Origin of the sequence: Streptomyces flavidovirens DSM 40150 (assembly GCF_000429085.1) — a bacterium.
In the GTDB taxonomy this organism is placed as follows: Bacteria; Actinomycetota; Actinomycetes; order Streptomycetales; family Streptomycetaceae; genus Streptomyces; species Streptomyces flavidovirens.
In genome coordinates, this window is the sequence record NZ_AUBE01000012.1 from 171,732 (window position 1) to 229,030 (window position 57,299).

A 57,299-nucleotide genomic window follows, 5' to 3' on the forward strand; every position below is an offset into this window, starting at 1 on the left:
AGATTGGTGTCCACGACCGCCAGGCCGATCGGTGACTGGGTGACCAGCCGGGTGGACAGGGCGAGATCGCGCTCCACCGTTCGCAGCATGGCCTGGTCGGTGGCCAGGCCCAGGGCGTAGAGGTCTTTCCGGTCGTCCTCCAGCCGCATGTTGCGGAATTCCACCAGCCGTGTGCTGCCGTCTTTGTGGCGCATGGGAAAGACGCCCGCCCAGCCCGCTCCTCCTGCCATGACCTGCTCGAACAGGCTGTCCACCAGCTCCAGGTGCTTCTCCTGGACCAGGAGCCGCCCCGCGAACCGGCCGAGCGCCTCGTCGGCGGAGTAACCGAACAACTGCTCGGCCTGCGGGCTCCACAGCACGATCCGCCCGCGCGCGTCCAGCACCACGGCCGCGACGCTCAGCAGATCCAGCAGACCCCCCGGTCCGGACGGAGCGCCCCCCGGCTGGTCGGGGTGGGCAGGGACGGGTTCGGTTGCGCGCATCCCGGGCTCCTTCCGCCCGCCGCCGTTAGCTCCCATCGTCTCTCTACCCGGGGTGCGCCCGCATCCCCTGTGCAGTGCCTTCCGGTGTGTGGTGCCTGCCGCCGTACAGCGCAACCGGGAACCCCTCGAACAGCGTGATGATTGATGTGGGAGCCGTCGTCGCTCCGGTCAAGGAGCGGTGCGCCTCCCGGTCCGAACCGGAAGGTGACAGCCATGCGTACAGCCCGCGCCAAGAGACCGGCCGCAGCCTCACTCGCCACGCTGGCGCTGCTGATCGTGGCAGCGTGCGGGGGCGGGGGCGGGAGTGGCGGCGCGGAGGAAACCACTCCGGCGCCGGACAACCGTGTTTCGTCCAGTGCGCGGGTCCTCGCGGTGAAGATCGACAACGTCGGGGCGGCGCGTCCGCCGACCGGCCTGGAGCAGGCGGACATCGTCTACCTGGAGCAGGTGGAAGCCGGCCTCAGCCGCATACTCGCCGTCTACTCGTCCGATGTGCCGCCCGTCATCGGCCCGGTACGCAGCGCCCGCGAGTCGGACCTTGAGCTGCTGCGGCAGTTCGACCGGCCCACCCTCGCCTACTCCGGCGCGCAGAGCAGGCTGACGCCGCTCATCGAGGCGGCGCCGCTGAACGCGCTGTCGCCCTCGGAGGCACCGGACGCGTACTTCCGCGGCAGCGAGCGGCCGGCGCCGCACAACCTGTATCTGCGGCCGGGGAACATACCGCACCCCGGCACCGGCACGAACGCCGCCGAGGACATCGGGCTCCGCTTCGGCCCGGCGCCGGGCGGCGGCACCACCGCCGGGGAGCGGACGGTGCGCTATCCGGCGGCGAGCTTCACCTTCACGTGGTCCGCCGACCAGAGGCGCTGGCTGGTGGAGATGGACGGGGTTCCTGCCCGTACGACCGAAGGGGACCGGCTGGCCGCGGCCACCGTCGTCATGCAGGAAGTGACCGTGCGCCCGTCGGACTTCGGTGACCGCTCGGGCAACAGGACACCGTTCACCGAGACCGTGGGGTCCGGTTCCGCGACCGTCCTGCGCGACGGCAAGGCGTACGACACGCGATGGTCGAGGGACGACGCCGAGTCCCGGACCGCGTTCACGGCCCCGGACGGCAAGCGCATGATGTTCGCTTCCGGCCAGATGTGGGTCGTGTACGTCGCACGCTGACCCGAGATGTCGGCGGGGACACATGGAGTCACATGGAGGGGCCCCGGTGCATCCGGCACCGGGGCCTTAGGGGTTCAACACCATCTGTCGGCGCTTGACGCCGACTCTTGTATTCCGCATGTCCGCCGGGAAGGCCGGAGATGCGGTGACTTGGGATGCCTGACCGGGGACCACCTCTCAATCCGGGGTCTGCGGTACCTGAGCGACTCGAACCTCACTCAAGTGCTCCTGATGGCGTCTGCTCCTCCCTTGCTGATCAATTCCAATGTCCTTGCTCTCCATGCGGTGCCGTCGCACCGCGGCGCCGGTCGTCTTTGCCGCGCTGTGCTGACTTCCTTGGTTACGCCAGAAACTCTAATCACCGAGAACCCAGATGTCTACCGTCGCCACGACAGATATTCGGGTGGCCGGGCGTGAGCTGTCCCGGCGTCCGTCACGGCAGCGAGGACAGCTCCTCGTCCCGGCCCGAGGCGTACGCCCAGATCATGTGGCGTACGAACGGCTTCGAGCCCGGCCGCGTCAGGGCCAGGGCACGGGCCTCCAGTTCCTGGTCCACCTTGGTCCCGCGTTCCATGATCAGGCGCAGATGCTCCCGCTCGGAGCCCACGGTGAACGTCTCCAGGAAGAGCGTCGGATCCGCCATGTCCTCGAACAGGCCCCACAGCGACGCACCCGTACGCCGGCGGGACATGCCCACCGGCCGCATCGCCTCGATGAAGGCCTCGGCGTTCCCCCGGTCCACCCGCCACTCGACGGTGACCAGCACCGGTCCGGCGTCCCGTCCCGGCACCGCCACATCGGGCACGTCCGCCCAGATCTGGGCCGGGCGTACGTCGATCGGGCCGGACGGCATCGGAAGCAGCCGCGTGCCCACCACCGTGGTCACCAGCAGCCCGATGCCCGACACCACGAACGCGGTGCCCACGCCCAGCCGGTCGGCGGCCATGCCCCACCCCACCCCGCCGAGCGCCTGCCCGCCCATGAACACCAGTTGGTAGTAGGCGAGCCCGCGGGTCCGGGCCCAGGCGGGCAGCAGCACCTGCGCCGAGGCGGAGAGCGTGGACAGGACCGCCACCCACGCCAGACCGGACACGATCAAGGCGGCGGCGACCGCCAGCGCGGACGGCACCAGGCCGATCACCGCCATCGTCGCCGCATAGACCACCATGGCGCCCGTCACCAGTACGTTCGTCTTCAGGTGCGGGCGGACCGACGGCAGCAGAACCGCCCCCAGGACAGCGCCGAGCCCCACGCTGGCGAGCAGCAGACCGTAGCCGCCGGCGGAGAGACCGAGCGGCCCCCTGGCGACCGTCGGGAGCAGCGCCCACAGACCTCCCGCGAAGATCATGAAGAGGCCCGAGCGGCCGATGACCGCCCCGAACAGGGGGGCGCTGCGGACGTAGCGGGCGCCTGCCCTGATGGCGTCACGGATGTGCTCGGAGCCGAGGGGGCGGTGGGTCACCGGACGTTTCCACGCGTACAGCACGACCAGAACGCCGAGGAAGGACAGCGCGTTGAGCGCGAAGGTGGCCTCGGGGCCGGTGGCGGCGATCATCGCGCCGCCGAGAGCGGGCCCCGCGGCCCGCGCCACATTGCCGTTCGCGCTGTTGAGCAGGGCGGCCTGCGGGATCTCCTCACGACTGACCAGCTCGGGCTGGATGGCCTGGAAGGAGGAGATGCAGAACGCCTCACCCACCCCCATCAGCGCGGTCAGTCCGAGGAGCAGGCCCTGGGTCGCCGCACCGGCCGCCGTGACGCCGGCCAGCCCCGCCGCGCCGAGGAACATCAGAAGCTGCCCGCCGAGCAGCAGCCGCCGTTGGTCGAGGATGTCCCCCAGCGCCCCGGCGGGAACCACCAGCGCGAAGACCGGCAGGGTGGTCGCCGTCTGCACCAGGGCGACCTCGAACGCGCCGCCGCCGAGGTCGCCCATGAGCCACTGGGCTCCGACGGTCTGCATCCAGGTGCCCATGTTGGCCGCCAACTGGGCGATCCACAGCGCCCGGAACACCGGGCGGCGCATGGGCGCCCACGCCGAGGGCTCGGGGCCCCAGTCCTGGGCAGGCGACTGCTTCACCTGAACGCTCTCCTCATCGTCGGAGTCATGGAGCTGTCCACGCCCTGCTCGATAAGGGATGTTATGGCCCGAATCCGCTCAAGCCGGTGCGGTGGGGCCCGCGCCGTCGGTCGCTTCCAGCCGGGGCTCGGCCGTGGCGGTCGTGGCGGTGACGGGGACCCTGGTACCGATGCTCCGGTAACGGACGGGCAGGCCGGCCATCCGTTCCGGGGGCAGGCAGTTCTTGCCGTCGATGAGCAGGCGCGGCTCGGCGAGCCGTGAGGCCAGCAGCGGCCAGTCCGCCTCGATGGCCTGCGGCCATTCGGTCAGCAGGACGACGGCGTGGGCGCCACTGACCGCGCCGGACAGGTCGGGGGCCGGGTCCGCGGCCGGGAAGAGTGCGGCGACGGCCGCCGGGTCGGTGGCCGGATCCCACACGCGTACACGTGCCGCTTCACGGAGAATCGCGGGCACGACGGTACGGCTGGGGGCGGCACGCAGATCGTCGCTCCAGGGTTCGTAGCGCACGCCGAGCACGGCGATGGTGGCGTCCCGCAGGGCAGCGCCGAGGTCGGTACGCAGTATCTGCAGTGCCAGCCCGGCCTGCGCGTCGTTGACGGCGATCGTCGCCCGCAGCAGCGGAGCCGGTATGCCGACGCTGCCCGCCCAGTGGGCCAGCGCGGCCGTGTCCTTCGGCAGACAGGAGTCGCCGTAGCCCAGGCCGGGCTGGAGGAAGGCGTGACCGATGCGCGGGTCGTAGCCGACGCCCTGCAGGACGCGGTCGACATCGACGTCGGGCCCGCAGCACATCCGGGCGATCTCGTTCGAGAAGCTGATCTTCATGGCGAGGAAGGCGTTGCTCGCGTACTTGATCATCTCGGCGCTGGTGGGAGTCGTCGCCACCCATGGACTCGCCACACCGGCGTACAGCTCACGCAGGGCCCGTTCGCTGTCACGGCTCCAGGTGCCGGCGACGATCCGGGCGGGGGCGGCCCAGTCCTCCAGGGCGCTTCCCTGGTTGAGGAACTCGGGGTTGTACGCGTAACGCTCGCGCAGCCAGGGATGCGCGTCGGCGAGTCTGCTGCTGGTGCCGGGCGGCACGGTGGACTTGAGCACGATCCCTGGGACGGGAAGCAGATTCCCGGCCTGTCCGAGCACCGATGTCACCTGGGACAGATCGGCGGCCCCGTCCGGGCGGGGCGGCGTTCCCACGGTGATCAGCACGATGTCGAAGGGGGCCCGCCGGTGGCACTCCGCCAGCCCGCCGGCGAATCGCAGCCTTCCGGTGGCCAGCGCGGCAGTCAGCTGCTGGGGCAGGCCCGGTTCGAAGACCGGCGCCTCGCCGGCGTTCAATATGCGCAGCCGGCCGGGGTCCTGCTCGACGCCGGTGACGCTGTGCCCCTGCAGGGCCAGCGCGACGGCCCCCGTCAGTCCGACGTACCCCTGTCCGACGACCGCTACTCGCATCACCAACCACCTCCTCTGTGCGGCAGTGCACCGGCAACCTGGACGGCACGCCGCCGTCGGCGCCGGCGACGTCAGCCAGGAAGAGGGCTGGGAAAACGCCTCGAAGCCCTGTGAAGCAGGCAGGTTGTGGCCCGCTTCCCTCATAGCACCCCAACAGTGCGGTGATCGCATCCCCGGCGTGGGGCCTCTTCGCCCCGCTCGCGGGCGGGGCGCAGGGGTGGCTCAGCCACAGGTCAGGAACGCGCGGTGGAGCGGTCGTCGTCGCGGTCGGGGGTGAGGATGGAGGCATGGGTGAGCGAGTGGTCTCCCGCGAAGCGCAGCGGCATCTTCGGCTGCTCGTGATGCGCGCGGACTGGCTGGACCAGGCGTTCGTGCACTGGCCGTACCGGCCTGCCGACGTCCAGGCGCTGCTTCCGGGCAGGCTGACCGTGGACACGTACGACGACACGGCCTGGGTCACCCTCACACCGTTCGTGATGGCCGAGGTACGTGCCGCGGGGCTACCCTCCCCCGCCCCCGCGGCCCGCGGTTTCCTGGAGACGAATCTGCGGACGTACGTACGCGGTCCCGACGGGTGCCGGGCGTTGTGGTTTCTGACGATCGAGGTGAGCTGCGCGGCCATGCTGGCCGCGCGAGCCGTGGGGCTGCCGTACCACTGGGGAGCGCTGACTCTGCGACGCGACGACGGCGGGTGCTTCTACTCCGGCATGCGCCGCGGCGGCGGAGCCTCGTACCGCCTGACGGTGCGACGCGGTGAACCGCTCCCGGCGCCGTCGGAGCGCGATGTGTGGCTCACCACCCGGTGGCACGCCTTCACGCACCGGGCCGGCCTGATCTGGGACACCCCGGTCGAGCACGAACCGTGGAACCTCCACACCGGTACGGCCGAGGGCCTGGCCGAGTCGCTGACCGCGGCGGTCGGCCTGCCCGCGCCCTCGCGCGAACCCCTGGTGCACGTCTCGCCGGCCGTGCGGCAGGCCCGCATCGGTGCTTCGCGGCCGCGCTACCGCGCCGGTTACTGAGGGGTGCCCTGCATGGTGACCAGATCGGTCAGCGCCCGCATACCCCCCTCGGCCAGCGCGCGTCGCTGCAGGTCGGCGGGCGTGCCCTGTTGCAAGAGCCGGTGGACCAGCGAGGTCACCTCCCGCGTGTCTCCGGACTCCTCCAGGGCGGGTGCGATGTGGTCCATGAGCTGACAGAGCACATCGCCCGCGCTGCGGAGCTTCCCGTCGGGGGCGACCAGTGAACCGCTGATGCCGTCCCGCGCGGCGTACCAGTTCGCGCCGTGCAGCAGTTCGGGTGTGCACTGGGCAGGCGGCACGCCGGCCTTTTCGTCGCTGATGGCCGTCGCGACCAGGGCGCGCACGATGCCCGCGAACATGACGGCGTCGTCGGCCCTCAGCTGTACGTCCATGCACCGCACCTCGACCGTGGGGAACCGGTCGGAGAGCCGGGCCTGCCAGTAGAGCTGACCGGGGTCACTGATGATCCCGGCCGTCAGCAGTGCCCGGACCCGCCGCTCGTGGTCGGCGAGGTCGGCGAAATACGGCGGGGGCCCGCTGACCGGCCAGCGGCCGTAGATCACGGTACGCCAGCTCGAGAACCCGGTGTCGTGGCCGTCCCACAGCGGTGAGTTCGCCGACATGGCCACCAGCACGGGCAGCCACACCCGGATCCGGTTCAGGACGGCGATGCCCATCTCCGGATCGGACACGGCCGCGTGTACGTGCATACCGTTGACCAGTTGCTCCGCGACCAGTTGCGGGGCCTGGGACTGGATGGCGAGATAGCGCGGCTGCCGGGTGACCAGGGGCGGCGCCACCTCTCTGAACGGCGCTGTCGCGCAGGTGGCGAGCCGGCAGCCCAACTCTTCGGCCGCCGCGCCGAGCGCGTGCCGCAGGCGCAGCAGATGACCGCCGACCTCCTTGAGGTCGGTGCATACCGGAGTGGCTACCTCCACCTGGGCCTGCAGCAGCTCGGCCTGTATCTCCCGCCGGTCCACGAACGGCTCGAGCCCGGACGATCCCCGTACCTCTTCGGCCAGTGGTACCGGCAGGCCCGTGTCCGGGTCGAGGAGGAGGTACTCCTCCTCGACTCCCACAGTGATCACGCCGCCCCCGGTCAGCGGCCCGCGCGGGTGCGCGGGCGGCGGGTGAGCAGGACACCGAGGGCGACCATGGCGACGCCCAGAGCGAAGTGCAACCAGTTGTCCGCAGTGTTGAAGGGTACGAAGTTGGCCGCGCTGTCGTGGTCGATGAACAGGCCGTACAGCCACAGCGCCAGGTAGATGACACCGCCGCCGATGAGGAAGTTGCGGGCGGTGGACGCGGCGCGGGCCATGGTCACACCGGCGATGCCGAACAGCAGGTGCACGATGTTGTGCAGTACGGACACCTGGAACACGCCGAGCAGTTTGGCCTCGGAGTCGTGTTCCGCGAACTTCATCGTGTCGTAGTCGGTGGTGATGCCGGGAATGAAGCCGAGGACACCCACCAGCAGGAAGACCACGCCGACCAGCAGCGCCGCCTGTTGCACGGGGGTCCGGGCGATCGGCGCCGTACGGTGCTGAGCACTCATGACCGCACTTCTTTCTCCCGGGGCAGCCCGTCGGGCCGCCCGATCGATCCCAGTACTAGGCACTATGTACCCCGTACTCTTACGGTTAGGCAGCCCGCTCGACCAGGCGATTTCAGGCCCGTGTGCGACCCGCTCGCCCAAGCGGCGAGGGTCAGGTGTGGACGATGCTGTTGTGACCGTCCTGGTCGTCGGCGTGGCCGTCGTTGAACCAGTAGTCGCCGTGCGCCAGGTAGCGGAACCCGTAGCGCTGTTCCTTGGGGAGGGTGACGGTGACGGAGCGGGTGCCGTCCTCCCGTTCGGTGAAGGGGTGGGCTCCCGGCTGCCAGTCGTTGAAGTCGCCGACTACGCTGACCTGCCCGCAGGCCTGGCCTGCCGGGATGACGAAGGTGATCTCGGTGTGCTTCTTGCGTCGGCTGCGCTCCAGCATCGCTGAACCTTTCCTCGGGGGGAGTGCCTCAGGATCGCCGCCCCATAGCCCTTCGAGCACCTCTTGTTGCGCTGACGGCGCCGTTCGTCGCCCGGATGGCGCACGCGGGCACCGGGTCAGGTGACAGCCGCGCCCTGGCGGAGCAGCAGCGCGGCATCCACTGCCGCGACGAGGACCGCCGCGAGGAACGGCAGCCTCGGGCGCCGCCGGCCCAGCAGTGCGCCGCCGGCCGCCACGACGAGAGCCGCCGACAGGGCGGCCGGCCCGGCGGTGCCGGCCGGGCCGGGGCGGGCGAACGCCAGCAGCGCGGTGGCCGTCACGAGGGGGAGCGGCAGCAGGAGCCGCCCCCGTGCAGGTCCCAGTCGCTGGGGCCAGCCGCGTACACCGGTGGCCAGATCGTCGCCGATGTCCGGCAGGACGTTCGCCAGGTGTGCGCCGATGCCGAGCAGCGCCGCGGCGACCACGATCCACCAGGGGGGCCAGGGCCGCCCCTGCGTACCGAGCGAGACGAAGGCGGGAAGCGCCGCGAACCCCACCGCGTACGGCAGCCAGGAAAGCACGGTCGCCTTCAGCCCGAGGTTGTACGCCCAGGCCGCGGCGACGCCGACGAGGTGGACCGTACCCGCGAGCAGACCGTACGCGAGGGACAGCGGTACGCACAGGGCGAGAGCGGTGAGCGCCGCACCGCGTACGGCGGTGACACCGACCGAACCGGCGACCACGGGTTTGGTACGCCGCCCGACCGCGGTGTCGCGGGCGGCGTCGACGGCGTCGTTGCTCCAGCCGACGGACAACTGCCCCGCCAGCACCGCGGCCGCCACCAGCAGGCACCCTGCCGCGTCCTGCCCGCAGGCCGCCGCCAGCGCGGTCGTCAGGGCGCCGACCGCCACGGCCGGTACGGGGTGACACGCCCTCAGAAGCCCGCCCGCCGGCCGCAGCAGACGCCTCACGCGGGCGCTGGGCGGCGACCCGCGTGCGGCCTCGCCGCCCGCGTCCAACCGCACCTCGATGTCCACGCGCCCATGCTAGGCGTCCGGGCCATCGGAGGCGTGCGGCCCGCCGCCACCGACTACCGCTTGCGGGCAGGTGCGCACAGCCGCCGGACGAGCGACACCACGTGTGGCGATCGTGAAGGGGGGCACTCATTGCAAGGTCCCCCGTCCCCGGCCTCGGATCCCAGATGACCCGGATCGCAGCTGTCCACGGAGCTCTCGCTCCGCACCGGCACACCCAACGAGAGATCACGGACATGGTGGCCCGGATGTGTCTCACCGAGGGGACCGACCGGCGGGTGCTGGACCGGCTCCACGACAGTGCGAAGGTGAACACCCGCCATACGGCGCTGCCGCTCGACGCTTACGCGGGACTGGACGGCTTCGGCGCCGTCAACGACGCTTTCATCGCGGGGGCGGTGAGCCTCGGCGCGGAGGCCGTCGGGGCGGCGCTCGACGCGGCGGGCCTCTCCCCGCGCGACGTCGACCTCCTGATGTTCACCTCGGTGACCGGCATCGCCACGCCCTCGGTCGACGCGCGTCTCGTGGGGCCACTCGGGCTGCGTCCTGACGTCAAGCGCGTGCCCGTCTTCGGCCTCGGCTGTGTCGCGGGGGCGGCCGGCATCGCGCGCCTGCACGACTACCTGCTGGGGCGTCCCGACGACGTGGCGGTACTCCTGTCGGTGGAGCTGTGCTCTCTCACCCTCCAGCGCGGCGACGCCTCACCGGCCAATCTCGTCGCCAGCGCCCTCTTCGGGGACGGCGCCGCGGCCGTGGTCGCGTGCGGTGCGCGCAGGCCGGCGGCCGCCGCCCGGCCGGCCGTGGTCGACACGCGCAGCCATCTCTACCCGGACAGCGAGCACGTGATGGGGTGGGACATCACCGGCTCCGGATTCCGCGTCGTACTCGACGCCAGTGTCCCGGACGTCGTACGCAAGAACCTCGCCGCGGACGTCGACGCGTTCCTCGCGGACCACGGGCTGCGCCGCCAGGACATCACCGCCTGGGTGTGTCACCCCGGCGGACCGAAGGTGCTCGAAGCGGTTGAGGAAACGCTCGAACTGCCCGCGGACGCACTCGACGTCACGTGGAGGTCGCTGGCGGCCGTGGGCAATCTGTCCTCCGCGTCGGTGCTCCACGTCCTGCGCGACACCCTGGCCGAACGCCGTCCACCCGCCGGCACCGCCGGGCTGATGCTCGCCATGGGGCCGGGTTTCTGCTCCGAACTCGTCCTGCTTCGCTGGTAGGGAGAGGAACACATGCTCTGGTACACCGTGCTCGTCCTGGCGGTCGGTCTGGAACGCGTCGCCGAACTCGTCGTGGCCCGCCGCAACGCCCGCTGGAGCCTGGCGCGCGGCGCCGTCGAGGCCGGACGCCGGCACTACCCGGCGATGGTGGTCCTGCACACCGGGCTGCTCGTCGGCTGCCTGGCCGAAGTCCGGTGGGGCGGGCGGCCGTTCGACCCGGTGGTGGGCTGGTTCATGGCCGCCGTCGTGGTGGCCGCGCAGGCTCTGCGCTGGTGGTGCGTCCGGACGCTGGGGCCGCGGTGGAACACCCGTGTGCTGGTCGTGCCGGGCCTGCCCCTGGTGGCGGGCGGACCGTACCGGTGGCTGAGCCACCCCAACTACGTGGCGGTGGTGGTGGAAGGGCTGGCCCTGCCCCTCGTGCACGGCGCCTGGCTGACCGCCGCGCTCTTCACCGGCCTCAACGCGGCGCTGCTCACCGTACGGATCCGCTGCGAGAACGAAGCGCTCGGGCTCGCTCCGGAGCGTGCCGCCGGGAGCGGGGCGGGTGCCTGACCGTGATCGACCTGCTCGTGGCGGGCGGCGGACCGGCCGGTCTTGCCACCGCCATCCACGCGGCGTCGGCCGGTATGGAAGCGGTCGTGATCGAACCGCGCGCCGCACCCGTGGACAAGGCGTGCGGCGAGGGCATCATGCCCGGCGGCGTGCTGGCTCTGGAAGCACTGGGCGTACGGGTCGGCGGCCGCGCACTGCGCGGTATCCGTTACGTCGACGGACGCCACCGCGCGCAGGCCTCCTTCGCCGACGGTCCGGGCCTCGGGGTGCGGCGTACGGAACTGCACGCGGCGCTGGCCCGGCGGGCTGCCGAAGTGGGGGTCGCGGTCGTCACCGGCAAAGTCGGGGAGGTGCGGCAGAGTGCGGACGCGGTGGCGGCAGGGGGGCTGCGGGCTCGCTGGCTGGCGGCCGCGGACGGCCTGCACTCGCCGCTGCGCCACGCTCTCGGCCTGGACGTGCCGAGCCGCCGGCCACGGCGCTTCGGCCTGCGGCGGCACTACCGGCTGGAGCCGTGGACCGATTTCGTCGAGGTGCACTGGTCCGTGTTCGGCGAGGCGTATGTGACGCCGGTCGGTGACGGCCTGGTCGCCGTGGCCGTGCTGAGTACGGGGCGGCGCGGTTTCGACGCGCACCTGGCCCACTTCCCGCACCTGCTGCGGCTCCTGGACGGGCGGTCCCACGCCGGCCCCGTGCGGGGCGCGGGCCCGCTGCGCCAGCGGGCCCGCCGTCGTACGGTCGGCCGGGTGGTGCTGGTGGGCGACGCGGCAGGCTACACCGACGCGCTCACCGGCGAGGGCGTGGCGCTCGCGATGGCGTCGGCCGAGGCGGCCGTGCGGTGCCTGAAGGCCGGACGACCGCAGGAGTACGAGCGGTGCTGGCGGCGGCTGTCCCTGCGCCACCACCTGCTGACGGAAGGTCTCGTACGGATGAGCGGCCACGCGGCGGTGGCCCGGCTGATCGTACCGGCGGCGGCCAGGATGCCGTCGGTCTTCACGGCGGCCGTCCGCGCGCTCCAGTGACGCCCTGTTCGCTCACCGTCGCATCCCGACTCGCAGGGGCCGTTCCGCCGCTCTAGCCTGGGACCGCGAGGAGGTGGCGGTGGCCATGGCGCGTCCGGTGTGGAGTGGGGCTCTGACCTTCGGCCTGGTGTCGCTGCCCGTCCAGATGTTCACCGCGACGGACAGCCACACCGTCCACTTCCACCAGTTGCAGCGCGGCACCTCGGACCGGGTCCGCAACAAGCGGGTGAACGAGCGCACGGGCGAAGAGGTCCCGCTCGACGAGATCGTCAAGGGCTACGACGCGGGGGACGAGTACGTACTCATCGAGCCCGGCGAGCTGGAGGACATCGCTCCGGGCCGCTCCCAGGCAGTGGAGATCACCGGGTTCGTGGACCATGAGCAGGTCGAGCCCATCTTCTTCGACAAGACGTACTACCTGGGTCCCAAAGGCAAGGAGTACGCCAAGATCTACGCGCTGCTGGAGAAGGCACTGGCGGAAGCGGGCAAGGCGGGGATCGCCACGTTTGTCATGCGCAACCGTCAGTACCTGGTCGCCGTGAAGGCCGAGGGCGGGCTGCTGACGCTCCACACCTTGCACTGGGCCGACGAGATCCGCGATCCGCGCCAGGAGATCGGCACGCTGCCCGACAGCACCGATGTCACCGACCGCGAGCTGAAGATGGCCGAGCAGCTCATCGAGACGCTCGGCATGGAGTGGAAGCCCGAGGAGTTCCACGACACCTTCCAGGAGCAGGTGACGAAGCTCATCGAGGCCAAGCGCACCGGTGAGTCGGTCGAGAAGGCGGAGCCCCCGGCGGAGGCCACGAACGTCGTCGACCTGATGGAGGCGCTGCGGGCCAGCGTCGACCGCGCCAAGAGCCCCAAGAGCCGCGGCAAGGGGAAGACAGCCGCCGCCGACGCCCCCGTCGCGCAGATCAGGGACGCCGCCGACAAGCGCCGGACCGGCCGCGCGGCGAAGCCGGAGCAGGAGACGAAGCCAAAGCCCAAGCAGACGAAGCGGGCCAAGGCGTCGTCGTTCGATTCCCTGACCAAGGCAGAGCTCTACCAGCGCGCCACGGACGCCGGAATTCCCGGCCGTTCCTCCATGACGCGCGAAGAGCTCATCAAGGCGCTCAGCGGCAAGCGAGGACGGCGCAAGGCCGAGGCCTCCTAGAGGTCCTTCCGGCCGTGGATCACGGCGCGCCCGTGAGATCGCGGGCATTAAGACCGCGGCGCAGGGCAGAGGGAAGAAAACCGCATCGCGGCCCGCCTGATCCGCTCCCGTGAGCCGTGTGCAGGACGTGGTGCGGTCCACGAAGGATCTAGAGCATGCGCCCGGGCCCGTCCGGCCCCGGCCGCGCCGCGGAGAGGCAGTCGTCGTGCGTAGTGTCGGAGTGGAGGAGGAGCTCCTCCTGGTGGATGCGCGGACCGGTGAGCCGCAGGCGCTGTCCACGGCGGTTCTGGCCGCCGTGTCCAGGGAGAGCAGCGGTGAGCCGGAGGTCTTCGAGGCCGAGCTGCACCGGCAGATGCTGGAGTTCGGTACCCGGCCGCAGACCGGGATGGGCGACCTCGCGGAGGAGATCGTCCGCTGGCGGGCGGAGGCCGCGCGTCATGCGGAAGACATCGGCGCGGCGGTGGTCGCCCTGGCCACGTCTCCGCTCCCCGTCAGCCCGTCCATCGGAAGCGGCGAGCGCTACCAGTGGCTGGAGGAGCAGTTCGGACTCACCACACAGGAGCAGCTCACGTGCGGCTGCCATGTCCATGTGTCGGTGGACTCCGACGAGGAGGGCGTCGCCGTCCTGGACCGGATCCGGCCGTGGCTGTCCGTGTTGCTGGCGATGAGCGCGAACTCCCCGTTCTGGCAGGGCAAGGACAGCCGGTACAGCAGCTATCGCAGCCGGGTGTGGGGCCGGTGGCCGTCGTCCGGGCCGGTGGAGATCTTCGGCAGCGCCGACCGCTACCACGAGCAGGTGGACGACATGCTGGGCACGGGGGCGCTGCGGGACAAGGGGATGATCTATTTCGACGCCCGGCTGTCACACCACTACCCCACCGTGGAGGTACGGGTCGCCGACGTGTGTCTGGATCCCTCGACCACGGTGCTCGTGGCCACGCTGGTCCGGGGTCTGGTGGAGACGGCGGCCCGCCAGTGGCGGGCCGGGGAGCCGCCCGCACGGCACGGCGTCGGGTTGCTGCGACTGGCCGCCTGGCGAGCCGGACGGTCAGGGCTGGAGGGGGAGCTGATCCATCCGGTCACGATGCGTCCCGCGCCGGCCGAAGTGGTGGTGCGGGCACTGTTCGATCATGTCCGGGACGCTCTGGAGGACAGCGGTGACGTGCTTCCCGCCCAGGAGGGTCTCGCCGCGCTGCTCAAGGGGGGAAACGGGGCGCGCGTCCAGCGTGATCTGCTGAGCCGGAGCGGTGGTCTGCGAGGTGTCGTCACCGAGTGCGTGAGCAGGACCCGTGGGTAGGCCACGGGTCCGGGCGAGTCACGGGTCAAGGCGAGTCACGGGTGGTCGGGCTGCTGGTCGGGCGGCGTCCCGCCGCCTTCTCCCCCGCCCTTGTTCCCCTTGTCGGTCCCGTGGGCCTGCTTGCTGCCGCGCGTACCGGACTGACCGGACTGGGAGGCCTTGAGTTCGGCGCTGTCCTGCGGGGTGGCGCCTCCCTTGTCGCTGCGCCGCTGTTCGGGCTGCTGTGGATTCGGCATTCCGATCCCTGCTCTCTCTGATCGAGACGTACCTACGCCCTGCGCGTTCCCACGCACAATGGAGGCAACACATCCGAACAGGGGCAAATGTGGGTGCGCCGGCCGACGAGTGACGTCGGCCGGCGCGCTCACGGGGGGGGGAGAAGGATCAGACGACGCCGGACTCGGCGATGGTGACCTTGGCCTTCGGCTTGCCGCTGGACGTGCCGTAGCTCTCGATCTTCTTCACGAGCTCCATGCTCGCCTCGTCGGCCACCTCGCCGAACACGACGTGCTTGCCGTCCAGCCACGGCGTGACCACGGTGGTGATGAAGAACTGCGAGCCGTTGGTGTTCCGGCCGGCGTTGGCCATCGACAGCAGGCCCGGCTTGTTGTGCGTGAGCTTGAAGTTCTCGTCGGCGAACTTCTCGCCGTAGATGCTCTTGCCGCCGGTGCCGTCGCCCCGCGTGAAGTCGCCGCCCTGCAGCATGAACGCGGGGATGATCCGGTGGAAGGAGGAACCGGCGTAGCCGAAGCCCTTCTCGCCGGTGGCCAGCGCGCGGAAGTTCTCCACCGTCTGGGGGACCACGTCGTCGAACAGGTTGAAGGTGATCCGCCCGGCGGGCTCGTCGTTGATGGTGATGTCGAAGTAAGCCTTGATCGTCATGGTTCTATCCTGACATCCCGGACGGCATCCCGTGCATCCGGCACCCGTGGAGGCGTTTCGGGAGTCCGCCGGCGAGGCCGATGGCATATGCCACAAGCACCACCGTATCGAGTGTTGCCAAATGCCTTACGGGCCGTTCCCCGCTGTGCCACAGTCGTAACTGGTCCATCCATACTGGCCCATCCATCCAGACCTGGCCCGGCCGCGCGTGTATCGGAGTACGACATGCCGTCCCATCTGTTCGCGGACCGTCCGGCGTCCCAGCCACCTGAGCGGGGCTCCGTCGACGCACTGATCTCGCAGACCCGTCGGCTGCGTGTCGACGTGGACGCGGTGCGCCGGGACGCGGTCGCGGTGGACGACGAAGACCCGCAGGGGCGCTGGCAGCGGGCACTGTGCGACCTGGCGGTTCATCAACTCGACGATCTGGGCGCCCACTTGGGACAGCTCAAGGCCGGGCTGCCCGCCCGGGCCGGGGAAGCACCGGCCGGCCGGCCCCCGGCCGCCATGGGCACGTCGTTACTCAGCCGGGTCGGCAGCGCCGAGTGGAACCTCCTGACCGACGAGGCGAGCTGGTCCGACGAGCTGTACGAGATCTTCGGCCGTACGCCCGAGAGCGGGCCACTGACCCTCGACGAGCTGCCGTCCATGCTGTTCGCCGAGGACCAGGGCTTCCTCGCCGCGATGGTCACCGACTGCCTGGTCGACGGGAAGCCGATCGACGGCGAGTTCCGCATCGTGCGCGCCGACGGCGTCGTACGGACCCTTCACATGATGGGCGAGCCGGTACTCGACTCGGACGGCTGCACCGCCTCCATGTGGGCGGTGCTGCGGGACGTCAGCGAGCTGCGCCGCAGCCAGCGGGCGGTGCACGAGACCCGTGACTCGCTCCAGCACCAGCAGCACATCGCGCGGACCGAGCACCGGATCGCGGTCGAGCTGCAGGAATCCGTACTGCCGCCCTGGCGCGGTTCCCTGCGGCTCCCGCACGGCGGCCCCGCCGCACTCGACCTCGCCGCCCACTATCTGCCGTCCACGTCGAGCGCGATGATCGGCGGCGACTGGTACGACGCGCTGGAGCTGCCCGACGGGCAGACCCTGCTGACCGTCGGCGGCCTGACCGGCCACGGGGTCACCGCCACCTCCCAGATGGCCATGCTGCTCGGTGCGCTGCGCGGGATGGCCGTGGCCGGCATCGCGCCCGGAGCTCTGATGGGGCATCTCAACCAGCTCCTGGAAGCGTCGACCCAGCCGGCGCTCGGCAGCGCGATGTGCTGCCGCTACGACCCGGCCACCCGGCTCCTCACCTGGGCGCACGCGGGGCACCCCGCCCCGCTGCTGTTCCGCGACGGGACGGGGCGCCCGCTGACGCCGCCCGAGGGCGTACTGCTCGGGGCGACATCCGGTGCCTCGTACGAGCAGGCCGAAGCGCGGCTGCGCCCCGGCGACCTGCTGGTCCTGCACACCGACGGGCTCTCGCGCCGCAGTCCCACCGACGGTGCCGGTCCTTCCAGGCTGCTGGATCTCGCGCCGCGTTTCGCCGGGGCACGCAGCGCGCAGGAGTGCGTGCGGCTGACCGTGGAAGAGTTCGGCGAGGCGGAGCGTGAGAACGACGCGTGCGTGCTGATCGCCCGGGTCGCCGCGTAGGCGCACAGGCGCGTAAGCGGTAGGCGCCCGTAGTGGTGGTCTTGTAGTCGTGGTTGTGGTTGTGGGGCAGCTGGTCTAGATGCCGGCGCTCCTGTTCGTCTTCTTGACGGGCAGCGCGCGCTTGATCTCCTCGCGCAGGTCCTCGATCTTCGGGTAGCCGGCGTACTCACCGGTGAGCCGGTACATCTGGCGCAGCCGGTCCCACGTGCGGTGCGACGACGTCTCCCCCATCGACACCAGTGCAAGGCGTGCGTACCGGTCGGCCTGTTCCGGGTCGTCCGCGATGAAGCACGCGGAGGCCAGCGAGAGGTAGTCGAAGATCTTTGACCGCTGCCTGCCGCCCGCCCGGAGGTCGAGCGCCTGCTTGGCGTGCCGCTGTGCGGTGATCGCCGCCGAGGGGTCGTGCTCCGCGAGCGTCCGGAAGGCGAGGGCCTGCATACCGTGCATGTCCGCCTCGTCGAACATCTGCATCCAACTCGGCGGCGGGACATCGCCCTTGTCCGATACGAACAGTTCCTCCGCCTCCCCCAGTGTGCGCCGCATCGCCTGGCCGCGGCCCATGGCGGCCTGCGCCCAGGCCTCGATGGTGTGCAGCATGGCGCGGGTGCGGGGGAGCATCTCGTCGCCGGATCCGGACTTGGCGAGCTTCATCAGGTCGAGGGCGTCGTCGGGCTTTCCGAGGTGCACCATCTGGCGGGCCGCCCGCGAGAGGGCCTCACCCGCGCGGGGGCGGTCGCCGCCTTCGCGGGCCGCGTGGGCGGCGATGACGAAGTACTTCTGGGCGGTGGGTTCGAGGCCGACGTCGTGCGACATCCAGCCTGCGAGAACCGCCAGGTTGGCGGCTACGCCCCACAGCCGGCGCTGGAGGTGGTCGGGGTGGTGGTAGGCGAGCATGCCGCCCACCTCGTTGAGCTGGCCCACTACGGCCTTGCGCTGGAGGCCGCCACCACGGGCGGCGTCCCAGGCGCGGAACACTTCGACGGATCGCTCGAGCTCTTCGATCTCCTGCGACCCGATGGGGGCGGCCTCGTAGCGGTCGTACCCAGCGGGGTCGGCGTGCAGGGGATCGTCGGTGCGTGGAGCGTCGGCCGTCAGAGCGGGGTCGGTGTGCAGCCAGTCGTGCATGGCGCTGCTGAGTGCGGAGCCTGCGGCGAGCGCGGCGCCCGCGCCCACCAAGCCGCGGCGGTTGAGCATGAGGTCCATTCCCGTGAATTCGGTGAGGACCGCTGCCGTCCGTTCGGGCGCCCACGGAAGACCGTCGGGATTCTTCACGTTCCTGACGTCTCGCCGTTTCCCCGTGCGCCCGTGCCGGTCGAACCCGAGGTCCTCGATGGTCACGACACGGCCGAGTCGCTCGGTGAACAGAGCTGCCAGCACTTTGGGCACGGGATCGCGTGGGGCTTCCCCCATGTCGATCCAGCGTCGTACGCGCGAGGTGTCGGTGGCCAGCTGCGGGTGGCCCATGGCCGCCGCCTGCCGGTTCACCAGTCTCGCGAGTTCGCCCTTGGACCAGCCGGCGAGGCCGAAAAGGTCTGCCAGGCGGGTGTTGGGTTCTCCGGTCACTTCAAGCCCCCAGGTTCTCGGCTGATTTCGACAGTAGCCCCGTGTCAGATGCGCCGGGGATATTCGCCAGGGTTCGCCAGGGTCCGCCACATGGTGTGCCACCCGCAGACGGGTGTCAGGTAAGAAAGCGCCACCCCGTTCCGGCGACCGGCCGGCATTCCCCAGGGTGTTGACCGGTTGCCGGGGCGGGTGGCGCACGTGACACGTAACTCGTCGGCGCGCGAAGGGATCTGTCCCCATGTACACAGCATCGTCCTCCGTGTCCGCCCCGCCTCGGCCGTACCGTCCAGTGGCGACGGGCAGCGGACCGTACCTCGACCCCAACCACGCCGGCGGAGCGTCACTCGGCACGGGCCGGGCCCGGCGCGCGGCGGCAGGGCCGGGTTCCCAACCGCTCAGCGGGAGACTCGACTTGTCCGGCCCCCAGGGCGCGCAGCTGAGGAAGGCCATTGCCTCGGTGCACCGGATCTGCCCGGAGTTCAATCCGGTACAGGTGCTGCGCCGCAGTGGACGTTCCGTACTGCTCGTCGGCACCACAGGCCGCGCGACCGCGGTCGCGAAGTGCTTACTGGATCACTCGCCCGCGTGGGCGGAGAGGTTCCAGCACGAAATAGCTGCCTACCGCGCCTTCGTCCGGCACCGCCCACCCGTGCGCGTGCCACGGCTGATTGCCGCGGACCCCGACCACTGCACCCTGGTCATCGAGCGGATGCCCGGCCGGGCCGCGGCTCTCACCCGGCATCCGGCGGAGGCTCCGCCGCGCGCCGATCTGCGGGCCGTGCTCGGCGCGGTCACGCGGGTCAACGCGTGGCGGCCGCCGCCCGGCATCTTCGAGGCGCCGCTCGACTACGCCTCACGGATCTCCCGGTACCACGCGCTGGGCCTGCTCACCGACCGGGATCTGGGGGATCTGCAGAAGCTCCTCCACGGGGTCGCGCACGCGGCCGGCGGCCGCCAGAGCATGGGCCAGTTCTGTCACGGCGACGCGCTGCTCTCCAACATCCTCATGTCGCCGGCCGGTCCCGTACTGGTCGACTGGGAGCACGCCGGCTGGTACTTGCCGGGGTACGACCTGGCGACACTGTGGGCGGTGCTGGGTGACGCTCCGGCTGCGCGGCGGCAGATCAGTCAGCTGGCGCAGGCGCCGGGCACGGCCTCGCGGGACGCGTTCCTGGTGAACCTGATGCTCGTACTGACGCGGGAGATCCGTACGTACGAGACCGCTGTCCAGCGCACCATGCGCGAGGCCCCACCCGTGGGCGGGGCGACGGGGCAGGTGCCGGCGGGTGGCGTGTCGACCGGTGAGGAGCAGCGGCTGCTGCTGCGGCGGCTGCACGACGACTGCGCGATGGCCCGGCGGGCGGTTCGCGCGGCTGTCGGCACCCGCTGACGAATTGGACAAAAGAGGGGGAACGCACTGGCCCACCCGGTGATCGTCAACCGGGTGGGCCAGTGGCATGGGCCAGCGCTGTGGCCGGTGGCCATGAGCGTACGGCTGAAGTCGGAGCGCATGAGGGTGATGTCCTGAGGCCGGTGGCGGGTGGGCTTCGGCACAATGGGCGGTGTCACCCGCCCGCGTGCCGAAGCCGCGGCACCGGGCGCCGGCGACGGAGGCTCGCAGTACCCGGCCGGAAGGAAGCACGATGAGCACGGACGGCAACACCGCGTACGGGAAGAAGACCTTCAAGCGGTCGAAGAGCCACTTCGCGGACCGCGTCACGGCCAACGGCAGGGACGGCTGGCCCGTCGAGGCGGGCCGCTACCGACTCGTGGTGAGCCGCGCCTGCCCCTGGGCGAGCCGGGCGGTGGTCTCGCGGCGGCTGCTCGGCCTGGAGGACGCCGTTTCCCTCGCCGTCGCGGATCCGGTCCAGGACGACCGGAGCTGGCGGTTCACCCTCGATGCCGGGGGCCGCGACCCCGTACTGGGCATCCGCTACCTCGGCGAGGCCTACGACGCGCGGGAGAAGGGCTACCCCGGAGGGGTGAGTGTCCCGGCGCTCGTGGACGTACCGAGCGGCAAACTGGTCACCAACGACTACCAGCGGATCACGCTGGACTTCGCCACCGAGTGGACGGCGTTGCACCGGCCGGGTGCGCCCGATCTCTACCCGAAGCCGCTGCGCGGGGAGATCGACGAGGTCATGGAAGGCGTCTACCGCGACATCAACAACGGGGTGTACCGGGCGGGCTTCGCGACGGACCAGCGTGAGTACGAGGACGCCTGCCGGGACGTGTTCCGGCGGCTCGGCCTGCTGTCGCAGCGGCTCGCGGACCGCCGTTATCTCGTCGGGGACACCATCACGGAGGCGGACATCCGGCTCTTCACGACGCTCGTGCGGTTCGACGCGGTCTACCACGGACATTTCAAGTGCAACCAGTGGAAGCTGACCGAGGACCCTGTGCTGTGGGCGTACGCGCGGGACCTTTACCAGACGCCCGGTTTCGGGGACACCGTCGACTTCGACCACATCAAGCGCCATTACTACCAGGTGCACACCGGCATCAACCCGACCGGGATCGTGCCGCTGGGGCCGGATCTGTCCGGGTGGCTGACCCCGCATCACCGGGAGGAACTGGGCGGGCGTCCGTTCGGTGACGGTACGCCGCCGGGACCGGTGCCGGCGGCCGAGCGGGTCCCGGCGGCGGGCCGGCCGTAACCGATTCCCGCGGAGCTTTGGCGCGGGGTGGGGAAAGAGCGCACTTGCCGTACTTGGACGTGCGCCCAGGGTGGCTCCGGGGGAAGCTGGACGCCCCTGCTGACCCGGTGCGTACGAGAGGTGCCGATGGATCCCGTCGAGGCGCTGGAACGGATCGCGTTCCTGCTGGAACGGGCCCAGGCCCCCACCTATCGCGTACGCGCGTTCCGCACGGCCGCCGCCGCCGTCGCCGCGCTCCCCGAGGGGGAGGCGGAGAGCCGCGCGGCCGCCGGCTCGCTGGAGACGCTCAAGGGCGTCGGGCCGAAGACCGCGCAGGTGGTGCGCGAGGCGCTGGCGGGCGGGATGCCCGCCTATCTGAAGCGGCTGGAGGAGGAGAGCGCAGGGCCGCGGACCGAAGGCGGTGAGCACCTGCGTGCGCTGCTGCGCGGAGACTGCCATCTGCACTCGGACTGGTCGGACGGCGGAAGCCCCATCGAGGAGATGGGGCGTACGGCGGCCGCCCTGGGCCACGAGTGGGCGGTTCTCACCGACCACTCCCCCCACCTGACCGTCGCCGGCGGGCTGTCCCCCGAACGGCTGCGCGAGCAGCTCGATGTGGTGGCGGAACTCAACGAGCGCTGGGCCCCGTTCCGCCTTCTCACGGGCATCGAGTGCGACATCCTCCTCGACGGTTCGCTGGATCAGGAACCCGAGCTGCTGGACCAGCTCGACATCGTGGTGGTGTCCGTGCACTCCAAGCTGCGCATGGACGCCGCCGCGATGACCCGCCGCATGGTCGCCGCCGTGAGCAATCCGCACGCGGACATCCTCGGGCACTGCACGGGCCGGCTGCTCAGCGGGCGCGGGCGTCCCGAGTCGCAGTTCGACGCCGACGAGGTCTTCGCCGCCTGCGCGGCCTCGGGCACCGCCGTGGAGATCAACAGCCGGCCCGAGCGTCTCGATCCGCCCCGGCGGCTGCTGCGCCGGGCCGTTGACGCGGGCGTGCTGTTCTCGGTCGACACCGACGCGCACGCGCCCGGTCAGCTCGACTGGCAGATCTACGGGTGCGCGAGGGCCGAGGAGTGCGGGGTGCCGCCCGAACGTGTCGTGAACACCTGGGCCATGGACGACCTCCTGGCGTGGGCCCGTACGGGCGAGTCACCGTCCGGTGCCTGAACCGGCGCGTGCTGGGGCAGACGAGGAGAGAGTGCGTGAACGCGAACCACCAGGAGGCCTCATGAGCACCGAAACATGGATGCTGCTCGTCGGCGCCGTCGTCCTGGTGGTGGCGACGCTGGCCGTGGCGGTGTTCGTTCTCATACGGCTGGTGCGCGCCCGCCGGGGTCTGCGAGCGGCGGGACTGCCGGAAGGGCGCCCGTGGGTCTTCTGGGCCGCTGTCGCCTACCTCGTGCTGCCGACGGATCTTGTGCCGGACCCGGTATACCTCGACGACATCGGCGTGCTGGTGCTGGCCCTGAAGTCGCTGCGCACGGACCGCGATGTGACCTGACGGCAATGTGACCTGACGGTGATTTTGTTCGCCCGGCGCGGTCATTGGTTCACACCACTGACGCTCCGCAGGCCCGTTCCCCACCCGCCGCGAAACTCGCCCCACCCGCCCCGGCGTGCTGAATCCGCGCGGTGCGTGCCTCATTGACGGATCGTCCGGGACCCGGTAGCCCTGTACTCGCTCGCGTACCGCCCGTCTCTGGAGGCCGCAGTGCGAGGATCCGTCACGTCACCGTCCACGAACGGCGCGCGCAGACGCGTATGGCGGGCGGGAGGTCTCGTGGCGTCGGCGGCGCTGGTGCTGCCGCTGCTGTCGGCCGGCCCTTCCGCCACCGCCGAGCGGTCCGCGCGGCCCGGTTCCGGCGGGTTGCAGCGCGATTTCGCGGCGGCCGCCGCGCAGTACCGGGTGCCGCCGAGTGTGCTGCTCGGTGTGTCGTATCTGCAGTCCCGCTGGGACGCGCACGGCGGTGCGCCGAGCGTGACCGGCGGCTACGGCCCGATGCACCTCACCGACGCCGCGACGGCCCTCGAAGAGGCGCCGCACCACTCGGACTCCGGAGAAGACCCGCGCGGCGACGACTCCCGGCCCGCGCGGACCGGTGGTGAGGCCGAGCTGCCGAAGGCGTCCGGACTCCCCGCCCGGCTGAAGACCCTGGAGCGGGCCGCCGCCCTCACCGGGCTGCCGGACGAGCAGTTGCGGCACAGCCCTTCGGCGAACGTCCGGGGCGGGGCGGCGCTCGTGGCCGCCGCGCAGAAGCAGCTCGGACGACCGCTGAGCACGGACCCGGCCGACTGGTACGGCGCGGTCGCCCTCTTCTCCGGAGCCGACGACACGGCGACCGCGACGACGTACGCCAATGACGTGTACGACGTGATCCGGGCGGGTGAGCGGCGAACGACCGACAGCGGACAGGAGGTCTCGCTGCCCGGCGCCCCGGAGCTCGTGCCCGACCGGACGCGGGTCGCGGACCTGGGTCTGCGGACCGTCGGTGCCGGGCTCGCCGAGTGTCCGAGGACGGTGGCGTGCGAGTGGATTCCCGCCCCGTACGAGGAGTTCGGGGACGGCGACTACGGCAACCACGACAAGGGCGGCCGGCCCATGAGCCAGGGGATCGACTACATCGTCGTCCACGACACCGAGGCCACCTGGGAGACGACGCTGAAGCTGGTCCAGAATCCACAGTACGTGTCCTGGCAGTACTCGCTGCGTTCGTCGGACGGGCACATCGCGCAGCACGTACCGCTCAAGGACGTGGCCTGGCACGCGGGCAACTGGTACATCAACTCCAAGTCCGTGGGACTGGAGCACGAGGGTTTCCTGACCTCGCCGGACGCCTGGTACACCGAGGCGATGTACCGCACGTCGGCGCGGCTGGTGAAGTACCTGGCGAAGCGGTACGGCATCCCGCTCGACCGGCAGCACATCCTGGGCCACGACAACGTCCCCGGCCCGGTCACCGCGAACATCCGCGGCATGCACACCGACCCGGGCCCGTACTGGGACTGGGCGCACTACTTCAGGCTGCTCGGCCGGCCTTTCACCCCGACGGCCGGTCCGGACAGCGGTGTGGTGACGATCCGGCCCGAGTACCTCAGGCACCAGCCGCTCTACACGGGCTGCGTGAAGGCCGGTCAGCCGTGCGCCCCGCACGGCTCGGGCGCGGTCCGGCTGCACACCGGGCCGGACGCCGACGCTCCGCTGGTGAAGGACATCGGGCTGCGCCCCGGCGGCGAGGACTCGACGACCGGCGTCAACGACACCGGCGCCCGCGCCTCGACTGGGCAGCAGTACGCCGTCGCCGAGCGCAGGGGCGAGTGGACCGCGATCTGGTATCTCGGGCAGAAGGCCTGGTTCCACAATCCGCGCACGCAGCCGACCGCGGTGAACGCGCGGGGGCTGCTGCTGACGCCGAGGGACGGCGCCGCCGACGTGCCGGTGTACGGGCGGGCGTATCCGGAGGCGGCGGCGTACGCAGGGACGTCCGTACCGGTGCAGGCTCTCTCGCCGCTGCCGTACAAGCTGCTCGCGGGCCAGCGCTATGTGATGGGTGACCGTACACCGGGCGAGTACTTCTTCGCGCCGACGTTCGAAACCGCGGGACACCGGGTGATCCGCGGCAAGGAGGCGTACTACGAGATCCAGTTCGGGCACCGGGTGGCCTATGTGAAGGCCTCTGACGTGCGCGTACTCACCTCGTAGGAAGGACGGGGGAGAAAACGGGGCGCCATCGGCCACGACCGGCGATGGCGCCCTTTTGTGTGACTGATCAGCGTGTGGCGTGGGCCGTACGGGCGACGGGTAGGGCTGGGCCGGAATTGACCGGTCCGCGCCGCGGTGGGGGCGCGGACGTCATGGAAAGGCCGGACGTACATGGCACAGCAGCCCTTCACCTTGCCGGACTTCTACGTTCCGTATCCGGCGCGGCTCAATCCTCACGTCGACGAGGCGCGCCGGCACACGAGGGAGTGGGCGCGCCGGATGCGGATGCTGGAAGGCTCCGGCATCTGGGAGGAGCGCGACCTCGAAGCCCATGACTACGCACTGCTCTGCGCGTACACCCATCCCGACTGCTCGGCCGAAGTGCTGGCGCTGGTCACCGACTGGTACGTGTGGGTCTTCTTCTTCGACGACCACTTCCTGGAGACCTTCAAGCGGACGCTGGACCGGGAGGGCGGGAAGCGCTACCTCGACCGGCTGCCGGCGTTCATGCCGATGGATCTGGCGGACGGTACGCCGGAGCCGGAGAATCCGGTCGAGGCGGGGCTCGCGGACCTGTGGGCGCGGACCGTGCCGAGCATGACCGGTGCGTGGCGGGAGCGGTTTGCCGAGTCGACCAGGAACCTGCTCAACGAATCCCTGTGGGAACTCTCCAACATGGACAAAGGGCGGATCGCCAACCCCGTCGAGTACATCGAGATGCGCCGGAAGGTCGGCGGGGCGCCGTGGTCGGCGGGGATCGTCGAGTTCGCGGCGAGCGCGGAGGTCCCGGCGTCGGTGGCCCACTCGCGGCCGCTCGGTGTGCTGCGCGACGCGTTCTCGGACGCGGTGCATCTGCGCAACGACCTCTTCTCGTACCAGCGCGAGGTCGAGGACGAGCAGGAGAACAGCAACGGTGTACTGGTCCTGGAGCACTTCCTGGGGTGTACGACACAGGAGGCGGCCGAGGCCGTCAACGATCTGCTGACGTCGCGGCTCCAGCAGTTCGAGCACACCGCGCTCACCGAAGTCGGGCCGCTGTGCGCCGAGAAGGGGCTGAGCCCCGCCGAGACCGCCGCCGTACTGGCGTACACGAAGGGTCTCCAGGACTGGCAGTCGGGCGGGCACGAGTGGCACATGCGATCGAGCCGGTACATGAACGGGGGCGGGGCGGCGGCCGGGCCCGCCGAGAGCGGCTGGGGGATGGCGGCGGCGACGGTTCGCCTCACCCCGCGGGCCGAGGCGGCGCGCCTGCGCAAGCACAGCCATGTGCCGTATCAGCACGTCGGTCCGTCCATCGTGCCCGACCTGGACTTGCCGTACGGGCTCACGCTCAGCCCGCACCTGGCGGGCGCGCGGGACCGGAACATCGAGTGGGCGCGGCGGATGGGGATGCTGGAGCCGCAGCCGGGGCGGCCGGGGTCGGGCGTCTGGGACGAGCGGCGGGCGCGCAACATCGACCTGCCGCTCTGCTCGGCGGGCCTGCATCCGGAAGCGACACCGCAGGAGCTGGACCTGTCGTCGAACTGGCTGACCTGGGGGACGTACGGCGACGACCTCTACCCCGTGATCTACGGGCGCACCCGCGACCTGGCCGGGGCGCACGCGGCGAACGAGCGGCTGCGGCTGTTCATGCCGCTGGACGGTGAGCCCACGCCGGAGCCGTCCGACGCGATGGAGCGGGGGCTCGCCGACCTGTGGGAACGGACGGCCGGGCCGATGGACGACGCTTCACGGCGTACGTTCCGCAAGTCGGTCGAGGACATGATCGCGAGCTGGGAGTGGGAGCTGGCGAACCAGGCGCAGCACCGCGTTCCCGACCCGGTCGACTACATCGAGATGCGGCGGTTCACCTTCGGCGCGGACATGACGATGCGGCTGTGCCGACTCTCGCACGGGGACCGGGTGCCCGACGACGTCTACCGGAGCGGGCCGATCCGCTCGCTGGAGAACTCCGCGGTCGATTACGCCACGCTGATCAACGATCTCTTCTCGTACCAGAAGGAGATCGAGTACGAGGGCGAGGTGCACAACCTCGTCCTGGTCGTGCAGAACTTCTTCGGGGTGGACTATCCGACGGGCGTCGACATGGTGCACGAGCTGATGAAGGGGCGGATGGAGCAGTTCCAGCATGTCATCGAGGCCGAACTGCCCGTCCTCTACGAGGACTTCGCGCTGGACGCCGAGGCGCGGGAGATCCTCGACGGCTATGTGCGTGAGCTCCAGAACTGGCTGGCCGGGATCCTCAACTGGCACCACGAATGCGTCCGTTACCACGACGAGGACCTGCGGGGCGGCACCGGCGGCGCCCCGTGGCACCTGACCGGCCCGACAGGGCTGGGGACTTCGGCCGCCCGGATCGTCACCCTGCTGGGGCGGCCGGCCGCGGCGCACGCGTAGCACTGTGCGACGCCGGTGAACGGGCCGACGCGTACGGCCTGTTCACCGGCCGGGGGGCGTCGTCAGCGCCGTACGTCGATGCCCGCCTGGCCGAAGGTGGCGGGCACCGGCAGGTTGTCGAGCCGGCCGACCGGCCAGGCGACCACCACGGCGCGCCCCACCACGTCGTCCACGGGCACCATGCCGGCGCCGGGCTCGTGCTGGTGGTAGCGGGAGTCGCCGGATGCCTGCCGGTGATCGCCCATCACCCAGAGGTGGCCGCTGGGCACCGTGACCTTGAACTGTCCGCCCGGGTCAGTGGTGCATGCCGTGTTGCCGGGGAAGACGTACGGCTCGTCGAGTGCCTTGCCGTTGACCTTGAGCGGGCCGGCGCCGCCGCACTCCACGGTGTCGCCGCCGACTCCGACGACCCGCTTGATCAGGTCCTTGTCCTCGGCGGACGGCATCAGTCCGATGAAGCCGAGCGCTTTTTTAACGGCGTTGGTCCGCGGGGCCGGCTCGTTCTTCAGCCACTCGCCCGGGTCGTGGAAGACGACGACCTCGCCGCGCTCCGGCTCGGAGCCGAACCACGGGGTCAGCTTGTCGACGAGGACCCGGTCGCCCTTCTGGAGGGTGTTCTGCATGGAGTCCGAGGGGATGGAGAACGCCTGCAGCAGGAACGTCTTCACCAGCAGCGCCAGCAGCAGCGCGATCACCACGAGGAGCGGGATCTCCTGCCAGAAGGGGCGCTGCTTCCTCACCTTCGGATACCGCGTTTCCGGTTCCCCGACCGCCACGTCCACATCTCCCACAACCACTCCTCGCCTCACAGGGACTGCTCAGCCCTGCTGGAACAGCTCCGCGGGCAGGGGCTTCAGCAGCGCGTACAGGTCGTCGGTGATCGGCCGGTCCCAGCTCGCGATGGTGACGAGCACATGGTCGCTGCGGTCGAACTGTACGCAGGAGATGCGGGTTTCGGAGAGTTTGATCCGGCGCACGATCAGGAGGTTGTCGCCCTGCATGACCGGCATGTCCTCGCTGCCGGTCACCGTGACGGGCTCGTCGTTCTCGAGCGCCAGGAGAAGCTGCGCCACCTCGAAGGGCACCTGGCCCTCCTCCAGCTCCCTGGCGGGCGAACCCTCCGGCAGGTTGCCGATGATCATCGCGGGGCCGCGGCCGCCGAAGAGGTCGTAGCGCAGGAAGACACCCTGGCAGCGGCCGTCGGGCGCGGGCAGCAGGCCCGCCCCGAGGTTGCCCGGCCAGTCGCCCGGGTCCATGGCCAGGACATCGAATTCCGGGCCCGCGGGCGTGGCGGAGGGGCGGCGGCGGAGGAAGGACATGTCGCCATGGTACGTGGCCCGGACGGCCTTCCGGCGTCAGGGGCGGCCCCGTGCGCGGGGCCGCTCCCGGCCCCGGTCCCCGGTCGCCGTACGGATCGGTTCCAGTCCGTACGACGGTCGGGGCGACGGGGCGAAAAGCCCAGTCCGGCCTCTAGGTCAGGTCGAAGGCGCCGTTGCGCGCGTTCACGACGAAGGCGCGCCACTCGGCCGGGTTGAAGATCAGTGGGCTGCCGGGTGCGGTGGCGTTGCGCATGGCGATGAAGCCCTCGACGAACGCGATCTGAACGTCGCCCGCCCCCTGACTGCCCGACTGCCAGTCCGCTTTGCTCAGGTCCAGTTCCGGCTTGTCCCAGCCCGTAACCCGCCGCGCGGTGATGCTCTCGGCCACGTCCCTGCTCCTCCCGGTTCGTCGTCCGCCGGTCAGCCTAGCGATCGTCTCCGGTGACGGACAGGCCGCGACGGGAGGGCGGCGAGCCGTCCGTTGTGCCGGGCCTCTCAGCCGGGGGGCGGTTCGGTGCCGACCAGCCACATGGAGAAGAACTGCGCGCCGCCGCCGTAGGCGTGGCCGAGGGCCCTGCGGGCGCCGTCGACCTGGTGTTCTCCGGCCTGGCCGCGCACCTGCAGGGCGGCCTCGGCGAAGCGGATCATGCCGGAGGCGCCGATGGGGTTGGTGGACAGGACGCCGCCGGACGGGTTGACGGGCAGGTCGCCGTCGAGCTCGGTGACGCCGGACTCGGTGAGCTTCCAGCCCTCTCCCTCGGCGGCGAATCCCAGGTTCTCCAGCCACATCGGCTCGTACCAGGAGAACGGCACGTACATCTCGACGGCGTCGATCTCCCGGCGCGGATCGGTGATGCCCGCCTGCCGGTAGACGTCGGCGGCGCAGTCCCTGCCGGCCCGCGGGGAGACGAAGTCCTTGCCGGCGAAGAGGGTGGGTTCGCTTCGCATGGCGCCGCCGTGCACCCAGGCGGGCGGGTGCGGCGCGCGGGCGGCGCCCGTACGGCCCGTGAGGATCATCGCGCAGGCCCCGTCGGAGGAGGGGCAGGTCTCGGAGTAGCGGACCGGGTCCCAGAGCATGGGCGACGCCTGGACCTTCTCCAGGGTGATGTCGTGCTCGTGGAGGTGGGCGTACGGGTTCTTGAGCGCGTTGCGGCGGTCCTTGTACGCGACGACGGAGCCCACGGTGTCGGGTGCGCCGCTGCGGCGCATGTACGCCCGTATGTGCGGGGCGAAGAAGCCGCCGGCCCCGGCGAGCAGGGGCTGCTGGAACGGGACGGGCAGGGACAGGCCCCACATCGCGTTCGACTCGGACTGCTTTTCGAAGGCGAGGGTGAGGACCGTGCCGTGGACGCGGGCGGTGATCAGGTTCGCGGCGACGAGGGCGGTGGATCCGCCGACGGAGCCCGCCGTGTGGACGCGGAGCATGGGTTTGCCGACGGCTCCCAGCGCGTCGGCCAGGTAGAGCTCCGGCATCATCACGCCCTCGAAGAAGTCGGGGGCCTTGCCGATGACGACGGCGTCGATGCCGGCCCAGGTCAGCTGGGCGTCGTCGAGGGCCCGCTGGGCTGCTTCGCGCACGAGCCCGGCGATCGAGACGTCCCTGCGGGCGGCGACGTGCTTGGTCTGGCCGATGCCCACGACCGCTACGGGCTCCTTGCCCGTGACTGTCCCGCTCATGACTCCCCCTCCAGGACGGCGACGAGGTTCTGCTGCAGGCAGGGCCCCGAGGTGGCGTGCGCGAGCGCGCGGTCGGACGCGCCGCGGTGGATACGGGCCGCCGCCTCGCCGATCCTGATGAGCCCGGCCGCCATGACGGGGTTGGCGGCGAGCGCCCCGCCGGACGGGTTGACGTTCACGTCGTCACCGAGGCGCAGCGCCTTGCGCAGGACGACCTCCTGCGAGGTGAAGGGCGCGTGCAGCTCGGCGGTGTCCACGAAGGGGGCACCTCCCATGCCCTTTAGGCCATGGGGGATTTCGAAGGCCCCGGCCCGCTCGGCGGCCTGCCGGGCCGACGGGGAGTCGGTGAGATCGCGTACGCCCAGGCTGTGCGCCTCGATGCGGTGGTCCATGCCACGGATCCAGGCGGGGCGCGCGCACAGCCCGCGCGCGGTGTCGCCGGCCGCCAGGATCACCGCTGCCGCGCCGTCCGTCACGGGCGGGCAGTCGCCCGTACGCAGCGGCTGTACGAGGTAGTCGCCGGCCGGGACGGGCCCGCTGAGCTGGGCGTGCGGATTGGCCGCGGCGGCGGTGCGGCTGCGGGCCGCGACCGCCGCGAGGGCGGGTTCGTCGGTGTCGCCCGCGTCGATCAGGGCCTGCGCCTGGAGCGCGGCCAGGGACACGGAGTCGGGCCAGAGGGGGGCGACGTAATACGGGTCGAGCTGGCGGGTGAGGACGTCGCGGATCTCGCCGGGTGAGGTCTTGCCGTACGCGTAGACGAGCGCGGTGTCCGCCTCGCCGGTCAGGAGCTTGACCCAGGCCTCGTAGAGCGCCCAGGCGCCGTCCATCTCCACATGGGACTCGGAGATCGGGGGCCAGGCGCCGACGCCGTCGAGGGCCATGGTGAAGGAGAAGGCGCGGCCCGCGAGGTAGTCGCTCGAACCGGAGCAGGTGAAGCCGATATCGCTGGTCTTCAGTCCTGTCTGCCCGAGGACGTCGTGCAGCACCGGCATCAGCATCTCGACTTCGGACAGCTCGTCGGTGCGCCGCCGGTGACCGGTCTGCGCGAAGGCGACGATCGCGATCTCGCGCATCAGATCAGCTCCTTGTACGCGTCGTAGTCGGCGTCCGGTTCGCCGGTGGGCCGGTAGTGGTCGGGGTAGCGGCCGCCCTCGGTCCACACCGGTTCGACGCGCAGCCCCATGCGCACCTGGTCGTACGGGATGCCGCCGATCCGGCCGTGCAGGGCGAGGTCGGCGCCGTCGAGTGCGATGTGCGCGTAGACGTACGGGACTTCGATGTCGAGGTTGCGCGCCTTGAGGTTGACGATGCAGAAGGTGGTGACGGTGCCGCGGGGGCCGACCTCGACGCGTTCGGCGGTCGCGATGCCGCAGGTGGGGCAGGCGCCGCGGGGCGGGACGTACACCTTGCGGCAGGAGGGGCAGCGTTCGCCGACGGTGCGCCGCTCGGCGAGCGCGTTGATGTAGTCGGTGGGGGCGCGGCCGGGGCTGTACGTGTAGTCGAGGCGGGCGGGGGTGGTGATGCCGGTGACGGGATCGGCGAACCGGCCGTCGTGCGGGGCCGCCGCGCCGCTGTCCTCGCGCTCGCAGGGTTCGAAGCAGGCGATGTCGGTGATGGCGCCCGTGGGTTCGGCGGCCCAGCGGATACGGACGCGCATGCCGGTGCGTACCGCGTCGGGGCCCGGCGCGTCCAGTACGTGCAGGAGGGCGGTGGCGGCGCCGTCGAGCTTCACCAGCACCCAGGCGAACGGCGTGCGCAGCGGCTGGTCGCGGCGCGGGGCCGGGTTCCAGGCCCAGGTGGTGACGGTGCCGGTCGGGGCGACCTCGACCAGGTCGCGGATCTCTTCGGCGGTGACCGGGTCGTACTCGACGGGCGGCACGAGCACTCCGCCGCCGGCGGTCTTCACACCGAGGACAGTGCGCTCGCGCAGGCCGGTGAGGAAGGCGCTCTGCACGGGGCCGAGGGAACGGGTGAAGGGGAATTCGACAACGAGCGGGGCACGCAGCACGTCCGGTGAGGGGGCGGCAGTCATGGGCAAAGCTCCATTCTCCGTGGCGCGCGGGGTCGTCTCCGGCGGATGCCGGTGGAGGTCGGGCGGCTTGGCCGGCGCGGTGGCCGCACGGTCATGCCCGCCGGTAGACGGGCGGGCGTTTCCCGGCGAAGGCGCGGGAGCCCTCCTTGGCGTCGGCGGTGTCGAAGACGGGCCAGCCGCGCACGAGTTCGGCCGCGAGGCCGTCCGTCTCGGTCATCTCCGCCGTCTCGTACACCGACGCCTTGACCGCCTCGACGGCGAGCGGGCCACAGGCGTTGATCTGCTCGGCGATGGCGAGGGCCTTGTCGAGGGCGGTGCCGTCGGGGACGACGTGGCCGACGAGCCCGATGCGTTCGGCTTCCGGCGCCGAGTACGGGCGGCCGGTGAGCAGCATCTCCAGGGCGTGCGTACGCGGGATCTGGCGTGGCAGGCGTACGGTCGAGCCGCCGATGGGGAACAGGCCCCTCCTGACCTCGAAGAGGCCGAAGGTGGCGCTCCGGGCCGCGACGCGGATGTCGGTGCCCTGGAGCATCTCCGTACCGCCGGCGACGCAGTACCCCTCGACGGCGGCCACGACAGGTTTACGGGGGCGGTGGTGGCGGAGCATCGCCTTCCAGTGGAGGTCGGGGTCGGCTTTCATGCGGTCGCGGTACTGATCGCCGCCGCCCATCCCGGTGTCGCCCGCGAGGGCCTTGAGGTCCATGCCCGCGCAGAAGTCGCCGCCCGCGCCGGTCAGTACGACGGAGCGGATCTCGTCGTCCGCGTCGGCGGCGAGCCAGCCGTCGTACAGCCCTACCAGCATCGGCAGCGACAGCGCGTTCTTCGCCTCCGGCCTGTTCAAGGTGAGGACCAGCGTGGCGCCTTCGCGCTCCACGGCGATGTGTTCCGTACCACCCATTGACTGCCTCCCGTCTCAGGAACGAGAACAGGTTGCAGTAGGGCGGCGCCCACTTCAATAGTTTTCTGACACCTAGTCAGTTTTATTGGGTCCGACCTCTTCCCACTTGTGGCGGGCTTTGCTCTGATGACCGTCGAGCACACCGCAGCCCGGTCAGGAGGAACGGTGGAGTACAACCTTGCCGACCTGTTCGAGTCGGTCGTCGACGCGGTCCCGGACCGTGAGGCGCTCGTGTACGTCGATCATCCCGGTACGGGCGCGGAGCGCAGGCTCACATACGCCGAGCTGGACGCGGCGGCCAACCGCGTCGCCCACCACCTCGTCGGCGCGGGCGTGAAGCCGGGCGAGCATCTGGGGCTGCACCTCTACAACGGCATCGAGTACCTCCAGACCGTGCTGGGCTGCCTCAAGGCGCGCGTCGTCCCCGTCAATGTCAACTACCGCTACGTGGCGGAGGAGCTGGTCCACCTCTACCGCGACGCCGACCTGGTGGCGCTGGTCTTCGACGCCGAGTTCACGGAGCGCGTCGCGGCCGCCCTGCCCCGGACGGACAAGCTCCGGCATCTCGTACGGGTGGGTACGCCCCCCGGCGGCGCGCCGGAGCCCGCGATCCCACCGGTACCGTTCGCGGAGGCCGAGGCGGGCGGGGCGGCCGGGCGGGGATTCGGGCCGCGCTCGGCCGACGACCAGTTCATCATCTACACCGGCGGTACGACCGGCATGCCGAAGGGTGTGATGTGGCGGCAGGAGGACCTGTTCTTCGCCGGGCTCGGCGGCGGCGCGCCGACCGGTGAGCCGGTCAAATCCCCGCAGGAGCTGACGGAGCGGGTGGCGGCAGGGGGCGACGGGATCACCTTCTTCCCCACTCCCCCGCTGATGCACGGCACGTCGACGCTCACCGCGTTCATCGGGTTCTTCTTCGGCCAGCGGGTCGTCGTCCACCGCAAGTTCGTGCCGCACGAGGTGCTCCGTACGATCGAGAAGGAGAAGGTCACCAGCGTGTCGCTGGTCGGGGACGCGATGCTGCGGCCGCTCATCGACGCACTGAGCGGGCCGATGAAGGGCACCGACTGCTCGTCGCTGTTCAGCGTCTCCTCGTCGGGCGCGATCATGTCGGAGACGGTGCGCGAGCAGTTCCAGGCGCTGGTGCCCAATGCGATGCTGCTGAACAACTTCGGGTCGTCGGAGTCCGGCTTCAACGGCACGGCGACGGACGACTCGGGTCCCGGCAGGGGCTTCAGGCTGCGCGTCAACTGCCGTACCGCCGTGGTCGATCCGGCGACGTACGCTCCGGTCGCGCCAGGCGAGGTGGGCCGCATCGCGCAGCGCGGGCATGTCCCACTGGGCTACTACAACGACCCCGCGAAGACCGCCGAGACCTTCTTCGAGGCGGACGGCGAACGGTGGGTGCTGCTGGGAGACATGGCGACGGTGGACGAGAACGGCATCGTCACCGTGTTCGGCCGGGGCTCGCAGTGCATCAACACGGGCGGCGAGAAGGTGTACCCGGAAGAGGTCGAGCAGGCGCTCAAGTCCCATCCGGATGTGTACGACGCACTGGTCGTCGGGGTACCGGACGACAAGTGGGGCAACCGGGTGGCAGCCGTGGTGCAGGTGCGCGAGGGCGCGAAAGCGCCGGGCCTCGACGCCATCCAGGCACACTGCCGGTCCCGGCTCGCGGGATACAAGATTCCCCGGCAGCTGGTGATAGCCACGGAGATACAGCGCTCACCGAGCGGCAAGGCGGACTACCGGTGGGCCCGTTCGGTCGCGGCGGGCTCCGGCGGCCGTTAGCCGGCCGCCGGTCCGCCTCCGCGTCACCGCGCCCGGTGGCGGCGGCGCGTCAGTCGCGGTCGACGTCCTCGCTCAGAATGTCGCCGGTCGCCGCGTCGATGTCGAACGTGGTCTTGTTCCAGTCGTCGGTGGTCACGACGTCGACGGACCAGATGACGTCACCGCTGTCGGTGTCGTCCAGTTCCATGGCGGTGACCGTGCCCTTCTTCCGGTCGGTGGCGGCCTTGGCCACCTGCTCCGGAGTCTGCTTGACCTTGGTGAGCCATTCGGCCCGCTCGCGCTTGTCGTCGGCGTCCTGACCCGGGTCCGTCCGGGACCGGATCACGTCGCCGGACGCGGCGTCGATGCGGACGGTGTGCTCCGTACCGTCCTTCTCGGAGACCTCAGCCACCCATACCGAGCCACCCGCACGCGGGCTGGGGCTCGGGCTCGGGCTGCCGTCGGGGCTCGCGGGGCTCGCGGTGGCGGCGCCGCCGGCCGAGCGCTTCAGCTCGATCGACAGCAGCGCACTGTCCGGCACCTCACCCACGGCCGTGGCGGCGGCCTTGTCGGCGGTGACCTTGGCGGTCGGGACCAAGGCCTTGCGCGCGGCCTGGTCCTCGGTGAGCCGGGGGGAGCCCGTGGGGCTCGGCGAGGTGGTCTGCCGCACCTCTGGCTGCCCGGCGGCGGCGCGGGGCGTCTTGGAGTCACCGCTGTTCCCGCAGCCGCTGACGAGCGCGGCGACGGCTACGGCGCAGAGGGCGGCGATACGGACGCGCCGGGCCTGCGGGACGGCGGCGCGGTACACATGAGTGGGCTGAAGGTTCATGACCGCACGATTAACCTCCCGGCCGCCCCGGCATGTCGTCCCACGCCAAGAGTCACCCGATCGCACGGCCGTTCGCCGCTCCTGCCGGGGCGGGGAAGCACGTGACGGTCCGGCAAGCCGGTTCACCGGCCGGGCGGGGAACCGAGCAGACGCGTGACCGCCCGCCCGAACACCAGACGGCCCGCCCGCTCGACCACCTTGTCGAACGCACGGGGAAGTCCCCGCAGCCGCAGGTCCTCGGTCCAGACGACGAGGGCCCCGCCAGGAACCGGACGTACGCCGATCTCGGCCCATCCCAGCACCACCCCGCCCCGCTTCTCCAGCCGGCAGTGCCCGGCTCCCCCGGCCACCGGCGGGTCCCAGGCCACGACCTCCATCGGATCGGCGAAGCCGACGCGCCCGATGCCTGTGCGGGCCACGAGCACCGTCCCGGTGGCCGTCGGCGGTGGGGTGGTGACGGTGATACGGGTGAGCGGGACCTGGGCGGCGTGGTGTTCCCACACGGTCAGGCGCCGCCATGCCTCGTCGGCGGAGAGAGGTGTTCGGCGTTCGATACGGAAGAGGGCCACAGCCCGACCTTAAAAGGACTGCGGGGCGGTCGGCACCGTTGCAGGATGGGGGCATGCTGCTGGCCACACTCGCCCGGGTCTCGCTGGAGATCGCCTCGACGTCCGCCCGCTCGCGCAAGACCGCGCTCCTTGCGGAGCTCTTCCGCAGCGCCGGGCCCGACGACGTACCGATCGTGGTCCCGTACCTGGCGGGCCGCCTCCCCCAGGGGCGCATCGGGATCGGCTGGAGCCTGCTGCGGGAGCCCGTCACGCCCGCCGCCTCACCCACGCTGACCGTGCGCGAGGTGGACGCGGTGCTGACCGCGTTCGCGCAGGTCGCCGGGGCCGGAGCGCAGGCGCGGCGGGCGCGGCTGGTGCGGGAGCTGATGGGGGCGGCGACCGAAGAGGAGCAGAAGTTCCTCTTCGGGCTGCTCACGGGCGAGGTGCGGCAGGGCGCGCTGGACGCGCTGGCGGCGGAGGGACTGGCGGCGGCCGCGTCGGTGCCAGCCGCCGATGTGCGGCGAGCGGTGATGCTGGGCGGTTCCCTGGTCGAGGTCGGCCGGGCGCTGCTGGGCGAAGGGACGGCGGCGCTCGCGGAGTTCACCCTCCAGGTGGGCCGCGCCGTGCCGCCGATGCTCGCGCATCCCGGCCAGAGCGTCGATGCGGCGGTCGGCAAGCTCGGCCCGTGCGCGGTGGAGGAGAAGCTGGACGGTATCCGGGTGCAGGTGCACCGCGACGGCGAGCGGGTGCGCGTCTTTACGCGCACCCTTGACGACATCACGGACCGCGTACCGGAACTCACCTCCGTCGCGGCCGAGTTGACCGGCGACGGATTCATTCTCGACGGTGAGGTCATCGCTTTCAGCCCGGACGGCAGGCCGCTGCCCTTCCAGGACATCGCGGGCCGCGTCGGCTCCCGCCTCGACGTGGCGGCGGCGCGCGAAGCACTGCCCCTGTCCCCCGTCTTCTTCGACGTACTGGCGCTCGACGGGGAGGTCCTCCTGGATCTGCCCTACCGGGAGAGGTACGAGCGGCTGGCGCGGCTGGTGCCCGAGCCGATGCGCGTACGCCGGACGGAGGTGGCCGGCGCCGACGACGCGCCGCGGGCCGGGGAGTTCCTGGCCCGGACGCTGGGGCGCGGCCACGAAGGGGTGGTGCTCAAGGCTTTGGACGCGCCGTACCAGGCCGGGCGGCGCGGCACGTCGTGGCTCAAGGTGAAGCCCGTACACACGCTCGACCTGGTGGTACTGGCCGCCGAGTGGGGCCACGGGCGGCGTACCGGCAAACTCTCCAATCTGCATCTCGGCGCCCGGCGGGCCGACGGCACGTTCGCCATGCTCGGCAAGACGTTCAAGGGCCTCACCGACGCGATGCTGGACTGGCAGACGCGGCGGCTTCAAGAGCTGGCGACCGGCGACAACGGCCATGTGGTGACCGTACGTCCGGAACTCGTCGTCGAGATCGCGTTCGACGGGGTCCAGCGGTCCACGCGCTATCCGGAGGGTGTGACGCTGCGTTTCGCGCGCGTTGTGCGCTACCGGGAGGACAAACCGGCCGCCGAGGCGGACACGATCGCGACCGTCCTCGCGACGGGGCCGGTGCGGGCAGTGGAGGACTGAACGCCAGCGGGATTCGGCGTGCCGGGGCGGGCGGTCGGCGCGGCCGGAGGGGCATGGTCCGGGCAGTAGGGGTAACCCGTACAGCGCGCGCCTCTTACCCCTCCCGCGAATTACCCCTCTCCCCGAAGGACGTCGACCATGCCGATCACCTTCCGCAAGAGCTTCCGGATCCTCCCTGGGGTGCGGCTGAACATCAACCGTCGCTCCTGGTCCCTCACGACCGGCGGCAGCAACGGCCCCCGGCGCACCACCAGCAGCACGGGCCGCCGTACCACCTCGATGGACCTGCCGGGCCCCTTCGGCTGGCGCAGGACCACGCGCACGCGCCGCCGGTGAGCGCCCGCCGGGGTACCGCCGGAGCACCGCATTGCTGACATCGCGTCAGTAGCAGCCCGCCGCCTTCAGCTCCGCGAGGAACTCCTCGGGCGCGTCCTGATGGATCAGGTGCCCCGCGTCGATGGTCACCAGGCGGCAGCCGGGAATCAGTTCCGCCATCCGCGCGAGGGGGTCCTGCGGCAGGTGGCTCTTGGGGCCGCCGGCCAGCAGGAGCACGGGCGCGGTGATGCCCGTCAGCCCCGTGGCCCAGGCCGGGTCCGGGTCGTTGTACTGCGCGTCCGTCGCGGGCACGACCTCCCAGTCGAAGCCGGGTTCGTCGCCCGTACGGTACGGCTCCGGGCGGCACGGGTCGGCGGGGAACGGCGCGGGCGGGTCCTCAAGGACCAGGCGGCCGGTCCGCTCCGGGTACGCCTGCGCGACCAGCAGAGCGACCATGCCGCCCATGGAGTGCCCGACGATGTCCGCACGCTCCACGCCGAGCGCGTCGAGGAATCCCCGTACGTCGTCACGCATCCGCGGGTACGTGTAGCTGCCCGGCCAGTCGCTCATCCCGTGGCCGCGCAGGTCCAAGGCGTACACCCGGCGGGTGGCGGCGAGCCGCTCGGCGATGGGCGTCCAGTGCGCGCTGTTCCCGGACCTGCCGTGCAGCAGTACGACGGGCGGTGCGGCGGGGTCGCCCCAGGCGCGGTACGCGATGCGGATGCCGTTCGCCCGTACGCTGCGCAGTCCGGCGTCGAAGAAGGTGCCGACCGTACGGACGAACCAGCCGGGGTCGTCGAGCCACGGGAAGTGCCCGCCGCCGGGCTGTACGGCCGACTCGGCGCCGGGGAAGAGCGCGGCGATCTCGGCCGCGCGCTCCGGGGTGGGCACGCCGTCGCGTTCCCCGGCGAGCACGAGAACGGGCGCCTCGAACGCCGCCAGCGCGGCGCGCGTCGCCGGCGGGTCGAAGGTGCTCTCCGTGGCGAACACCTGCGCCGCCGCCCGGTTCAGCTGCCGCGGGCTCTGTGCGGCGTGCGCCCGGGCGGCCGCGTCCCAGCGTCCGTAGAAGAACGGATAGGCCGAGCCGGTCGTGTCGGCGCCGCGCAGTTGCGCGTCGAGGGCGGCGTACGCCTCCTCGAACCACGGTTCGTCCTTCCGCAGCCGCGCCGCCGACCGCCGGTCCCCGGCGGTCACCGCCACCCCGGCGGCCCACGCGGTCGGCGTGACGAGCGCGAGGCGGCGGACGCGGTGGGGGTGGGCGGCGGCGTACAGCATGGCGAGACTGCCCGCCGCCGAGTGCGCCAGCACGTCCATGCGTTCCAGGCCCAGACGCTCACGCAGCGCCTCCACGTCGGCGACGAGCCGCTCGCAGCGGTACGTCGCCGGGTCGGCCGGGACCGCGGAGTCGCCGGTGCCGCGCAGGTCGAGGAGGACGAGCTGGCGGTGCGCGGAGAGTCCTCCCAGGTCACCGAGGTAGGCGGAGGCTCGCATGGCGCCGCCGGGCAGGCAGATCAGGGGCTCGCCCTCGCCCACGAGGTGGTAGGCGAGCGTGGTCCCGTCGTGCGCGCTGAATGTCCGCATGGCCCTCATGTACAAGATCATCACAACTGGCGGTCCTTCAAAGCAATGCTTTTCTCTTGACGCCCGGCTCTCTTGACGCCTGGGCGGCCTCCTGGATTACTGGCCCCCAGAAGATCGACCGAATGATCGGTTGTCCGGTTGGGACGGAGAGTCACCTATGACGGTTCTGCTGGACGCGGCGGAGGAGCTCGGCCGCGAGGAGCTGGGGGCGCTGCAACTCGAACGGCTGCGGGCGACTCTGCGCCACGCGTACGACAACGTCCCTTTCTACCGGCAGTCGTTCGACAAGGCGGGGCTGTGCCCCGAGGACTGCGGCTCGCTCGCCGACCTCGCCCGTTTCCCCTTCACCGTCAAGACCGATCTGCGCGACCACTACCCCTTCGGCATGTTCGCCGTCCCGCAGTCCGCCGTCCGCCGCGTCCACGCCTCCAGCGGTACGACGGGCCGGCCGACGGTCGTCGGCTACACCGAGCGCGACCTGGACATGTGGGCGGACGTCGTCGCCCGCTCGATCCGCGCGGCCGGCGGCCGCCCCGGCCACAAGGTGCATGTGGCGTACGGATACGGCCTGTTCACCGGCGGGCTCGGCGCGCACTACGGCGCCGAGCGCCTCGGCTGTACGGTCATCCCCGCGTCCGGCGGCATGACCGCCCGCCAGGTGCGGCTGATCCAGGACTTCCGCCCCGAGGTCATCATGGTGACGCCCTCCTACATGCTGACGCTGCTCGACGAGTTCGAGCGCCAGGGCGTCGATCCCCGTACCACCTCCCTCAAGGTGGGCATCTTCGGCGCCGAGCCGTGGACCGAGGAGATGCGGCGCGAGATCGAGGAGCGGTTCGCGATCGACGCCGTCGACATATACGGGCTGTCGGAGGTCATCGGCCCCGGCGTGGCCCAGGAATGCGTGGAGACCAAGGACGGCCTGCACATCTGGGAGGACCACTTCTATCCGGAAGTCGTCGATCCGGTCACGGGCGAGGTGCTGCCGGACGGCGAGCAGGGCGAACTGGTTTTCACGTCACTCACCAAGGAGGCCATGCCGGTCGTCCGTTACCGCACCCGCGACCTGACGCGGCTGCTTCCGGGTACGGCGCGGCCGGGCTTCCGGCGGATGGAGAAGGTGACCGGCCGCAGCGACGACATGGTCATCGTGCGCGGCGTGAACCTCTTCCCCACCCAGATCGAGGAAATCGTGCTGCGTACGCCGGGAATCGCTCCGCACTTCCAGCTCCGGCTGACCCGAGAGGGCCGGATGGACCGGCTGACCGTACGGGCGGAGGCGCGGCCGGAGGCCACCGGGGAGCAGCGGGCGGCCGCGGCGGCGTCGATCGCCGCCGCCGTGAAGGACGGTGTCGGCGTCTCGGCCGGGGTCGAGATCGTCGACCCCGAGACGCTGGAACGGTCGGTGGGAAAGCTCAGGCGGATCGAGGATCTGCGGGCGAAGTGAGCGAACCCAAGCGGTCCCGCAGCTCGCGTTTGAGGATCTTCCCGCTGGCGTTGCGCGGCAGCTCGTCCACGAAGAGCACCCGCTTCGGGGCCTTGAAGTGGGCGAGCTTCTCGCGGGCGTACGCGAGGAGCTCCTCCTCGGTCACGTCGCCGCGCGGCACGACGACGGCGGTGACGGCCTCGATCCACCGCGCGTCGGGAAGGCCGACGACCGCCGCCTCCACGACGCCGGGGTGGCTGTAGAGCGCGTCCTCGACCTGCCGGGAGTCGACCAGTACGCCACCGGAGTTGATGACGTCCTTCACGCGGTCGACGATCGTGAAGTACCCCTCGCTGTCGCGCGTCGCGAGGTCCCCGGAGCGGAACCATCCGTCGCGGAACGCCTCCTTGGTCTCGGCCGCCCGGTGCCAGTACCCGTCGCACAACTGCGGTGAGCGGTAGACGATTTCGCCGGGCGTCCCGTCCGGTACCTCGGCGCCGTTCTCGTCGACAACTTTCGCCTCGACGAACAGCACGGGCCTGCCGCACGAGTCCATGCGCCCGTCGTGCTCGTCCGGCCCGAGGACCGTCGCCAGCGGGCCGATCTCGCTCTGCCCGAAGCAGTTGTAGAAGGCAAGATCCGGCAGTCGCTCGCGCAGCCGCTCCAGGACCGGTACGGGCATGATGGACGCGCCGTAGTACGCCTTGCGCAGTCCGCTCAGGTCGCGGGTGGCGAAGCCGGGGTGCTGGGAGAGGCCGATCCACACCGTGGGCGGCGCGAAGAGGCTGTCTGCCCGGCCCGCCTCCACCAGGTCGAAGATCTTCGCCGGGTCCGGACCGTCGATGATGGTGTTCTCCGCACCGACCGCGAGATACGGCAGCAGGAAAACGTGCATCTGCGCGGAGTGGTAGAGCGGCAGCGAGTGGACCGGCCGGTCGCCCTCCTTGAGGTCCAGTGCCGCGATGGCGCTGACGTACTCGTGGACGAGGGCGCGGTGCGTCATCATCGCCCCCTTGGGGAGCGCGGTGGTGCCGGAGGTGTAGAGGAACTGCACGACGTCACGGGCGTCGCGGTCCGGGTCGTACGGGCGCGGCGTGCTCAGCGCGTCGAGCAGTGAGCCCCCGGCGTCACGCAGCGGGCGTACGGCGGCACCTGCCGGGAGCCGGTCCGCCAGGCCGGGATCGGCGAGGACCAGTGCGCTGCCCGAGTCTTCGAGGATGTACGCCAGGTCGTCACCGGTCAGGTGCTGGTTGACCGGCACATGCACAAGTCCCGCTCGCGCGCAGGCGAGGAAGGCGATGAGGTACACGTCCGAGTTGTGGCCGTACGCCGCCACCCGGTCGCCGTCCTCAAGGCCGTGCGCGACGAGTTCGGCGGCAGCGGTGGAGACCGCGGTGTCCAGCGCGGCGTAGGTCCAGGACCGGTCCGCGTACCGCAGGGCGATGCGGTCCGGGGATCGGCGCGCGCTGCGGCGCACGATCCCGTCGACGGTGCTGCTGCGTACGTCTGTCGTCATGGCGTGATCGTGGGGCGCGGTGCGACCGGTGGTCAAGGGGCGGAACGGGCCTGAACGCTGCCTCGGCGCGGCTGGATACCGAACGGGGGTGTCGGCATGAGCACGCCCGGCGTTCGCGGCGGCCGGTCATACGGTGCGCTCGTGACCCTTCCAGTACGGCTCGCGCAGCCGGCGCTTGTAGAGCTTGCCGTTCGGGTCGCGGGGCATCGAATCGGTGAAGTCGACGGTCCTGGGCCGCTTGAAGGCGGCCAGCCGCCCCTCGCAGTGCGTGAGGATGGCGGCGGCCAGCGCGTCGTCGGGAGTGTGGCCGTCGGCCGGTTCGACGACGGCCTTGACCTCCTCGCCCCAGTCCGCGTGCGGGATGCCGAAGGCGGCGGCGTCCGCGACGGCGGGGTGGGTGAGGAGGGCTGCCTCTATCTCGGCGGGATAGATGTTGACGCCGCCCGAGATGATCATGTCGATCTTGCGGTCGCGGAGGAAGAGGTAGCCGTCCTCGTCGAGTACGCCGAGGTCTCCGACGGTGAAGAAGTCACCGATACGGTTCTTCTGCGTCTTGGCCTTGTCCTTGTGGTAGCTGAAGCCGCCGGTGCTCATCTTCATGTAGACGGTGCCGAGTTCGCCGGGCGGCAGCCGGCTGCCTTCGTCGTCGAATACGGCAAGTTCGCTGATGGGCCAGGCCTTGCCGACGGTGCCGGGTTTCTTCAGCCAGTCCTCCGCGGTGGCGAAGGCGCCACCGCCCTCGCTGGCCGCGTAGTACTCCTCCACACAGTGACCCCACCAGTCGATCATCGCCCGTTTGACGTGGTCGGGGCAGGGTGCGGCGCCGTGGATGGCGTGGCGCATCGAGGACACGTCGTACGAGGCGCGTATCTCCTCGGGGAGGGCGAGCAGTCGGTGGAACTGGGTCGGGACCATGTGGGTGTGCGTGCAGGAGTACCGGTCGATGAGGCGCAGCATCTCCTCGGGCGTCCACTTGTCCATGACGACGAGTGGATGGCCGATGTGCAGAGCGGCGCCCGCGAATTGGAGTACGGCGGTGTGGTACAGCGGCGAGCAGACGAGGTGGACGTTGTCGTCGAAGGGGCGGATGCCGAAGATGGCGAGGAATCCGCCGAGGTAGGACTCCTCGGGCAGCTTGCCGGACAGGGGGCGGCGGATGCCGCGCGGGCGTCCGGTGGTGCCCGAGGTGTAGTTCATGACCCAGCCGAGGGTGCGGTCGGCGGGCTCGGACTCGGGCTGCCCTCTGAGGAGATCGGTGTACGGACGGAACCCGGGAACGTCGCCGACGGCGTAGCGGCGGTTTCCGGGAAGCTTCGCTTCGTCGGCCGCGGCGGTGGCGGCTTCGGCGAAGCGTTCGTGTGCGATGACGACCTTCGCGCCGGAGTCGGCGACGATCCAGCCGATCTCCGGGCCGACGAGGTGGTGGTTGACGGGGACCAGGTAGAAGCCGGCCTGGGAGGCGGCCAGGTAGGCGGTGAAGAACTCGACGCCGTTGGGGAGGACGACGGCGAAGGCGTCGCCCTGGCGCATGCCCGCGGCGCGCAGTCCGTGGACGAGCTGGTTGACGGCGGCGTGCAGCCGTCCCGCCGTCCACTGCTCGCCGCCGGGGGCGGTGAGGACCGTACGGCCGGGGTCCGCTTTCGCCTGGGCCCAGAAGCCGTTGGGCGGCTGAGTGGCAGTCATGACCGGCTGCTCCTTCCTGCGATGCGGTGGAGTCGGTCCACGGCGCGTTCGAACCCGCGGGTGAGGTCGTCGAAGACGGCCTGAACACTGCGTTCGGATGTCATACGGCCGACGATCTGGCCGACGGGAGTGCCGAGCAGCGGCCCGATTTCGTACTTCTGGATGCGGGAGACGGCCTCGGCCACGAGGAGCCCCTGGAGCGGCATGGGGAGCGTCCCCGGTCCGCTCGGGTCGTCCCAGGCGTCGGTCCATTCGGTGCGCAGCTGGCGGGCGGGCTTGCCGGTCAGGGCGCGGGAGCGGACGGTGTCGCCGGAGCCCGCGGCGAGGAGTTTGGCGGTGAGGGCGCGGGAGTGGAGGTCGGCTTCCTCGGTGGTCAGCCAGATCGAACCGAGCCAGGCGCCCTGGGCGCCGAGGGCGAGGCCGGCGGCTATCTGTGCGCCGCTGCCGATGCCTCCGGCCGCGAGTACGGGCAGGGGGTGGACCGCGTCGACCACCTCGGGGACGAGGACCATGGACGCGATCTCGCCGGTATGGCCGCCCGCTTCGTAGCCCTGCGCGACGACGATGTCGATGCCCGCCTCGGCGTGGCGCCTGGCGTGTCTGGCGCTTCCCGCGAGCGCGGCGACCAGGACGCCGTGGTCGTGGGCGCGGGCGATTACGTCGGCGGGCGGGGAGCCGAGGGCGTTGGCGAGCAACTTGATGGGGTAGTCGAAGGCGACGTCGAGCTGGTTGCGGGCGACCTCCTCCATCCAGCCGGTGATGCGCCAGCCCGATGCCTCGCCTTCGGCGAGTTCGGGTACGCCGTGTTTGGCGAGGGTCTCCTCGACGTACCGGCGGTGGCCTTCCGGGATCATCGCTTCCACGTCGGCCTCGGTCACGCCCTCGACCTTCTTCGCGGGCATGACGACGTCGAGGCCGTACGGCTTCCCGTCGGTGTGTTCCGCCATCCAGTCGAGGTCGCGCGCGAGTTCGTCCGGCGCGGTGTAGCGCACCGCGCCGAGCACGCCGAATCCGCCCGCCCTGGTGATGGCGGCGGCCACCGCCGGGAAGGGTGTGAAGCCGAAGATGGCGTGCTCGACACCCAGTTTCTTGCTCAGCTCCGTCTCCATGGGCGGCAGGATGCCGCAGGGGGGCGTACGAGGGAAGAGATTTCCTGATGCAGCGTCAGGTTCTTTATGCTCTCTTGAGTCCCTTGAGGTCCCTGGGGATATGTTGAACGTGTGGCGGACGTTACTTTCACAAGGGGTGGCTGGTGACCGACCGTGCAGGGGAAGCGGAAGCGGACAGAGGAATCAGCCGGCGCAGGCTGGGCGGCGGCATCATGGCGCTGGGCGGTGCCTTCGTGATGGCGCCGCTCGCGGCGGGGCGGGCCGGGGCGGCGGGCGGTTCCGGCCACGGACGCCCGACGCTGCGCCGTGGTTCACCCGAACGCGCCGGGCTCCTGCCCGGCCCCCTGAAGCAGCTCGTCACGGACGCGGAGCGCTACCTCGGCCCCTCCCCCAGGCACCCCTGGTACGCGGGCGCGGTCCTGCTCGCCGGGCGGGGCCGCACGGTGGCGCTGCATCAGGCGATCGGCTCGGCGGTGCGCTATTCGGCGTACGACGAGAAGACCGACACGGCGGTGGAGTTTCCGGCGGACCAGCAGATCGCGATGGCCGAGGACACGGTCTTCGACCTGGCGTCGGTCTCGAAGCTCTTCACCTCCCTGCTCGCCGTGCAGCAGATCGAGCGCGGCATGCTGGAGCTGGAGGGGAAGGTCGCCGCGTATCTCCCGCAGTTCGGGGGCGCGGGCAAGCAGGACATGACGGTGCGCCAGCTCCTGACGCACACTTCGGGGTTCCGTGCCTGGATTCCGCTCTACAAGGAGCCGACGCGGGAGGGGAAGCTGCGGCTCCTGTGGAACGAGGCACCGGCCAGTACGCCCGGCACCACGTACCTCTACTCGGACCTGAATCTCATCTCGCTCCAGTTGGTGCTCGAAGAGATCACCGGTCGCACTCTGGACGCACTGCTCCACGACGAGATCACTGCTCCGCTCGGGATGCACCGCACTCGCTTCAACCCGCCCGCCTCCTGGAAGCCGAAGACAGCCGCCACCGAGGACGCCCGGCTGCCCTGGTCCGGTCTGGACCGGGGCCTGGTGTGGGGTGAGGTGCACGACGAGAACGCCTACAGCTTCGGCGGTGTCGCGGGTCACGCCGGCGTGTTCTCCACCGCCTGGGACCTCGCGGTCCTTGCCCGTACGCTCCTCAACGGCGGCGCGTACGGGCGGGCGCGGATCCTGGAGCGCGAGTCGGTGGAGCTGATGTTCACCGACTTCAACACCGCCTTCCCCGGCGACGAGCACGGCCTCGGTTTCGAGCTCCACCAGCACTGGTACATGGGCGCCATGGCCACTCCGAAGACCGCGGGCCACACCGGATTCACGGGCACCAGCCTGGTCCTCGACCCGTCCACCGACACCTTCCTCGTCGTACTGGGGAACTCGGTCCACCCGGTACGCGGTTGGCGCTCCGGCAGCGCCCCGCGCGTGGCGGCTGCCAACAACCTGGCGCGGGCCGTCGCGGTACGCCCGGCCCACGGCCGCACCGCCTGGTTCTCCGGCATGGCGTCGGCGACCACGGCCACGCTCACCCTGCCCGCCCTCACCCTGCCCGCCCCCGCCCTCACCTCCGGGCGTCCACGACTGCGCTGCTCACTGTGGTGGGACACCGAACCGGGCTCCGACCGCCTCTTCCTGGAGGCGTCGGCGGACGCCGGGGCCACCTGGCAGGCGGTGCCGTTCACGACCGTACGCAAGGGGCACGAGCCGCAGTCGCACCCGGCGGGCGCGGTCACCGGCTGGTCCGGGCGCGTCTGGCACCGGCTGAGCGCGGACCTCGCGGCCTGGGGCGGCGAGGAGGTGCGGATCCGCTGGCGGTACCGGACCGACACGCTGTACGTCGGACGGGGCGCGTACGTCGACGGGCTGCGGGTCGACGATGGACACCGCACGCTCTTCGACGAGGCCAGGCCCGAGGACGCCGCCCGCGTCGAGGCGACGGGCTGGACGGCGTCCGAGGACTGAACGCGGCGGCCGGCCCGGCGGCGGCGGCCGCCCGCTCAGCGCCCGAGAACCGCCATCGCCGCGTTGTGGCCGGGGATGCCGCTCACTCCCCCGCCGCGGACGGCGCCCGCCCCGCACAGCAGGACGTTCGCGTGCGCCGTCTCGACGCCCCACCGGCCCGTCCCGGCGGACTCGTCGGCGTACGGGAACGAGAGCGGGCGGTGGAAGATGTTGCCGCCGGGCAGCCGCAGTTCGCTTTCGAGATCGAGCGGGGTCTTCGCCTCGATGCAGGGGCGGCCGTTCGCGTCGAGCGCCAGGCAGTCGGTGAGGGGCTCTTCGAGGAAGGTGTCGAGCTGCGCGAGAGTCGCCGCCAGGAGCTCGGCGCGAGCCGCTTCGTTGTCGTGGGTGAAGAGGCGTGCGGGGGTGTGCAGACCGAAGAGCGTCAGGGTCTGGTAGCCCTGTGCGGCGAGCTTGGGGCCGAGGATCGAGGGGTCTGTCAGGGAGTGGCAGTAGATCTCCGAGGGCGGCGCGCCGGGCAGCCGCCCCGACGCGGCTTCTTCGTACGCCGCCGCCAGCTGACCGTAGCCTTCCGCGACATGGAACGTTCCCGCGAACGCTTCTTCCGGTGGCACGGAACGGTCGCGCAGGCGCGGGAGCCTGCGCAGCAGCATGTTGACTTTGAGCTGCGCCCCCTCGGCGGAGGCGGAGGCGGAAGTCGCCTCCCCCAGGAGCGTCGCGAGCGCTTGCGGTGAGGCGTTGACGAGAACGTGCCGGGCGCCGACAGCGCCCTCACCCGTGTCGCTCCGGAAGCTGACCTCGGCGTGACTGCCGTCGGTGTCGATACGGGTCGCCTCATGTCCCGTGACGATCTCGGCGCCCGCCGCCCCCGCTGCCTTCGCGAGCGCGTCGGTGAGCGCTCCCATGCCACCCACGGGAACGTCCCAGTCGCCCGTTCCGCCGCCGATCACGTGGTACAGGAAGCAGCGGTTCTGAAGCAGCGTGGGGTCGTGGGCGTCGGCGAAGGTGCCGATGAGCGCGTCGGTGAGGACGACGCCCCGTACGAGATCGTGGGCGAAGTGCTCCTCGATCGCGACTCCGAGCGGCTCCTCGAACAGCATCCGCCAGGCCGCCTCGTCGCCGATACGGGCGCGCAGGGCTTCCCGCGTCGGCAGCGGCTCGGTGAGGGTGGGGAAGACGCGCTCGGCGACGCGCCGCATGACGGCGTAGAAGGACTGCCAGGACGTGAACTCCGCGTCGCCGCCCGTGAGGCGGGCGAACGATTCCCTGGTCCTGTCCGTACCGCCGCCGACCAGCAGGCCGCCGCTACCGCTCGGTGTGTACGAGGAGACAGTGCGCTTGCGCACGGCGAAGTCCAGTCCGAGATCGCGGACGATCGACTGCGGCAGCAGGGACACCAGGTACGAGTAGCGGGAGAGCCGGGCGTCGACTCCCGCGAAGGGGCGGGTGGACACCGCCGCGCCGCCGGTGTGGTCCAGACGTTCCAGCACGAGCACGGAGCGCCCGGCCCGGGCCAGGTAGGCGGCGGCGACGAGGCCGTTGTGGCCGCCGCCCACGATCACGGCGTCATAGCTGTCCTGTACGGGCATGGCGTACGCACTCCTGTCTCAGCTCTCTCAGCTCTCCGCTCCCTGCCCACCTCTACTACCCGGAACTCAGTGGCTGCGCGCTCCGCGCTGCTGCCGCAGTGCGGCCACCCGCCGGTACAGCTCGGCCGCCTCCGCGCCGCGCCCGAGCTGCTCCAGGCAGTGCGCCTCGTCGTTGCGGCTGGCGAGGGCGTCGGGGTGGTCGGCGCCCAGGACGCGCTCGCGCGCCTCGGCGACCTGCCGGTAGACGGTGAGCGCGTCGGACCAGCGGCCGAGCCAGCCGAGACCGACAGCGACCTCCCGGCGGCTGACGAGCGTGTCCGGGTGATCGGCGCCCAGGACGCGTTCGCGGATCGCGCACACGTCGCGGGCCTCGGCCAGGGCCTCCTCCCAGCGGGCGAGGCGGCCCAGGTTGACGCCGAGACCGTGCCGCGCGCGCAGCGTTTCGGGATCGGCCGGTCCGTGCACGCGGGTGCGGTCGTCGACCAGTGCCCGGTAGAGCTCCAGGGCTTCCGCGCTGCGGCCGAGCCGGCCCAGGCTGATGCCGACCTCGTAGCGGGCGGCGAGCGTGTCGGGATGATCGGCCCCCAGCGCCCGCGCCCGGTCCTGTGCGACGTCCCGGTACGTCTGGAGGGCCTCGGCCCAGCGCCCGAGCTGCCCGAGCGCGTACGCGACCTCGTACCGCGTCACGAGCGTGTCGGGGTGCGTCGCGCCGAGCACCCTGGCCCGGGCCGTGGCGACTTCGTGCGCCATGCGGTACGAGTCCTCCAGGCGCCCCAGCCTGCTCAGGTTGAACGCGAGGTTGTGCCGGCAGCGCAGCGTGTCGGGGTGCTCGGCGCCCATGGTGCGTTCCCGCGAGGCGAGGACGGCGGCGTACACCTGGTGTGCCTCGAAGTGACGGCCGAGCTGCCCCAGTACGTACGCCATCTCCTGGCGCGCGGCGAGGGTCTCGGGGTGGTCGGGGCCCATGGTGCGCTCGCGGCCCTCGGCCACGTGGCCGAACTCGCGCAGGGCGTCGTCGGCGCGCCCGGTCCTGCTGAGGGTGAAGCCGACCTCGTAGTGGCTGGCGAGCGTGTCGGGGTGGTCGGGGCCCAGGACGTGTTCGCGCTCGGCGGCGACCGCGCGGTGCACCTCGCCCGCCTCGTCCCAGCGGCCGAGGCGGCCGAGGCTGAGACCGGCGTTGTGCCTGCTGTTGAGTACGGCCAGCACCTCCGGCGGGGGTGTGGGGTGTTCGGGCCGGCGCGCGAGTGGGACGGCGGCGGCCCGCAGGTCGACGCCGGTCGTCCACTCCCCCGTCAGGCCCGCCGAAGGGTCGGGCTGGGTGGGCGGGAGCGCCCACGTGCCGCTCGCCTTGTGGCCGGTGGTCATGCCACGTGTCCAGGAGGGCAGGCGCGGGGCGCGGGAGGGCGGTTGTTCGGGGCGCCCGGCCGGCAGGCGCGGTGCGTGCGCGGCAACGGGACCCGACGAGCGTGCGGCGGTCAGGCGGTGCGCCAGTTCCCTGGCGTCGGCGGGCCGTTCCCCCGGAGTCTTGGCGAGCAGGTCGAGGACGATGCGGTCGAAGAACCCGGGGAGTTCCGGGCGGTGGGTGCGCGGCGGCTCCGGCGGTGTGTCGCGATGGCCGACGAGGACCGCCCAGGCGTCGTCGAGGTCGAACGGCGGAACGCCGGTGGCGATCTCGTACAGCACACAGCCCAGTGAGTACAGGTCGCTGCGGTGGTCCACCTCGACGCCGCTGATCTGCTCGGGCGACATGTAGTGCGGGGTTCCCATGGCGATCCCGGTGCCGGTGAGCCGGGAGGTGAAGCCGATGTCATGGCCCAGACGCGCGATACCGAAGTCGCAGATCTTCACCGTGCCGTCGGCCAGCCGCATGATGTTGGCGGGCTTCAGGTCGCGGTGGACGATGCCCTGTTCGTGCGTGTAGGCGAGGGCCCAGGCGACCTGCTCGGCGATGTCGACGACATCGGCGACGTCCAGCGGGTGGGCCTTGTTGTCCTCCAGGAGCTGGCTGAGGTTGCGTCCTTCGAGCAGTTCCATGACGAGATAGAGAACGCCGTCGTGCTCGCCGAAGTCATGGACGACGGTGACGCCGCGGTGCTGCAGAGCAGCCGCGACGCGCGCCTCCCTGCGGAAGCGTTCGCGCAGCACTCTGGTGAAGGACGGGTCGTGCTGAGGCCCCACCGGCTTGAGGCATTTGACGGCGACCTTGCGCTCCAGCGACTCGTCGAGGGCACGCCACACCTCGCCCATGCCCCCGCGCCCGATCAGATCGAGCAGCCGGTACCGGCCTTGGATCAGCCTGGTGTCCGCCATCTCGTACTGTCGCCCCCGTCACTCCGCTGCGCCCTCCCCGGCCCGTCCAGTATGGCCGCCTGTCTGCGGAGTTTGTACGGGGCGGGGCGCGGGTCGGGGCCGCGGCGCGGCATTGCCTTCAGAATGTGACCGGGCGCCTGTCGCCACCGCACACGGGAGGGGGTGGCGCGGGGAGGCAGTGAGGCGTACGCGAGGGCGGCCACGCGCCGCCCCGGCAGTGCGCGCGCCGGTACGAGCAGCGGATGCACGGGGGTTCGCGTGACCAGGACACTCAGTCGGCACCAGGCGAGGTCCGTGACCGACCCGCGCCAGCGGGGCTACTTGAGCCCGAGCTCCTCGCACTCTGCCTTGACCTCGGGGACGCAGATCTGCTCCACCGTGTAGACGCCGTCAGCGACGACGGTCTCCTTGATGTTGTCCTTCGTCAGGGCGATGACGGGGATGCGCACCGTCGGGACGGACTCCTCGGTCGGGGTGTCGATGTCGGTGTGCGCGGCGGCGCCGAGCGACATGTTCCTGGCCAGCAGGATGGCCATCTCCGCGGCGGCCTCTGCTTCCGGTGCGTACTGCTTGTAGACGGTCATGTACTGATCACCGGCAACGATGCGCTGCACGGCCGCCAGTTCGGCGTCCTGGCCGGTGACCGGCGGGAGGTCGGTGACACCGGCCGCCTTGAGCGCGGCGATGATGCCGCCCGCCATGCCGTCGTTGGCGGAGTAGGCGCCGGTGATGGCGTCCTTGCCGAGGGAGGCGATCGCGGCCTCCATGTTCGCCTGGGCGTTCTCCGGCTTCCAGTCCTTGGTGTCGTACTCGAGGCCGATTTCGACCTTGCCGTCGAGCTCGGTGTGGGCGCCCTTCTTGAACATGGCGGCGTTCGGGTCGGTGAGGGCGCCGTGCATCATCACGACCTTGCCCGACGCCACCCCGGACCCCGAAGCGGAGCCGGCCCGGCCCTTGAGGGCTTTCAGCAGGAACTTGCCCTGGATGTGGCCGACCTGCTCGTTGTCGAAGGAGACATATCCGTCGATGGGGCCCTCGGCGAGGCGGTCGAAGGCGACGACCGGGATGCCGGCGTCGTCCGCCTTCCGTATCGCGCCGGCTATGGCCTTGGAGTCCACCGCGTCCACGATCAGCACGTCGACCTGGTCCTGGATCATGGATTCGAGCTGTTGCGTCTGCAGATCGGCGTTGTTGTCCGCGTTGGCGTAGCGGACCGTGCCCTTGCTGTTGGTGAGCAGCGCGATGCGCTCTTCGATGACCGGCTTGTCGAACTGCTCGTAGCGAGCGGCCTCGTTCTCCGGGAGCAGCAGACCAACAACGATGTCGTCACTCAGCCTCACCCCCGGTTCCTCGGTCGTCCCGCAACCGAAGAGAGACATGGCCATAGCGGGGGCGGCGACGGCGACGGCAGCACGACGCAGAAGTGCGTTCATTGATTGAATTCAACCTCCCTGACAGGCCGCGTCAATTGCGGCCAAGGTGGCCGAAAGCCAACTCTGTGGTAGGGGAAGCGTCAAGATGTGTCCGATTAACGTGACCGCAACGTGATTCTGTGTAATCAAGCGTTCAAGCGTCCGTGACGAGTCAAGCAGCGCTTCCAGAGAGGCACTTGTAGCATCTCGCGGTGCCTGATACGGAGCGCCTGTCAGGTACCGGAGGTCGTCGGAGCCCTACCGTGCTCCTGGAGCCTGGTGTGCGTCAGGATCCGCAGGGCCTTCGCACCACGCTCGGTGGCGACGAGGAGGATGCCGTCCGGGGAGAGGTCGGCACCGGTGAAGGGGACGTCGGAGATCAGTGCGGCCACGATCTCCTCGTCGGCGCGGTTCCACACACGCAGGTAGTCCCCACCCACGCTGAGCGCGAGCGGAGCAGAGGCGCGCTCCTCCTCGGCGGGCCGCTGTATCCGCTCGGGAGACATGGCGACGAGGGGCGTCCCCCGGACGAGGCTGTGGACGAGCAGTGCTGACCCGCCACGCGTACCGATCGGGTACGCGCCAGGTGTGCCCTCAGGGACAGCGAGCGCCGCGACGGAGACCGCCGGTTCACCGCCGGACGCCGGGATGCTCCCGACGGTCACCGCGTGGATGCCCGGGGCCGGCAGGCTCCAGAGGGTCTGCCACGGGAGGTCGATGCCGAGCCGGTGGACGGCGGCGGCGTACTCGGGCAGGCCGTCCTCGACGAACGCGGTCTCCAGCAGGGCGGCTCGCAGGTGGGCCGGGGCCTCGGTGCGCGTCAGCAGAGGAGCGGTACGGAGATAGCTGCGTGCCGCTGCCCCGAGCCCCTGCGTCGGGACTGCCTCAATGGCCGCGCGCAGTCGCACCGGGTCGGCGTGGACGAAGAGCCCTGGATCGGTCAGGAGTTGCGGAAGGAGGCCGGCTTCGAGGGTGTGCCCCGCTATGTGGTCGCGTATGTAGGGGGCGGCTTGGCCCCAGTCCTGATTCGGCACGGCGTCGAGCAGTGCCACGGCTATCCGGGACTGGGCGGCGCGGACGTCGCCCAGCCCGGCGCGGATCTCGTCCCCGATGGCCGGGTGCAGCAGACGGAGCCGCGTACGCCCGTCCTCCCCTTCGACAGTTTCGACGAATGGGGCCGCGAGGGCCATGCCGTTGCCGATCGCCTCGACCGAGTCCGGCCCGGCGACAGCGACCGCGAGCCGCCTCCACAGCTCCACCGGGATCCCGGTGCCATCGGCCAGTGCCAGCGGAGCGAGCATCTGCCGCACCGTCTGCGGGTCATTGCCGAGACGGCGGGAGTGCAGGTCCAGGGCCTGTCCGACGGACGCCGGCAGGTACTGGTCGTCGGTGGGGTCGAAGCCGCCGGGTGCCGTCAGGATGCCGCGTACGGCCAGCCGGACGACGAGGTGGCTCGTCCCGGCCTGCCGGCCGATGGCCTCGGCCAGCCGGCGACGCGGCCCGGAATCTACGGTGAACGGCAGCTCGGGGACGCCGGACTGAGGAGTCAATGCCGCCTCGGCGTGCAGCACCAGAACCTCGGGGTCGGCCCACCGCGGGTCGTCGAGGTCGATGATCTGCGCGGCCCCGTCCGGCAGCCCCTCCGCCAGCTCGGCGGCGAGTTCGCGCGGTACGTCCACGAGCAGGCGGACGGTCTCGGTGGCGGTGAGTGGCTTGAGTACCTCCCGCACGACTCGTGCGGGCTCGTCCGTCGCACGCACGGGACCGGCACGGTCGAGATCCGGAACGACGAGGGTCACTGGACGGTCGAGAGAGGCCAGCTCCCCGTACACATCCTTGGTGCTGGACGCAGTCAGTTCGTAGTGGTCGGCGACCAACCACAGCACTTGGCTTGCTGTCCGGCCTGCCGCTGCGGGCACGGCGGGTGCGGGCAGGTCGGGCGGCACGGTTGTGGGATCCATCTCGTCGAGCGGCAGCCCTTTGCGGAACTCCGGGTCGCAGAGCATGAGGAACCCGGCAAGCAGGCGTGAGCGCCCGCTGCCGGAACTTCCGGTGAGTACGACGACGCGCGGTGTCCCCGGCCACTCCGTACGCCATGCTGCGAGTGTGCGCAGCACGGCCGAGCGTCCCCCTATGTATGGGTGCGGTGCGTAGCCGTCGGTTGAGCCGGTCATCGATCCCATCCTTGTCCTTACGGACGCCTTGCTTACGTCGGTTGACCATATGGCGGGACATGGCGGCCCGGTCCCGGCGGAGCCGACCGGTCCAGGGTCTACTCCCGACTCCGGCCTGCTCCCGAATCCGGCCTCAGACCCGGTCATCGAAGTTGTAATCCTCGAAGGCCCTTTGCCAGCACTGCGTTTGGAAAGCATCCGGGTCGATTTGGCTCAGCCAGTGACGTACATCCGTCTCCGTGTCCTCGACCGACCAGTCGGAGGCGAACCACCAGTAGTAGAGGCGGACCATGGCGACGAACTGACCGAGGCTGCTGCCGGCCAGCGAGTCGTCAATGCCCGACGAACCGTCCTGCAGCACGCTTCCGTCGTGGCCGTCGAGGAGTAGTCGTGCACCCTGCCAGCGGCCGAGAGAGAAGTACGGGGCTTTCCTCCCGGCCAGTTTGCCGACGGGCCCGGCAACGGGACGCAGGCCTGCGCCCTCCAGCTCGGTGGTGTCGAGTTCGAGGAAGCCTGTGACGCAGGGGATGCCCACTGCGGAAAGGAATGCGCGGGTACCGGTGTCGGAGATGCCGGGCGGCAGGGAGCTTTGCGGGAACCGTTTGACCGCGGCAGGTCCCCAGACGCTCGTCAGCCAATCGGTCGTCGGGTCCAGGGCCGCGGCCGGCAGGTCCGCCGGAGCAAGCCGCGTGCCGGTGCCCACCAGGTGCTTGAGGAGGCCGGGCGTGGCTTCCTGCGCGGCACCCTGGTTGATTTCGACGGCGCACACCCCGTCGGTGGAGGCCAGAGCGATACGAGAGCCCGAGCGCACGCCTCGACGGATGTATTCCGGCATGCGCGGCATATCCACTTCGCCGTCAGCGGCTCCGGCAGGTCGCCACCCCCGAGGCCCCTGATCCGCGTGCGTGGTATCTGGCGCGTTCGCGGCCTCGTCAGGTTCGGCCCGGGGCGCGCCCGTGGCCAGGTCCCAGGTGCCGATGTGGTCGTGGCGGGTGCGGGCCGTGACCAGGTCGCCTGCCGGTGTGTGCACGATCTGGAGCGTCCGGACGACGGGACGCCTGACCAATGTGTCCGTGCCGAACGCACCGGCACCGACGCCGTCGGCCCAGAGCGTGTGCCAGGGCAGGGCCGCGGGGCCGGCCGCCGACAGGAGCCGACCGGCCGCAGCTTCCCCCGTCGGCCCGGCGTACATCAGGCTGAGGTGCAACAGCGCCAGCCACTCACCCTGGGACGACGGCTGAACACCGCGGCGCGCCAGGTAATGGAGGTGGGCGGCGGCACTTCCCTGGGGGATGGGCCGCCCATGGAACGCGGCCTCGAACGCCTCGAGAAGCGACTCGTGGCCGACGCGGACGACCGCCGCGGTGTCTGCGAGGAATTCCGCGAACCGGCCGGCCGCCGCCGCGTGACCGGCCAGGGCGCGACCGGCGTACCACCGCATCGCCTCGGAGGCGTCCGTGGCCGACAGCGCGGTGAGTGCTCGCGCGTGACAGGACCTGGCCTCCTCGGCACGTATAACCGTACGCAGTCGCCGGGCCACTGCCTCCTGGCGAAAGGACACGAGAGTAGCGCCCGCCTCGTCGTCCGACCTGCGGAGCCAGTCGCCGGCCGCCGAGTCGCCGAGAAGCGCCTCCAGCCGGCGCTCCGGGATGTTCCGGCCCAGAGCCGCACAGAGCAGGGACCACACGGGCAGGGGTACGAAGCGGTGTTCGGCCAACGCCAGCGCGTGGAGGGCGAACGGCAGGACCGCTTCCTCCTCCGGCTCCGGGAAGTCGGGCACGCCACCGAAGCCTCCTTGCAGGGTCAGATGCCGGCCGCCCAGCTCGGCGGCACAGCCCGGTGCATCGTCGACCTCGACCAGCAAGCGCATCCGCAGCCCGCGCCGATGGTTCTTGACCAGTACTCGTACCACCTGACCGAGCACACGCTCTGGTTCACGCGAAGTGCGCAACCGGCCTGCCCTCTGTGTGTTCGCGAGAACGACCACGGGGTCGTCGGTGATCTGGCGGGCCACCGCGGCGAAGTTGCCCTTGAAGGTGTCCGTGGCGGCGATGCCGAGCGCCGTCGTCACGCCCCGGGCCACCTCCTCCGCGGACCTTTCGGCGCAGTCGACGTGGGCCGCGGCCGGATGGCGGGCGACGACCTCGCGCAACAACGCCGTTCTGCCGCTGCCCGCCCGCCCACCGATCCACAGCCAGGCGCTGGCGTCGCGAGGCCGGTCGATCCATCGCAGCGCACGGTTCATCGCGAGTTCTGCCGGG

Annotated in this window: 47 protein-coding genes and 1 pseudogene (2 of these 48 cut by a window edge); 19 read left to right on the forward strand and 29 right to left on the reverse strand. The window is 71.1% G+C overall.

From position 1 onward, the window contains the following. A protein-coding gene (locus G412_RS0118465) for a SpoIIE family protein phosphatase (RefSeq protein WP_028813363.1) crosses the window boundary here: on the reverse strand, positions 1-482 show its 5' end (the start). It extends 1,600 nt beyond the left edge of the window; only the first 482 of its 2,082 coding nucleotides appear in the window; it begins with the start codon at positions 480-482; the stop codon falls past the left edge of the window. A gap of 213 nt (positions 483-695) precedes the next feature. Here G412_RS0118465 and G412_RS0118470 point away from each other — a divergent pair, with 213 nt between their 5' ends. Beyond that, entirely contained in the window at positions 696-1,652 is a 957-nt protein-coding gene (locus G412_RS0118470) for a DUF3048 domain-containing protein (protein WP_028813364.1), read from the forward strand. Between the two features lie 433 nt (positions 1,653-2,085). Here G412_RS0118470 and G412_RS35115 read toward each other — a convergent pair whose 3' ends face one another. Both G412_RS35115 and G412_RS35120 read right to left on the reverse strand, forming a co-directional pair. After that, positions 2,086-3,726, reverse strand: coding sequence for an MFS transporter (locus tag G412_RS35115; RefSeq protein WP_244283109.1), 1,641 nt, complete (start codon positions 3,724-3,726; stop codon positions 2,086-2,088). A 78-nt stretch (positions 3,727-3,804) separates the two neighbouring features. After that, the gene (locus G412_RS35120) at positions 3,805-5,172 is read right to left on the reverse strand and encodes a UDP-glucose dehydrogenase family protein (RefSeq protein WP_051338458.1); all 1,368 of its coding nucleotides are present in this window, start codon (positions 5,170-5,172) and stop codon (positions 3,805-3,807) included. Between the two features lie 287 nt (positions 5,173-5,459). Between G412_RS35120 and G412_RS0118485 the strand changes: the two genes are divergently transcribed. After that, positions 5,460-6,194, forward strand: a complete 735-nt coding sequence (locus tag G412_RS0118485) for a YqjF family protein (RefSeq protein ID WP_208857903.1) — start codon at positions 5,460-5,462, stop codon at positions 6,192-6,194. On the opposite strand, the gene G412_RS0118490 is transcribed toward G412_RS0118485, so the two are convergent. The 4 genes from G412_RS0118490 to G412_RS35125 all read right to left on the reverse strand — a co-directional run bounded on the left by G412_RS0118490 (position 6,188) and on the right by G412_RS35125 (position 9,192). Beyond that, positions 6,188-7,282, reverse strand: a complete 1,095-nt coding sequence (locus tag G412_RS0118490) for a carboxylate-amine ligase (protein ID WP_028813366.1) — start codon at positions 7,280-7,282, stop codon at positions 6,188-6,190. The genes G412_RS0118485 and G412_RS0118490 overlap by 7 nt on opposite strands. 11 nt (positions 7,283-7,293) lie before the next feature. Then, positions 7,294-7,749 (reverse strand): DUF4383 domain-containing protein, encoded by a 456-nt coding sequence (locus tag G412_RS0118495; protein WP_028813367.1) that lies wholly within the window; start codon positions 7,747-7,749, stop codon positions 7,294-7,296. A 151-nt stretch (positions 7,750-7,900) separates the two neighbouring features. After that, the gene (locus G412_RS0118500; protein WP_028813368.1) at positions 7,901-8,176 is read right to left on the reverse strand and encodes an isoamylase early set domain-containing protein; all 276 of its coding nucleotides are present in this window, start codon (positions 8,174-8,176) and stop codon (positions 7,901-7,903) included. A gap of 116 nt (positions 8,177-8,292) precedes the next feature. Further along, on the reverse strand, positions 8,293-9,192 hold the full coding sequence (locus G412_RS35125) for a UbiA family prenyltransferase (RefSeq protein WP_425274486.1): 900 nt from the start codon (positions 9,190-9,192) through the stop codon (positions 8,293-8,295). 164 nt (positions 9,193-9,356) lie between these two features. On the opposite strand from G412_RS35125, the gene G412_RS0118510 reads away from it, so the two are divergent. The 5 genes from G412_RS0118510 to G412_RS0118530 all read left to right on the forward strand — a co-directional run bounded on the left by G412_RS0118510 (position 9,357) and on the right by G412_RS0118530 (position 14,439). Then, a complete protein-coding gene (locus G412_RS0118510; protein ID WP_028813369.1) occupies positions 9,357-10,415 on the forward strand; it encodes a type III polyketide synthase in 1,059 nt (352 codons plus the stop codon). Between the two features lie 12 nt (positions 10,416-10,427). Beyond that, entirely contained in the window at positions 10,428-10,967 is a 540-nt protein-coding gene (locus tag G412_RS0118515; RefSeq protein ID WP_028813370.1) for an isoprenylcysteine carboxyl methyltransferase family protein, read from the forward strand. Between the two features lie 2 nt (positions 10,968-10,969). After that, positions 10,970-11,986 carry an NAD(P)/FAD-dependent oxidoreductase gene (locus G412_RS0118520; RefSeq protein WP_028813371.1) on the forward strand — a complete coding sequence of 339 codons (1,017 nt, stop codon included), beginning with the start codon at positions 10,970-10,972 and terminating at the stop codon, positions 11,984-11,986. Between the two features lie 85 nt (positions 11,987-12,071). Then, the gene (ku, locus tag G412_RS35130) at positions 12,072-13,142 is read left to right on the forward strand and encodes a non-homologous end joining protein Ku (RefSeq protein WP_037649226.1); all 1,071 of its coding nucleotides are present in this window, start codon (positions 12,072-12,074) and stop codon (positions 13,140-13,142) included. Positions 13,143-13,347: 205 nt separating this feature from the next. Continuing rightward, positions 13,348-14,439, forward strand: coding sequence for a glutamate--cysteine ligase 2 (locus G412_RS0118530; protein WP_028813372.1), 1,092 nt, complete (start codon positions 13,348-13,350; stop codon positions 14,437-14,439). A gap of 35 nt (positions 14,440-14,474) precedes the next feature. On the opposite strand, the gene G412_RS0118535 is transcribed toward G412_RS0118530, so the two are convergent. Both G412_RS0118535 and G412_RS0118540 read right to left on the reverse strand, forming a co-directional pair. Continuing rightward, positions 14,475-14,675 carry a hypothetical protein gene (locus G412_RS0118535; protein ID WP_028813373.1) on the reverse strand — a complete coding sequence of 67 codons (201 nt, stop codon included), beginning with the start codon at positions 14,673-14,675 and terminating at the stop codon, positions 14,475-14,477. 148 nt (positions 14,676-14,823) lie between these two features. Continuing rightward, positions 14,824-15,321 (reverse strand): peptidylprolyl isomerase, encoded by a 498-nt coding sequence (locus G412_RS0118540; RefSeq protein WP_028813374.1) that lies wholly within the window; start codon positions 15,319-15,321, stop codon positions 14,824-14,826. Positions 15,322-15,546: 225 nt separating this feature from the next. Here G412_RS0118540 and G412_RS0118545 point away from each other — a divergent pair, with 225 nt between their 5' ends. Next, positions 15,547-16,968, forward strand: a complete 1,422-nt coding sequence (locus G412_RS0118545) for a PP2C family protein-serine/threonine phosphatase (protein WP_028813375.1) — start codon at positions 15,547-15,549, stop codon at positions 16,966-16,968. Positions 16,969-17,043: 75 nt separating this feature from the next. Here the strand turns inward: G412_RS0118545 and G412_RS0118550 are convergent, their stop codons facing one another. After that, positions 17,044-18,531, reverse strand: a complete 1,488-nt coding sequence (locus G412_RS0118550; protein WP_028813376.1) for a DNA-binding protein NsdB — start codon at positions 18,529-18,531, stop codon at positions 17,044-17,046. 238 nt (positions 18,532-18,769) lie between these two features. Here G412_RS0118550 and G412_RS0118555 point away from each other — a divergent pair, with 238 nt between their 5' ends. The 6 genes from G412_RS0118555 (at position 18,770) to G412_RS0118580 (ending at position 27,273) form a co-directional block, all read left to right on the forward strand. Next, positions 18,770-19,921 carry an aminoglycoside phosphotransferase family protein gene (locus tag G412_RS0118555; RefSeq protein WP_028813377.1) on the forward strand — a complete coding sequence of 384 codons (1,152 nt, stop codon included), beginning with the start codon at positions 18,770-18,772 and terminating at the stop codon, positions 19,919-19,921. A gap of 253 nt (positions 19,922-20,174) precedes the next feature. Continuing rightward, the gene (locus G412_RS0118560; protein ID WP_028813378.1) at positions 20,175-21,188 is read left to right on the forward strand and encodes a glutathione S-transferase family protein; all 1,014 of its coding nucleotides are present in this window, start codon (positions 20,175-20,177) and stop codon (positions 21,186-21,188) included. Between the two features lie 126 nt (positions 21,189-21,314). Beyond that, positions 21,315-22,343, forward strand: coding sequence for a PHP domain-containing protein (locus G412_RS0118565; RefSeq protein WP_028813379.1), 1,029 nt, complete (start codon positions 21,315-21,317; stop codon positions 22,341-22,343). Between the two features lie 61 nt (positions 22,344-22,404). Continuing rightward, the gene (locus G412_RS0118570; protein WP_028813380.1) at positions 22,405-22,677 is read left to right on the forward strand and encodes a DUF1232 domain-containing protein; all 273 of its coding nucleotides are present in this window, start codon (positions 22,405-22,407) and stop codon (positions 22,675-22,677) included. Between the two features lie 210 nt (positions 22,678-22,887). Further along, positions 22,888-24,876: an N-acetylmuramoyl-L-alanine amidase gene (locus G412_RS0118575; protein WP_078607127.1), complete on the forward strand. Its 1,989-nt coding sequence runs from the start codon at positions 22,888-22,890 to the stop codon at positions 24,874-24,876. A gap of 171 nt (positions 24,877-25,047) precedes the next feature. Beyond that, positions 25,048-27,273 carry a terpene synthase family protein gene (locus G412_RS0118580; protein ID WP_028813382.1) on the forward strand — a complete coding sequence of 742 codons (2,226 nt, stop codon included), beginning with the start codon at positions 25,048-25,050 and terminating at the stop codon, positions 27,271-27,273. A 62-nt stretch (positions 27,274-27,335) separates the two neighbouring features. Here the strand turns inward: G412_RS0118580 and lepB are convergent, their stop codons facing one another. The 7 genes from lepB to G412_RS0118615 form a co-directional block, all read right to left on the reverse strand. After that, a complete protein-coding gene (gene lepB / locus G412_RS0118585) occupies positions 27,336-28,064 on the reverse strand; it encodes a signal peptidase I (RefSeq protein WP_244283110.1) in 729 nt (242 codons plus the stop codon). Positions 28,065-28,091: 27 nt separating this feature from the next. Then, a complete protein-coding gene (locus G412_RS0118590; RefSeq protein WP_028813384.1) occupies positions 28,092-28,592 on the reverse strand; it encodes a glycosyltransferase family protein in 501 nt (166 codons plus the stop codon). A 151-nt stretch (positions 28,593-28,743) separates the two neighbouring features. After that, positions 28,744-28,980, reverse strand: a complete 237-nt coding sequence (locus G412_RS0118595; protein ID WP_028813385.1) for a DUF397 domain-containing protein — start codon at positions 28,978-28,980, stop codon at positions 28,744-28,746. Between the two features lie 107 nt (positions 28,981-29,087). Further along, positions 29,088-30,269, reverse strand: coding sequence for a thiolase domain-containing protein (locus G412_RS0118600; RefSeq protein WP_028813386.1), 1,182 nt, complete (start codon positions 30,267-30,269; stop codon positions 29,088-29,090). After that, on the reverse strand, positions 30,266-31,342 hold the full coding sequence (locus G412_RS0118605) for a thiolase domain-containing protein (protein ID WP_028813387.1): 1,077 nt from the start codon (positions 31,340-31,342) through the stop codon (positions 30,266-30,268). Before G412_RS0118605 ends, G412_RS0118600 begins: the two co-directional genes overlap by 4 nt. Beyond that, on the reverse strand, positions 31,342-32,301 hold the full coding sequence (locus G412_RS0118610; RefSeq protein WP_028813388.1) for a Zn-ribbon domain-containing OB-fold protein: 960 nt from the start codon (positions 32,299-32,301) through the stop codon (positions 31,342-31,344). The genes G412_RS0118605 and G412_RS0118610 overlap by 1 nt, the downstream gene beginning before the upstream one ends. Before the next feature lie 91 nt (positions 32,302-32,392). Then, on the reverse strand, positions 32,393-33,199 hold the full coding sequence (locus tag G412_RS0118615) for a crotonase/enoyl-CoA hydratase family protein (protein ID WP_028813389.1): 807 nt from the start codon (positions 33,197-33,199) through the stop codon (positions 32,393-32,395). A gap of 165 nt (positions 33,200-33,364) precedes the next feature. Here G412_RS0118615 and G412_RS0118620 point away from each other — a divergent pair, with 165 nt between their 5' ends. Next, positions 33,365-34,993, forward strand: a complete 1,629-nt coding sequence (locus G412_RS0118620; protein ID WP_028813390.1) for an acyl-CoA synthetase — start codon at positions 33,365-33,367, stop codon at positions 34,991-34,993. 49 nt (positions 34,994-35,042) lie between these two features. Here the strand turns inward: G412_RS0118620 and G412_RS0118625 are convergent, their stop codons facing one another. Further along, a complete protein-coding gene (locus G412_RS0118625; RefSeq protein WP_028813391.1) occupies positions 35,043-35,801 on the reverse strand; it encodes a PepSY domain-containing protein in 759 nt (252 codons plus the stop codon). 122 nt (positions 35,802-35,923) lie between these two features. Further along, the gene (locus G412_RS0118630; protein ID WP_028813392.1) at positions 35,924-36,370 is read right to left on the reverse strand and encodes a hypothetical protein; all 447 of its coding nucleotides are present in this window, start codon (positions 36,368-36,370) and stop codon (positions 35,924-35,926) included. 53 nt (positions 36,371-36,423) lie between these two features. Between G412_RS0118630 and G412_RS0118635 the strand changes: the two genes are divergently transcribed. Beyond that, positions 36,424-37,968 (forward strand): ATP-dependent DNA ligase, encoded by a 1,545-nt coding sequence (locus tag G412_RS0118635; RefSeq protein WP_028813393.1) that lies wholly within the window; start codon positions 36,424-36,426, stop codon positions 37,966-37,968. 138 nt (positions 37,969-38,106) lie between these two features. Then, positions 38,107-38,304 (forward strand): DUF4236 domain-containing protein, encoded by a 198-nt coding sequence (locus G412_RS0118640; protein ID WP_028813394.1) that lies wholly within the window; start codon positions 38,107-38,109, stop codon positions 38,302-38,304. A 45-nt stretch (positions 38,305-38,349) separates the two neighbouring features. Here the strand turns inward: G412_RS0118640 and G412_RS0118645 are convergent, their stop codons facing one another. Further along, positions 38,350-39,864 carry an alpha/beta fold hydrolase gene (locus tag G412_RS0118645; protein ID WP_028813395.1) on the reverse strand — a complete coding sequence of 505 codons (1,515 nt, stop codon included), beginning with the start codon at positions 39,862-39,864 and terminating at the stop codon, positions 38,350-38,352. A gap of 157 nt (positions 39,865-40,021) precedes the next feature. Between G412_RS0118645 and paaK the strand changes: the two genes are divergently transcribed. Further along, positions 40,022-41,311, forward strand: a complete 1,290-nt coding sequence (gene paaK, locus G412_RS0118650) for a phenylacetate--CoA ligase PaaK (protein WP_028813396.1) — start codon at positions 40,022-40,024, stop codon at positions 41,309-41,311. Here the strand turns inward: paaK and G412_RS0118655 are convergent. The 3 genes from G412_RS0118655 to G412_RS0118665 all read right to left on the reverse strand — a co-directional run bounded on the left by G412_RS0118655 (position 41,280) and on the right by G412_RS0118665 (position 45,598). Beyond that, complete coding sequence (locus G412_RS0118655) at positions 41,280-42,806, reverse strand: acyl-CoA synthetase (protein ID WP_028813397.1); 1,527 nt, start codon at positions 42,804-42,806, stop codon at positions 41,280-41,282. The two genes, paaK and G412_RS0118655, sit on opposite strands and share 32 nt — an antisense overlap. A gap of 126 nt (positions 42,807-42,932) precedes the next feature. Next, a complete protein-coding gene (locus G412_RS0118660; protein WP_028813398.1) occupies positions 42,933-44,489 on the reverse strand; it encodes an acyl-CoA synthetase in 1,557 nt (518 codons plus the stop codon). Next, entirely contained in the window at positions 44,486-45,598 is a 1,113-nt protein-coding gene (locus tag G412_RS0118665; RefSeq protein ID WP_028813399.1) for an NAD(P)H-dependent flavin oxidoreductase, read from the reverse strand. The genes G412_RS0118660 and G412_RS0118665 overlap by 4 nt, the downstream gene beginning before the upstream one ends. 212 nt (positions 45,599-45,810) lie before the next feature. Here G412_RS0118665 and G412_RS0118670 point away from each other — a divergent pair, with 212 nt between their 5' ends. Then, positions 45,811-47,556, forward strand: a complete 1,746-nt coding sequence (locus G412_RS0118670) for a serine hydrolase domain-containing protein (protein ID WP_051338472.1) — start codon at positions 45,811-45,813, stop codon at positions 47,554-47,556. 35 nt (positions 47,557-47,591) lie between these two features. On the opposite strand, the gene G412_RS0118675 is transcribed toward G412_RS0118670, so the two are convergent. From G412_RS0118675 to G412_RS0118695, 6 genes and pseudogenes are all read right to left on the reverse strand, one after another. Further along, positions 47,592-49,142, reverse strand: a complete 1,551-nt coding sequence (locus tag G412_RS0118675) for a phytoene desaturase family protein (RefSeq protein WP_028813401.1) — start codon at positions 49,140-49,142, stop codon at positions 47,592-47,594. A 66-nt stretch (positions 49,143-49,208) separates the two neighbouring features. Then, a complete protein-coding gene (locus G412_RS0118680; protein WP_028813402.1) occupies positions 49,209-51,452 on the reverse strand; it encodes a serine/threonine-protein kinase in 2,244 nt (747 codons plus the stop codon). Further along, a pseudogene (locus G412_RS41030) lies at positions 51,434-51,709 on the reverse strand (oxygenase MpaB family protein); the annotation flags it as partial. The gene G412_RS0118680 and the pseudogene G412_RS41030, both read right to left, overlap by 19 nt. Positions 51,710-51,769: 60 nt before the next feature. Further along, a complete protein-coding gene (locus G412_RS0118685; RefSeq protein ID WP_028813403.1) occupies positions 51,770-52,885 on the reverse strand; it encodes a sugar ABC transporter substrate-binding protein in 1,116 nt (371 codons plus the stop codon). A gap of 212 nt (positions 52,886-53,097) precedes the next feature. Further along, entirely contained in the window at positions 53,098-55,038 is a 1,941-nt protein-coding gene (locus G412_RS35135) for a hypothetical protein (RefSeq protein WP_051338459.1), read from the reverse strand. A gap of 133 nt (positions 55,039-55,171) precedes the next feature. Then, on the reverse strand, positions 55,172-57,299 hold the 3' portion of the coding sequence (locus tag G412_RS0118695) for an SUKH-4 family immunity protein (RefSeq protein ID WP_028813404.1). It continues 29 nt past the right edge of the window; the window shows 2,128 of its 2,157 coding nt (coding positions 30-2,157); its start codon lies beyond the right edge, outside the window; it ends in the stop codon at positions 55,172-55,174.

Coding starts and splice junctions, on each gene's coding strand:
- G412_RS0118560 (WP_028813378.1), top strand. CDS start 20,175: ATGAGCACGGACGGCAACACCGCGTACGGGAAGAAGACCTTCAAGCGG.
- G412_RS0118675 (WP_028813401.1), bottom strand. CDS start 49,142: ATGCCCGTACAGGACAGCTATGACGCCGTGATCGTGGGCGGCGGCCAC.
- G412_RS0118570 (WP_028813380.1), top strand. CDS start 22,405: ATGAGCACCGAAACATGGATGCTGCTCGTCGGCGCCGTCGTCCTGGTG.
- G412_RS0118600 (WP_028813386.1), bottom strand. CDS start 30,269: ATGAGCGGGACAGTCACGGGCAAGGAGCCCGTAGCGGTCGTGGGCATC.
- G412_RS0118660 (WP_028813398.1), bottom strand. CDS start 44,489: ATGACTGCCACTCAGCCGCCCAACGGCTTCTGGGCCCAGGCGAAAGCG.
- G412_RS0118495 (WP_028813367.1), bottom strand. CDS start 7,749: ATGAGTGCTCAGCACCGTACGGCGCCGATCGCCCGGACCCCCGTGCAA.
- ku (WP_037649226.1), top strand. CDS start 12,072: ATGGCGCGTCCGGTGTGGAGTGGGGCTCTGACCTTCGGCCTGGTGTCG.
- G412_RS0118645 (WP_028813395.1), bottom strand. CDS start 39,864: ATGCGGACATTCAGCGCGCACGACGGGACCACGCTCGCCTACCACCTC.
- G412_RS0118470 (WP_028813364.1), top strand. CDS start 696: ATGCGTACAGCCCGCGCCAAGAGACCGGCCGCAGCCTCACTCGCCACG.
- G412_RS0118540 (WP_028813374.1), bottom strand. CDS start 15,321: ATGACGATCAAGGCTTACTTCGACATCACCATCAACGACGAGCCCGCC.
- G412_RS0118665 (WP_028813399.1), bottom strand. CDS start 45,598: ATGGAGACGGAGCTGAGCAAGAAACTGGGTGTCGAGCACGCCATCTTC.
- G412_RS0118635 (WP_028813393.1), top strand. CDS start 36,424: ATGCTGCTGGCCACACTCGCCCGGGTCTCGCTGGAGATCGCCTCGACG.
- G412_RS0118485 (WP_208857903.1), top strand. CDS start 5,460: ATGGGTGAGCGAGTGGTCTCCCGCGAAGCGCAGCGGCATCTTCGGCTG.
- G412_RS0118590 (WP_028813384.1), bottom strand. CDS start 28,592: ATGTCCTTCCTCCGCCGCCGCCCCTCCGCCACGCCCGCGGGCCCGGAA.
- G412_RS0118625 (WP_028813391.1), bottom strand. CDS start 35,801: ATGAACCTTCAGCCCACTCATGTGTACCGCGCCGCCGTCCCGCAGGCC.
- G412_RS35120 (WP_051338458.1), bottom strand. CDS start 5,172: ATGCGAGTAGCGGTCGTCGGACAGGGGTACGTCGGACTGACGGGGGCC.
- G412_RS35135 (WP_051338459.1), bottom strand. CDS start 55,038: ATGACCGGCTCAACCGACGGCTACGCACCGCACCCATACATAGGGGGA.
- G412_RS0118500 (WP_028813368.1), bottom strand. CDS start 8,176: ATGCTGGAGCGCAGCCGACGCAAGAAGCACACCGAGATCACCTTCGTC.
- G412_RS0118640 (WP_028813394.1), top strand. CDS start 38,107: ATGCCGATCACCTTCCGCAAGAGCTTCCGGATCCTCCCTGGGGTGCGG.
- G412_RS0118510 (WP_028813369.1), top strand. CDS start 9,357: ATGACCCGGATCGCAGCTGTCCACGGAGCTCTCGCTCCGCACCGGCAC.
- G412_RS0118515 (WP_028813370.1), top strand. CDS start 10,428: ATGCTCTGGTACACCGTGCTCGTCCTGGCGGTCGGTCTGGAACGCGTC.
- G412_RS0118655 (WP_028813397.1), bottom strand. CDS start 42,806: ATGACGACAGACGTACGCAGCAGCACCGTCGACGGGATCGTGCGCCGC.
- paaK (WP_028813396.1), top strand. CDS start 40,022: ATGACGGTTCTGCTGGACGCGGCGGAGGAGCTCGGCCGCGAGGAGCTG.
- G412_RS0118680 (WP_028813402.1), bottom strand. CDS start 51,452: ATGGCGGACACCAGGCTGATCCAAGGCCGGTACCGGCTGCTCGATCTG.
- G412_RS0118535 (WP_028813373.1), bottom strand. CDS start 14,675: ATGCCGAATCCACAGCAGCCCGAACAGCGGCGCAGCGACAAGGGAGGC.
- G412_RS0118565 (WP_028813379.1), top strand. CDS start 21,315: ATGGATCCCGTCGAGGCGCTGGAACGGATCGCGTTCCTGCTGGAACGG.
- G412_RS0118685 (WP_028813403.1), bottom strand. CDS start 52,885: ATGAACGCACTTCTGCGTCGTGCTGCCGTCGCCGTCGCCGCCCCCGCT.
- G412_RS0118545 (WP_028813375.1), top strand. CDS start 15,547: ATGCCGTCCCATCTGTTCGCGGACCGTCCGGCGTCCCAGCCACCTGAG.
- G412_RS0118580 (WP_028813382.1), top strand. CDS start 25,048: ATGGCACAGCAGCCCTTCACCTTGCCGGACTTCTACGTTCCGTATCCG.
- G412_RS0118605 (WP_028813387.1), bottom strand. CDS start 31,342: ATGCGCGAGATCGCGATCGTCGCCTTCGCGCAGACCGGTCACCGGCGG.
- G412_RS0118670 (WP_051338472.1), top strand. CDS start 45,811: ATGGCGCTGGGCGGTGCCTTCGTGATGGCGCCGCTCGCGGCGGGGCGG.
- G412_RS0118610 (WP_028813388.1), bottom strand. CDS start 32,301: ATGACTGCCGCCCCCTCACCGGACGTGCTGCGTGCCCCGCTCGTTGTC.
- G412_RS0118555 (WP_028813377.1), top strand. CDS start 18,770: ATGTACACAGCATCGTCCTCCGTGTCCGCCCCGCCTCGGCCGTACCGT.
- G412_RS0118615 (WP_028813389.1), bottom strand. CDS start 33,199: ATGGGTGGTACGGAACACATCGCCGTGGAGCGCGAAGGCGCCACGCTG.